At 60.3% G+C, this 56,845-nt stretch carries 53 protein-coding genes and 1 pseudogene; 19 read left to right on the top strand and 35 right to left on the bottom strand.

What is annotated here, in order from left to right; genetic code table 11:
* The first annotated feature begins 27 nt into the window (after positions 1 to 27).
* From motA to BLX89_RS18770, 6 genes are all read left to right on the top strand, one after another.
* Positions 28 to 906 (top strand): flagellar motor stator protein MotA, encoded by an 879-nt coding sequence (gene motA / locus BLX89_RS18795; protein WP_075292586.1) that lies wholly within the window; start codon positions 28 to 30, stop codon positions 904 to 906.
* 3 nt (positions 907 to 909) lie between these two features.
* Entirely contained in the window at positions 910 to 1,857 is a 948-nt protein-coding gene (locus BLX89_RS18790) for a FliM/FliN family flagellar motor switch protein (protein ID WP_075292479.1), read from the top strand.
* A 75-nt stretch (positions 1,858 to 1,932) separates the two neighbouring features.
* Positions 1,933 to 2,526, top strand: a complete 594-nt coding sequence (gene fliN / locus BLX89_RS18785) for a flagellar motor switch protein FliN (protein WP_075292478.1) — start codon at positions 1,933 to 1,935, stop codon at positions 2,524 to 2,526.
* A 29-nt stretch (positions 2,527 to 2,555) separates the two neighbouring features.
* The gene (gene fliG / locus BLX89_RS18780; protein WP_075292477.1) at positions 2,556 to 3,590 is read left to right on the top strand and encodes a flagellar motor switch protein FliG; all 1,035 of its coding nucleotides are present in this window, start codon (positions 2,556 to 2,558) and stop codon (positions 3,588 to 3,590) included.
* A 124-nt stretch (positions 3,591 to 3,714) separates the two neighbouring features.
* On the top strand, positions 3,715 to 4,785 hold the full coding sequence (gene flhB / locus BLX89_RS18775; protein ID WP_075292476.1) for a flagellar biosynthesis protein FlhB: 1,071 nt from the start codon (positions 3,715 to 3,717) through the stop codon (positions 4,783 to 4,785).
* Between the two features lie 8 nt (positions 4,786 to 4,793).
* On the top strand, positions 4,794 to 5,234 hold the full coding sequence (locus tag BLX89_RS18770; RefSeq protein ID WP_075292475.1) for a hypothetical protein: 441 nt from the start codon (positions 4,794 to 4,796) through the stop codon (positions 5,232 to 5,234).
* A gap of 12 nt (positions 5,235 to 5,246) precedes the next feature.
* Here BLX89_RS18770 and visR read toward each other — a convergent pair whose 3' ends face one another.
* From visR to BLX89_RS18670, 20 genes are all read right to left on the bottom strand, one after another.
* Positions 5,247 to 5,993: a transcriptional regulator VisR gene (visR, locus tag BLX89_RS18765; RefSeq protein ID WP_075292474.1), complete on the bottom strand. Its 747-nt coding sequence runs from the start codon at positions 5,991 to 5,993 to the stop codon at positions 5,247 to 5,249.
* 11 nt (positions 5,994 to 6,004) lie between these two features.
* Positions 6,005 to 6,730, bottom strand: a complete 726-nt coding sequence (visN, locus tag BLX89_RS18760) for a transcriptional regulator VisN (protein ID WP_075292585.1) — start codon at positions 6,728 to 6,730, stop codon at positions 6,005 to 6,007.
* A gap of 920 nt (positions 6,731 to 7,650) precedes the next feature.
* Positions 7,651 to 9,330, bottom strand: a complete 1,680-nt coding sequence (fliF, locus tag BLX89_RS18755; RefSeq protein ID WP_075292473.1) for a flagellar basal-body MS-ring/collar protein FliF — start codon at positions 9,328 to 9,330, stop codon at positions 7,651 to 7,653.
* Positions 9,331 to 9,568: 238 nt separating this feature from the next.
* Positions 9,569 to 9,961: a chemotaxis protein CheT gene (gene cheT, locus BLX89_RS18750; protein WP_075292472.1), complete on the bottom strand. Its 393-nt coding sequence runs from the start codon at positions 9,959 to 9,961 to the stop codon at positions 9,569 to 9,571.
* 121 nt (positions 9,962 to 10,082) lie between these two features.
* Entirely contained in the window at positions 10,083 to 10,637 is a 555-nt protein-coding gene (cheD, locus tag BLX89_RS18745) for a chemoreceptor glutamine deamidase CheD (protein WP_075292471.1), read from the bottom strand.
* Entirely contained in the window at positions 10,634 to 11,023 is a 390-nt protein-coding gene (locus BLX89_RS18740) for a response regulator (RefSeq protein WP_075292470.1), read from the bottom strand. Before BLX89_RS18740 ends, cheD begins: the two co-directional genes overlap by 4 nt.
* Positions 11,024 to 12,079, bottom strand: a complete 1,056-nt coding sequence (locus BLX89_RS18735; RefSeq protein ID WP_075292469.1) for a protein-glutamate methylesterase/protein-glutamine glutaminase — start codon at positions 12,077 to 12,079, stop codon at positions 11,024 to 11,026.
* Positions 12,076 to 12,984, bottom strand: a complete 909-nt coding sequence (gene cheR, locus BLX89_RS18730; protein ID WP_075292468.1) for a protein-glutamate O-methyltransferase CheR — start codon at positions 12,982 to 12,984, stop codon at positions 12,076 to 12,078. The genes BLX89_RS18735 and cheR overlap by 4 nt, the downstream gene beginning before the upstream one ends.
* A complete protein-coding gene (locus BLX89_RS18725) occupies positions 12,981 to 13,448 on the bottom strand; it encodes a chemotaxis protein CheW (RefSeq protein WP_075292467.1) in 468 nt (155 codons plus the stop codon). Before BLX89_RS18725 ends, cheR begins: the two co-directional genes overlap by 4 nt.
* A 4-nt stretch (positions 13,449 to 13,452) precedes the next feature.
* The gene (locus BLX89_RS18720; protein WP_075292466.1) at positions 13,453 to 15,738 is read right to left on the bottom strand and encodes a chemotaxis protein CheA; all 2,286 of its coding nucleotides are present in this window, start codon (positions 15,736 to 15,738) and stop codon (positions 13,453 to 13,455) included.
* 20 nt (positions 15,739 to 15,758) lie between these two features.
* Positions 15,759 to 16,124, bottom strand: a complete 366-nt coding sequence (cheY1, locus tag BLX89_RS18715) for a chemotaxis response regulator CheY1 (protein WP_056316210.1) — start codon at positions 16,122 to 16,124, stop codon at positions 15,759 to 15,761.
* Positions 16,125 to 16,126: 2 nt separating this feature from the next.
* Entirely contained in the window at positions 16,127 to 16,420 is a 294-nt protein-coding gene (locus BLX89_RS18710) for an STAS domain-containing protein (RefSeq protein ID WP_075292465.1), read from the bottom strand.
* 130 nt (positions 16,421 to 16,550) lie between these two features.
* A complete protein-coding gene (locus tag BLX89_RS18705; protein ID WP_083637680.1) occupies positions 16,551 to 18,194 on the bottom strand; it encodes a globin-coupled sensor protein in 1,644 nt (547 codons plus the stop codon).
* Positions 18,195 to 19,035: 841 nt separating this feature from the next.
* Entirely contained in the window at positions 19,036 to 20,424 is a 1,389-nt protein-coding gene (locus BLX89_RS18700; protein ID WP_075292583.1) for an FGGY-family carbohydrate kinase, read from the bottom strand.
* On the bottom strand, positions 20,424 to 20,738 hold the full coding sequence (gene rhaM / locus BLX89_RS18695; protein ID WP_075292582.1) for an L-rhamnose mutarotase: 315 nt from the start codon (positions 20,736 to 20,738) through the stop codon (positions 20,424 to 20,426). Before rhaM ends, BLX89_RS18700 begins: the two co-directional genes overlap by 1 nt.
* Before the next feature lie 10 nt (positions 20,739 to 20,748).
* On the bottom strand, positions 20,749 to 21,753 hold the full coding sequence (locus BLX89_RS18690) for an ABC transporter permease (RefSeq protein ID WP_075292464.1): 1,005 nt from the start codon (positions 21,751 to 21,753) through the stop codon (positions 20,749 to 20,751).
* The gene (locus BLX89_RS18685) at positions 21,750 to 22,730 is read right to left on the bottom strand and encodes an ABC transporter permease (RefSeq protein WP_075292463.1); all 981 of its coding nucleotides are present in this window, start codon (positions 22,728 to 22,730) and stop codon (positions 21,750 to 21,752) included. The genes BLX89_RS18690 and BLX89_RS18685 overlap by 4 nt, the downstream gene beginning before the upstream one ends.
* Entirely contained in the window at positions 22,727 to 24,274 is a 1,548-nt protein-coding gene (locus BLX89_RS18680; RefSeq protein ID WP_075292462.1) for a sugar ABC transporter ATP-binding protein, read from the bottom strand. The genes BLX89_RS18685 and BLX89_RS18680 overlap by 4 nt, the downstream gene beginning before the upstream one ends.
* 126 nt (positions 24,275 to 24,400) lie before the next feature.
* Positions 24,401 to 25,390: a rhamnose ABC transporter substrate-binding protein gene (rhaS, locus tag BLX89_RS18675; RefSeq protein WP_075292461.1), complete on the bottom strand. Its 990-nt coding sequence runs from the start codon at positions 25,388 to 25,390 to the stop codon at positions 24,401 to 24,403.
* A gap of 133 nt (positions 25,391 to 25,523) precedes the next feature.
* Positions 25,524 to 26,333: a DeoR/GlpR family DNA-binding transcription regulator gene (locus tag BLX89_RS18670; RefSeq protein WP_075292460.1), complete on the bottom strand. Its 810-nt coding sequence runs from the start codon at positions 26,331 to 26,333 to the stop codon at positions 25,524 to 25,526.
* 198 nt (positions 26,334 to 26,531) lie between these two features.
* Between BLX89_RS18670 and BLX89_RS18665 the strand changes: the two genes are divergently transcribed.
* Positions 26,532 to 28,631, top strand: a complete 2,100-nt coding sequence (locus tag BLX89_RS18665; protein WP_075292459.1) for a bifunctional rhamnulose-1-phosphate aldolase/short-chain dehydrogenase — start codon at positions 26,532 to 26,534, stop codon at positions 28,629 to 28,631.
* On the opposite strand, the gene BLX89_RS18660 is transcribed toward BLX89_RS18665, so the two are convergent.
* Positions 28,632 to 28,790 (bottom strand): YqaE/Pmp3 family membrane protein, encoded by a 159-nt coding sequence (locus BLX89_RS18660; protein WP_075292458.1) that lies wholly within the window; start codon positions 28,788 to 28,790, stop codon positions 28,632 to 28,634. It abuts the gene before it with no gap.
* Between the two features lie 72 nt (positions 28,791 to 28,862).
* Between BLX89_RS18660 and rhaI the strand changes: the two genes are divergently transcribed.
* From rhaI to BLX89_RS18635, 5 genes are all read left to right on the top strand, one after another.
* Positions 28,863 to 30,158 carry an L-rhamnose catabolism isomerase gene (rhaI, locus tag BLX89_RS18655; protein ID WP_075292457.1) on the top strand — a complete coding sequence of 432 codons (1,296 nt, stop codon included), beginning with the start codon at positions 28,863 to 28,865 and terminating at the stop codon, positions 30,156 to 30,158.
* A gap of 325 nt (positions 30,159 to 30,483) precedes the next feature.
* Positions 30,484 to 30,738 carry a GlsB/YeaQ/YmgE family stress response membrane protein gene (locus BLX89_RS18650; protein WP_075292456.1) on the top strand — a complete coding sequence of 85 codons (255 nt, stop codon included), beginning with the start codon at positions 30,484 to 30,486 and terminating at the stop codon, positions 30,736 to 30,738.
* Positions 30,739 to 30,798: 60 nt separating this feature from the next.
* On the top strand, positions 30,799 to 30,987 hold the full coding sequence (locus BLX89_RS18645) for a hypothetical protein (RefSeq protein WP_075292455.1): 189 nt from the start codon (positions 30,799 to 30,801) through the stop codon (positions 30,985 to 30,987).
* A gap of 86 nt (positions 30,988 to 31,073) precedes the next feature.
* Complete coding sequence (locus BLX89_RS18640) at positions 31,074 to 31,535, top strand: YbaK/EbsC family protein (protein ID WP_075292581.1); 462 nt, start codon at positions 31,074 to 31,076, stop codon at positions 31,533 to 31,535.
* A 111-nt stretch (positions 31,536 to 31,646) separates the two neighbouring features.
* Positions 31,647 to 32,036 (top strand): DUF930 domain-containing protein, encoded by a 390-nt coding sequence (locus tag BLX89_RS18635; protein ID WP_075292454.1) that lies wholly within the window; start codon positions 31,647 to 31,649, stop codon positions 32,034 to 32,036.
* 380 nt (positions 32,037 to 32,416) lie between these two features.
* Here BLX89_RS18635 and BLX89_RS18630 read toward each other — a convergent pair whose 3' ends face one another.
* From BLX89_RS18630 to BLX89_RS18620, 3 genes are all read right to left on the bottom strand, one after another.
* A complete protein-coding gene (locus tag BLX89_RS18630) occupies positions 32,417 to 35,560 on the bottom strand; it encodes an efflux RND transporter permease subunit (protein WP_075292453.1) in 3,144 nt (1,047 codons plus the stop codon).
* A gap of 85 nt (positions 35,561 to 35,645) precedes the next feature.
* The gene (locus BLX89_RS18625) at positions 35,646 to 36,800 is read right to left on the bottom strand and encodes an efflux RND transporter periplasmic adaptor subunit (protein WP_075292580.1); all 1,155 of its coding nucleotides are present in this window, start codon (positions 36,798 to 36,800) and stop codon (positions 35,646 to 35,648) included.
* 43 nt (positions 36,801 to 36,843) lie between these two features.
* The gene (locus tag BLX89_RS18620; protein WP_075292452.1) at positions 36,844 to 37,464 is read right to left on the bottom strand and encodes a TetR/AcrR family transcriptional regulator; all 621 of its coding nucleotides are present in this window, start codon (positions 37,462 to 37,464) and stop codon (positions 36,844 to 36,846) included.
* 157 nt (positions 37,465 to 37,621) lie between these two features.
* On the opposite strand from BLX89_RS18620, the gene BLX89_RS18615 reads away from it, so the two are divergent.
* Positions 37,622 to 38,050 carry an OsmC family protein gene (locus tag BLX89_RS18615; RefSeq protein ID WP_075292451.1) on the top strand — a complete coding sequence of 143 codons (429 nt, stop codon included), beginning with the start codon at positions 37,622 to 37,624 and terminating at the stop codon, positions 38,048 to 38,050.
* A gap of 51 nt (positions 38,051 to 38,101) precedes the next feature.
* On the opposite strand, the gene BLX89_RS18610 is transcribed toward BLX89_RS18615, so the two are convergent.
* Positions 38,102 to 38,251 (bottom strand): entericidin, encoded by a 150-nt coding sequence (locus BLX89_RS18610; RefSeq protein WP_075292450.1) that lies wholly within the window; start codon positions 38,249 to 38,251, stop codon positions 38,102 to 38,104.
* A 226-nt stretch (positions 38,252 to 38,477) separates the two neighbouring features.
* Here BLX89_RS18610 and BLX89_RS18605 point away from each other — a divergent pair, with 226 nt between their 5' ends.
* From BLX89_RS18605 to BLX89_RS18590, 4 genes and pseudogenes are all read left to right on the top strand, one after another.
* On the top strand, positions 38,478 to 40,334 hold the full coding sequence (locus BLX89_RS18605; RefSeq protein WP_075292579.1) for a potassium transporter Kup: 1,857 nt from the start codon (positions 38,478 to 38,480) through the stop codon (positions 40,332 to 40,334).
* A 112-nt stretch (positions 40,335 to 40,446) separates the two neighbouring features.
* On the top strand, positions 40,447 to 41,094 hold the full coding sequence (locus tag BLX89_RS18600; RefSeq protein WP_075292449.1) for a ThuA domain-containing protein: 648 nt from the start codon (positions 40,447 to 40,449) through the stop codon (positions 41,092 to 41,094).
* Positions 41,095 to 41,109: 15 nt separating this feature from the next.
* Positions 41,110 to 41,391 (top strand): annotated as a pseudogene (locus BLX89_RS24365) (GMC oxidoreductase); the annotation flags it as partial.
* Between the two features lie 150 nt (positions 41,392 to 41,541).
* The gene (locus BLX89_RS18590) at positions 41,542 to 41,985 is read left to right on the top strand and encodes a hypothetical protein (protein WP_075292447.1); all 444 of its coding nucleotides are present in this window, start codon (positions 41,542 to 41,544) and stop codon (positions 41,983 to 41,985) included.
* Between the two features lie 50 nt (positions 41,986 to 42,035).
* On the opposite strand, the gene BLX89_RS18585 is transcribed toward BLX89_RS18590, so the two are convergent.
* The 4 genes from BLX89_RS18585 to gcl all read right to left on the bottom strand — a co-directional run bounded on the left by BLX89_RS18585 (position 42,036) and on the right by gcl (position 46,991).
* Positions 42,036 to 43,307, bottom strand: a complete 1,272-nt coding sequence (locus BLX89_RS18585) for a glycerate kinase type-2 family protein (RefSeq protein WP_075292446.1) — start codon at positions 43,305 to 43,307, stop codon at positions 42,036 to 42,038.
* Between the two features lie 71 nt (positions 43,308 to 43,378).
* On the bottom strand, positions 43,379 to 44,263 hold the full coding sequence (locus BLX89_RS18580; RefSeq protein ID WP_075292445.1) for a 2-hydroxy-3-oxopropionate reductase: 885 nt from the start codon (positions 44,261 to 44,263) through the stop codon (positions 43,379 to 43,381).
* A gap of 4 nt (positions 44,264 to 44,267) precedes the next feature.
* The gene (gene hyi / locus BLX89_RS18575) at positions 44,268 to 45,083 is read right to left on the bottom strand and encodes a hydroxypyruvate isomerase (RefSeq protein ID WP_075292444.1); all 816 of its coding nucleotides are present in this window, start codon (positions 45,081 to 45,083) and stop codon (positions 44,268 to 44,270) included.
* Between the two features lie 123 nt (positions 45,084 to 45,206).
* Positions 45,207 to 46,991, bottom strand: coding sequence for a glyoxylate carboligase (gene gcl, locus BLX89_RS18570; protein ID WP_075292443.1), 1,785 nt, complete (start codon positions 46,989 to 46,991; stop codon positions 45,207 to 45,209).
* 193 nt (positions 46,992 to 47,184) lie between these two features.
* Between gcl and bhcR the strand changes: the two genes are divergently transcribed.
* Complete coding sequence (gene bhcR / locus BLX89_RS18565) at positions 47,185 to 48,024, top strand: HTH-type transcriptional regulator BhcR (protein ID WP_075292442.1); 840 nt, start codon at positions 47,185 to 47,187, stop codon at positions 48,022 to 48,024.
* A gap of 36 nt (positions 48,025 to 48,060) precedes the next feature.
* Here bhcR and guaD read toward each other — a convergent pair whose 3' ends face one another.
* On the bottom strand, positions 48,061 to 49,401 hold the full coding sequence (gene guaD / locus BLX89_RS18560; protein WP_075292441.1) for a guanine deaminase: 1,341 nt from the start codon (positions 49,399 to 49,401) through the stop codon (positions 48,061 to 48,063).
* Positions 49,398 to 50,642, bottom strand: a complete 1,245-nt coding sequence (locus BLX89_RS18555) for a urate hydroxylase PuuD (protein WP_075292440.1) — start codon at positions 50,640 to 50,642, stop codon at positions 49,398 to 49,400. Before BLX89_RS18555 ends, guaD begins: the two co-directional genes overlap by 4 nt.
* A gap of 137 nt (positions 50,643 to 50,779) precedes the next feature.
* Here BLX89_RS18555 and BLX89_RS18550 point away from each other — a divergent pair, with 137 nt between their 5' ends.
* Positions 50,780 to 51,733: a LysR family transcriptional regulator gene (locus BLX89_RS18550; protein ID WP_075292439.1), complete on the top strand. Its 954-nt coding sequence runs from the start codon at positions 50,780 to 50,782 to the stop codon at positions 51,731 to 51,733.
* A gap of 9 nt (positions 51,734 to 51,742) precedes the next feature.
* Here BLX89_RS18550 and xdhC read toward each other — a convergent pair whose 3' ends face one another.
* Genes xdhC through uraH form a run of 4 tightly spaced genes read right to left on the bottom strand, consistent with a single transcriptional unit; the run spans position 51,743 to position 56,787 of the window.
* Entirely contained in the window at positions 51,743 to 52,594 is an 852-nt protein-coding gene (gene xdhC / locus BLX89_RS18545; RefSeq protein WP_075292438.1) for a xanthine dehydrogenase accessory protein XdhC, read from the bottom strand.
* An 8-nt stretch (positions 52,595 to 52,602) separates the two neighbouring features.
* Positions 52,603 to 54,933, bottom strand: a complete 2,331-nt coding sequence (xdhB, locus tag BLX89_RS18540; RefSeq protein WP_075292437.1) for a xanthine dehydrogenase molybdopterin binding subunit — start codon at positions 54,931 to 54,933, stop codon at positions 52,603 to 52,605.
* A gap of 10 nt (positions 54,934 to 54,943) precedes the next feature.
* Positions 54,944 to 56,419: a xanthine dehydrogenase small subunit gene (gene xdhA, locus BLX89_RS18535; RefSeq protein ID WP_075292436.1), complete on the bottom strand. Its 1,476-nt coding sequence runs from the start codon at positions 56,417 to 56,419 to the stop codon at positions 54,944 to 54,946.
* A 2-nt stretch (positions 56,420 to 56,421) separates the two neighbouring features.
* Complete coding sequence (gene uraH / locus BLX89_RS18530; RefSeq protein WP_075292435.1) at positions 56,422 to 56,787, bottom strand: hydroxyisourate hydrolase; 366 nt, start codon at positions 56,785 to 56,787, stop codon at positions 56,422 to 56,424.
* Positions 56,788 to 56,845: the final 58 nt, after the last annotated feature.

The raw sequence follows: 56,845 nt of genomic DNA, 5'->3' as shown, positions 1-56,845 counted from the left end.
AATTCCATCATTGCGGCAGGTATCGAAATGAACATCATCATCGGTCTCGTCTTGACCATCGGCTGTATCCTTGGCGGCTTCATCGCCATGGGCGGCCATTTGGAAGTTCTGAACCAGCCGTTCGAGCTCGTGATCATCGGCGGCGCCGGCCTCGGCGGTTACGTGATGGCAAACTCGATGAAGGTTCTGAAGGACACCGGCAAGGCTCTGGGCGAGGCCTTCGCGCACAAGGTTCCGAAGGAACGCAATTATCTCGATACGCTCGGCGTCCTCTACAGCCTGATGCGCGACCTGCGCACCAAATCGCGCAATGAGATCGAAGCCCATATCGACAACCCGGACGAATCCACCATCTTCCAGTCGGCCCCGACGGTCCTGAAGAACAAGGAACTGACCTCGTTCATCTGTGACTATGTTCGCCTCATTATCATCGGCAATGCCCGCAGCCATGAAATCGAGGCGCTGATGGATGAGGAAATCAACACGATCACCCACGACAAGATGAAGGTCTACAACGCGCTCACCACCATGAGTGACGCCTTCCCGGCCATCGGTATCGTCGCGGCCGTTCTCGGCGTTATCAAGGCCATGGGCGCCATCTCGGAATCGCCGGAAGTTCTCGGCGGCAAGATCGCAGCCGCCCTCGTCGGCACCATGCTCGGCATCTTCCTGTCCTATTGCGTGGTCGCCCCGATGATCGCCAACGTCAAGTCGGTGCGCGAAAAGCAGAACCGCCTCTACATCATCGTCAAGCAGACACTGCTTGCCTACATGAACGGCTCGGTTCCGCAGGTTGCGCTCGAATACGGCCGCAAGACCATTTCGGCTTACGAGCGTCCTTCGATCGATGCCGTCGAGCAGGAAATGATGAACCCCGGCGGCGGTGGCGAAAGCAAGGCAGCCTGATAGATGACCATGAACGCCAAAAGCAACGTCCACACCTTCGATCGCCGCCTTCTTGCCCGCATGACGGGCAATCTCGGCGACGACCAGACGGTCGGCAAACTGGCCGAGGAACTCGGCCAGGTCTTCTCCGAATTTCTTCCAGATATCCTGAACAGCGAAACCCAGCAGGATATTACCATCACCTATGCCGGTTTCGAATCCGGCCTGATGAGCAAGCTGGTCACCAATCTCGGCGACGGCGTCGGGCTTTGCAATGTGGGCCTGCGCAACTGGTGCCAGGATTTCATTCTCGGTATCGACAGCCCGGCCATCATCGGGCTTGTCGAAATGCTGCTCGGCGCCTCCGCCTCGGAAGTGGAAGAATCGAAGCCACGCCAGCTCTCCGACATCGAACTCGACGTTGCGGCCATGGTTTTCGAAAAGATCGCCGAGGTTCTCAAGACCGCCGTCAACGCGCCGGGCGGCTTTGAGCCCGTGCTCGGACGCCCCTTCAATGCTGGCGGCAAGCCCTCGGCGGTCGCCGAGGAAGAAGACGTCTTTGCCGCCTGCATCAACATTTCGATCGGCCTCGGGCCAATCCTCTCGACCTTCTCGATCATCGTTCCCCAGCAGCCGCTCTTGAAGACGACCATCGTCTTTCCGAAAGGCACCGGCCAGAACCGCAAGGCAAAGACCGAATGGGGCGAGCAACTGGAACAGCAGGTCCGTCGCTCAAACGTTAACCTGGAGGCGCGGATCAAGCTGCAAAGCCTGACCCTGAACGCTGTCAGCCGTTTGCAGCCCGGCGATATCATCCCCTTCCACGACGCCAAGGATGTTCGCGTCGAGGTCAATGCCAACGGTCGTGACCTCTATATCTGCGAATTCGGACGCTCGGGCACGCGCTACACGGTACGGATCAAAGACACACACGGCTCGGACAACGACATTCTCAACCACCTGATGAGTTAAGAACAACGAACGCCTCTTGCCTGAACTCAAGCCCGCAACATGGTTGGGGCAAGCTTCGAATGGAATAATTTGCACATGGCTACGAAGAAAGCACCCACTGAAGACCTGACGAACCTGGCCGGCGACGATGCCGAGCTTGATCGCGCGATCGACGATCTGCGTGGCGTCCTCAAGAGCGATGCCGACAGCGCAGCTCCCACGGGCGATTTCGGAATGGATTTCGCCGACACCGGCGGCGCCGGATCGGATTTCGGCAGCAGCTTCGACACCTCCGCCAGCGAATTCGGCAGCGAATTCGGAGCCGGCGCCTCGTTCGGTGGCCTTGACGACACATCCGCCGGGGCCTTCGGCGGCAGCGGCTTCGGCGATACGGACTTCGGCGGCACCTCCACCGGTGAGCCGGGCAGCGCCATGACATCCAACCTCGACCTGATCATGGACATTCCGATCGACGTCCAGATCGTTCTCGGTTCGAGCCGCATGCAGGTTTCGAGCCTGATGGGTCTGAACGAAGGTGCGACGATCGCGCTCGATCGCCGGATCGGCGAACCGGTTGAGATCATGGTCAACGGACGCATGATCGGCCGCGGTGAAATTACGGTTCTCGAGGAAGACGACACCCGCTTCGGTGTCAAGCTCATCGAGATCAAGGGTACGAGTAAAAGTTAAACCCGATCCAGGGTTATAAGGAAGGATCCATGATGGATTTCGACGATTTCGCCGCCCAGGCGCCAACCAGACCGCTCAGCCAGATTGACAAGGCCGCAGCGGTTCTGCTCGCAATGGGCAAGCCCGTTGCCGGCAAATTGCTGAAATTCTTTTCCCAGAGCGAACTGCAGGCGATCATCGCCTCGGCCCAGTCGCTGCGCTCCATCCCGCCGGATGAACTGGAACTGCTCGTCAACGAGTTCGAGGACCTGTTCACCGAAGGCGCGGGCCTGATGGACAACGCCAAGGCCATCGAGGCCATCCTCGAGGAAGGCCTGACACCGGACGAAGTCGATGGCCTTCTCGGCCGCCGCACCGCCTTCCAGTCTTACGAAACCAATATCTGGGACCGGCTCCTGGATTCCGACCCCATCCAGGTCGCCAAGTATCTCGGCAAGGAACATCCGCAGACCATCGCTTATGTCCTGTCGATGATGCCGTCGACCTTCGGTGCCAAGGTGCTGCTGCAGCTTCCCGAAGCCGGCCGCGCCGATATCATCAACCGTACCGTCAACATGAAGAACGTCGCCCCCAAGGCGGCCTCGATCATCGAAACGCGTGTCATGGAACTGATGCGCGAACTGGATGCCGAGCGCAACTCGATCGGTTCCCAGAAGATCGCGGAAGTCATGAACGAGATGGAAAAAGGGCAGGTCGATACACTGCTCGCGTCCCTCGAGGACATCAGCACGGAATCGGTCAAGAAGGTTCGCCCGAAGATCTTCCTCTTCGACGACATCCTCAACATGCCGCAGCGCAGCCGCGTCCAGCTTCTCAACGACGTCTCCGGCGACATCATCACGATGGCACTGCGCGGTTCGAGCATGGAGCTGCGCGAATGTGTGCTGGCCTCGATCGGCGCACGTCAGCGCCGCATGATCGAATCCGATCTTTCTGCCGGCGATGCCGGCATCAACCCGCGCGATATCGCCATTGCGCGCCGCTCGATCACCCAGGAAGCGATCCGGCTTGCCGCAAGCGGTCAGATCGAGCTGAAGGAGAAGGAAGCGGCAGCAGCGGCCTGACGAAGCAGCCAGCTTCTACCGTTTCTGTGAAAGGGCTGCCTGCGGGCGGCCTTTTTGCTTGCAACACCCTTGCCCCGGGCTCACAACGAAACAAGGTTGACGGATTGACGGGCAAGGGATCGGCATGGCCGACGATCAGGATAAGGACAGCAAAACAGAGCTGCCGTCCGAGAAGAAGATGAGCGACGCGATCGAGAAGGGCAATGTGCCTTTCTCGCGCGAGGTTACCGTCTTCGCATCCACCTTCGCCATCTACATCTTTATCGTGTTTTTCCTTCCGAGCGGCTTTGCGCAACTGACGGAAGCCCTCAAGGATGTGTTCGAGCAACCCGAGGCGTGGAAACTCGGCACCTCGACGGACGTGGTGGCGCTGATCCTGCATGTTTTTGCCAGTGCGGGCGCCCTGCTCATTCCGTTCTTCGTCCTTCTGATGGTTTTCGGCATCGGATCGGCGGTGCTGCAGAACTTGCCCGCCATGGTGCTCGATCGCATCCAGCCGAAGTTCAACCGTATTTCCCCCGTCAGCGGGTTCACCCGCATCTACGGCACGCCGGGGCTGGTCGAATTCGCCAAATCGGTCTTCAAGATCGTCATCGTCTCGCTGATCATCGTGCTCGTGCTGTGGAACGATTATTTCGAATCACTCGACGCGATGTTTTCCGAACCCGAGACGATCCTGGCGCGCATGTCCAACGACATGAACCAGATCATGATCGTGCTGCTGTTTTCGACCGCGTTGGTGGCGGTCGCGGACTTTTTCTGGACGCGCTACCATTGGCACGACGAGCTGCGCATGACCAAGCAGGAGGTCAAGGAAGAGATGAAGCAGTCGCAGGGCGATCCGATCGTCAAGGCGCGACTGCGCTCCATTGCCCGCGACCGGGCCCGCAGACGCATGATTTCCTCGGTTCCGCGGGCGACGCTGGTGATCGCCAACCCGACCCACTTTGCCGTTGCGTTGCGTTACGTGCGCGAAGAAGGCGACGCGCCGGTGGTTGTCGCGAAGGGACAGGATCTCGTGGCGTTGAAGATCCGTTCGCTGGCGGAGGAAAACGGCATACCCGTTTTCGAGGATCCGCCACTCGCACGCTCAATGTTTGCGCAAGTCTCGGTGGATAGTGTGATTCCACCGGTGTTTTACAAGGCAGTGGCCGAACTCATCCACCGGATCTATGCAACGCGCCGAAATGGATGACGTAAACGATGAAAAAATGCCAGTATGCTGAAGAACGCGAAAAGATTGTCGCCGAAGCGATCCGTCCGGTCGCAACGGAATTACGCCTGATCGACGCGGCAGATTTCATCGCCCTGCTCCGTTTCGAATCGCACGGCAGCCTTTCCGATCTGGTGTCTTCCGCTGCCGAGCTGTATTTTCTTCCCGGCACCGTCAATTTCGGCATTGGCGGCAACTATTCGCTGGACTGGGGCACGCAGCCCGAGATCACGCTCGATCTCGAACTGAAGCCGGATGGCGTGACCGTCTACGCCCAGCTTGCGCTCGGCAAGGACACCGCCGGTCTGGAAATCAATCACATCGCCTTCCAGCAGCCCTCGGAAGACCCGCACGAAAACACCGCATTCCTGGCGCGCAGCCTCGAAGCGGCGAAATTCGTCAAATCCTATCCCTATTCAATGGCAAGCTGAGAAGGCCTGCCCTCAGCTGATGTAGCCGAGACGGATCGCCTTGGCGATCGCCTGGATGCGGTTGACCGAATCCAGCTTTGTCGTGGCCGTCCCGAGATAGGCATTCACGGTATGGACGGAGAGGCCGAGCTTTTCGCCGATCTCTTCGCTGATATAGCCGTCTCCCGCCATCTGCAGGCAGCCGATTTCGCGCTCGCTCAGCGTTTCCGCAGGCAGAATGCGCCGCTCGTCGGAGGCAAGCAGGTCCGTCATGATACCGCAGCTGCGGCCATGCAGGTCAATAATCGTCTCACTCGCAAGATCGAGATAGCTACCGGTGAAAATGACGTAACCATTGCCCTGGGCTCCGAGCCGAACCGGAAATGCCAAGGCCGAATAGGGGAGCGCGCGCTTGCCGAAATGGTGGCTGAACCGAGCGAAATCCGGTGCCTCCGCGACCTGGTATTCGCCGTTGCCGTTCCAGAGCAGCGGCAGCAGGGACGTCTCCAGATGGGCCAGCAGGTCGTCACCCATGACCTTGAGCAGATCGTGGGCCATCGTTTCCGACACCGGGCTCCAGTTGTCGAGCACGCAGGTCAGTTTGCGCGTGGCCGGCAGGCCGTTGCCGTTGAGACGGAAAACGGCGAAATGCTTGGCGTTGATTTCCTTCTGCATCGCCTGGAGCCGGGCGACGAGCGTCGCTGCGCGCGAGGCGCGGGCCTGTCCGCGCATACCGCCGCGATCATCCATTGAACGGGTACTCGGCAGAAAGAAGGTCATTGTCTCTGCTCCTAGACGAGATTGTTGCGCACCGCATAGGCAATGGCTTCCGAACGGGTCTTCGTTGCCGTCTTGCGCATGACGCTGGTGATGTAGTTGTTGATGGTGTTGCGGGAGATCCCGAGAATGACCGCGATCTCATCGCTGGTCTTGCCCTCCGCGATCCAGAAGAGGCATTCGAGTTCACGCTCGGTCAGCTCGAAGTCCCGGTCGTTGCGGGTTTCGCGTTCTTGGGAAAAGCTTGCGAAATAAGCCGTCAGCAGCCCGACATCCCGGAGGTTTTCCTGCGAGAGGATGATATCCTGGGGAAACAGCAGCATCAGCGAGAAACGGGCGCGACCGACATTGAAGGTCACCGCGCAATATTCACGAGACAGACCATGGGATGGCTCGATCCCGGAAGGCAGGCTGAGGAAGGCCGGCTGCATGATCGAAAGACATTTTTCCATCTCGTTGGAACGGGCGTTCAATTCCGACATGACCTTGCCGAGCTTGCGCACCATGTCGAAGGGCCAGTTCGAACACACGACGAAATCGAGATTGTTGTCGATGGCGCCATCGCAGCGGGCCAGAAGGTAGTTGTTCGCTCCGACGTAGTCCGTCAGCGCCGCAAGACCGCGATCCAGATCGCCCCGCGCGGCAAGATCGCCCAGCTTGTGGATCAGCTGGCTTTTCGAAAGAGGCCGCGCAGCAGTTCGTATTGCAGATACCGGCGCTGGCCGGATTGCAATCTCCATTTGCAGACTATCCATGACAATATCCCCGTGCCGGATTCGTCTTCAGCCCGTCCCGCATCTTCTGTCGCCGCCGCCGACGATTGTTTCAGGCTTTTCCGCCTCACCTGAAACCGATGCAAACCAGTCCGCGAATCACTACATAAAATGTACATTGCCAGCCCGAAAAAACTACCGCCACCTTCTCGGGATTTACTTTTGGAGGTTTCCGTGAAACGATTCGAGACACAGGGAAACAGCAGAGCGAAGTGAGCTGACAGGAAACCTACATCTTCGAATAACAAATTGATTAATAATCATATTTTTAAGTTATTTTGATTTCATATCGTTTCCGGCGTCGGCGAAGCGGTTGAAAACAGCCTGCGTCGCGCCTGAAAAGCTCCATCGCGGCCCTATTGAACCGACGCCTTATAAAGCGATTATTTTCCAAACTCTTTCTTTGATATGCAACGTGTTGCGCTTTTGCATCAGAAACGACGCGCGGAACCGCAATCATAATCGACAATAGATTCGATATATTCTTAAATATTCTGCAAATATTATTCCGCTGAACTGAGACAATACAAAGAATCTGGCCAACCTCGATGAAGAGTAGGCCGATCGCGGCGAGTCAAAAATCTTTCTCCACATAAAAAAATTAACGAATTGTTTACCCTTGAGAATCTTCGACTCTCAGGAAATTGGTCAGACCAGGCAGACATCTTCATAAGGCCGTACAACACCCGGCCAATACGCCGAGCCATGTGTTCGCTACTGTCAACATCGCACGACCCTGCCGACGAGGGCACAGCCGGCGGGCCACGAGTGTCGAAAATTCATTGAATTTTATTATGCAATTTTTGATTGAAGTTCATCAGGCATGAATCGTAAAAAGAAATCCCGCCTTTGGGGCGGGATCTGTTTTTGAGCAAGGATTGAATGACTTAGGCTGCCTTTTCCGCGGCCCATTTCCGGAGAATCTTTGCCGCGCGCTCCTCGCTGATTTCCACCATCCGCGTGAGACGACGCTCCGGACCTTCCTTGACCCGACGATTGAAGTCGCCGTCGTCGCCCAGGCTGAGCAGGTCGTCGGTGCTGTCGAAGCCGAAGTCGGAACCGAAGCCTTCCATGAGCGCGCCACCTGCCGGTGCGCCCGTCGTCGGTGAGAAGTCCGGGAGTTCCAGACCGACCGCTTCGTTTTCGCCGGCAGCACCGCCGGTACCGCCGATACCGAGCGAGCGGGCCAGAGGACGCATGCCCATCCAGACGACCAGGGCGGCGACAACGACGAAGGCGAGGGCGTTGATGATGCCGCCGAGATTTCGCGTCAGCACTTCCATGATGCTTGGACCGGCCGCAGCGGTATCGAGCAGTTCCGTATCGACGAAGTCCATTGCGGTCAGCGTGATGACGTCGCCGCGGGCGGCATCAAGGCCGACAGCGGAGGACACGATCTTCTGCATTTCCTGGATATAAGCATCGACCTTCGCCTGATCGGCCGGTTCGCCGACCATGGCTGCGATGCGGCCGCGATTGACGACCACGGCGACGGAGAGCTTTTCGACCGTGTAGCTGTTCTTGATCGTGGCAACCGTCTTCGAGTTGATCTCGTAATTGGTCTGCTCTTCTTTCTTTTCGCTCTGGTCGCTCGACTGCTGGCCGGTACCACCCGAGGGGGCTTCCTGCGGCACGTTCTGCTGAACGGTCGCGGCGTTGTCGGGCTGTTGCTGGCTGGAGTTCGCCTCTTCCTTGGTCACCCGGGTCGAACGCTCGACGCGGGATTCGGGATCGTAGACGGTTTCCTGTATCTGCTGGCTGTCGGTGTTGAGCTGTGCCGTGACGCTGGCGCGGAAGTTGTCCATGCCGAGGAACGGTGCGAGCGCCTTGTCGATGTTGCTTTCGATTTCGCCCTGGACCGACTGCACGATGGACAGCGACTGGTTCATGGCGCTGTTGGCCGGATCATCGCCGGAGGCGAGCAACTGACCGGAGGAATCGAGGATCGTCACGCCATCGATGTCGAGGCCGGGAACGGAGGACGCAACCAGATGGCGGATCGAGGCGGCTGCGTTGCGGCCAATGGTGGCGCTCGCGCGGATCATGACCGAAGCCGTCGGCTTCTGCTCCGCTTTGCGGAAGCTGCCGCGGTCGGCCATGACGATATGGACGCGGGCGGCGGAAATGCCGGAAATCTGCTGGATGGTACGGGCGATTTCGCCTTCGAGCGCGCGAACCCGGGTCACTTCCTGCATGAACGAGGTCAGGCCGAGCGACCCGACCTTGTCGAAGAGTTCATAACCGGCATTGGCGCTGTTCGGGAGACCGCGTTCTGCGAGATAGAGGCGAGCCTTGCCGGTCATGCCGACGGGAACCTGGATGCTGGAGCCGTCGCCGCCGACCTCGAAATCCATATTCGCTTCGGCAAGCGCGACGCTGACCTGATTGAGGTCACTGGTCTCAAGCCCGACGTAGAGCGTCTCATAGGCCGGTTTGTTAACGTAAAGCCCTGCGGCAAGCACGATCCCCACCGCGATCATGCCCGCCGAAGCAAGGGCCACCAGCTTTCCACGCCCAAGGGAAGCTAGGTTTTTCGTAACCGACGAAAGTTGATCCAACAGATTCATTCTGTGTCCGCACCCCGTAACGCACGGCCACCTGAGGCATCATCGCCCTTGAGACCGTACGAAGTTCAAAACATCCGGGTTAGCTGGATTAGATATGCGCGAATCGCTGTTCGACTGCGCACGATCCACCAGTCCCGTTTGGGACACTAGGCGACGAAACTTGCGCGAACTTGTCTTGATGGGGGAAAGTGGGCCGGCTTACAGCCCTTGGACGTGACGATGGCAGATTTCGAAAAGCTCAAAAGAACTCGAAATCGCCGGCGTCTTCCGTCAGTGGCTGGGAATGGCCATGGCGCGGCAGGCCCTTGCCCAGGGAACGCTGCATGTCTGCAAGCTTCACAAGGTTGACGGCCGTCGTGATATCCACCAGCCAAGCCTGCGGAATGCTGCCGGTAATCGTATCGATGAACTCGGCAAGCCCCCGCGTTTTCTGCACCGCAAGATCGATACCCTGCAGCACCTTTACACTGTCCGCAGAATTAGATGCCGCCTCACCCTGAATGTCGTTCAGCATCGGCTCGATGCGCTCGATCAGGTAGGCAACATCATAGAGTTCGGAAACGATCCTCATCATGACGTCCGAGAGGGCTTCGTCTACCGGGGAAACCTGGGTATCCATTTTCGTCTGCATTGCATTCCTCACGCTGGCTAGCGGGCCAAGGGATAGACAGGTTTCTGTTCCGGTTTCGCTGCGGACACCACACCGCAAGGAAACCAGCATATCTCGGTTCGATCTTCGTTTCGGCCGAGGCTCAGAAGAACTCGATCGAATTATCGACAGGCTTCGGCGCGACGACAGGACGCTGCTCCAGCGCAACCGTCTTTTGCGTTTCGACACCGGTCAGCGCGTATTGCCGCGCGCGGCCACTGAGCGGCCAGTACTCCAGCTTGCGACCGTGATCGCCGCCCGTGCTTTCGCCGACAATCTGGATGCCTTCGTCCATCAGGAACTGACGGGCGAAAAGGGCATTCTGTTCGCCCACATTGGAAAAGCGCGCGATCGTCTTGGCCCCGCCGAAAATCTTGGCCTCCAGACGATCACGGCGCGCGCCCTTCTTCAGCAGGCCGTTGATCAGAAGTTCCATCAGATGCACGCCGTAGCGGGTCGCATCTCCGCCGGAGGAAAGCGCTTCTGCCGAACCGGGCAGCAGGAAGTGATTCATGCCGCCGACACCCGCGACCGGGTCACGCATGCATGCAGCCACGCAGGACCCAAGAATGGTCGACAAGACCACATCCGGATCGCTGACCACCTTGAACTCACCCTGGATGACATGCACACGCTTGGTCGCGGTATCCGATATCATTTCAACGCCCCGAACACAGCTTCGATAGCTGCTTTCATCTTCTCGATCGTAAACGGCTTTGCCAGCACGTTGTTGGCGCCGAGAGCGGCAGCCTTCGTCACCAGTGCGCGGTCGCCCTGCGCGGTCAGGATGATGAACGCTGCCTTCTTCGTCGCCGGATTGGCACGAACCGCCTGCAGCAGACCCAGGCCATCCATCTTCGGCATGTTGAAGTCGGAGATTACCAGATGGTGCGGCTGCTGGGCCATGATCTTCATGCCCTGCTCGCCGTCGCCGGCGGCCGTGATCTGTTTGAAACCCAGCTGCTGCAGGGCGTCACCCAGGAGCAACCGGCTGGTAACCTGATCGTCAACGATCAAAACTTTGATTTTTTCGGCGATAGACATTTATTCACTTCCTTCTCTTCGGGCAGTGGTGCTTTTCAGGACTTCTTCCCCGATCGAGCTGAGGGGCAATTGGGTTTCGACAGCGCCCAGTTCATGGGCCACTCTCGGCATCCCGTACACGATGCAGGTTTTTTCATTCTGACCGAAGGTGCGCGCTCCTGCATGGCGCATCTTCAGGAGACCGGATGCGCCGTCGCGGCCCATACCGGTAAGGATGACGCCGACCGCATTGCGACCGGCAAGTTCAGCGACGCTGTCGAACAGCACGTCCACCGATGGGCGATGGCCGTTGACCGGACCGCGCTCGACGAGGCGGCAGCAGGGGGCCGAAGGATTGGCGACAGTCAGGTGACGGTCACCGCCCGGCGCCAGATAGACCTTGCCGATTTCCAGGCGAGCCCCATCGACAGCTTCCGATACCGTCGGCGCGCAAAGCCGGTTCAAGCGCTCCGCAAAGCTCTTGGTGAAGGTCGGCGGCATGTGCTGCGTGATCACAGTCGGCGGGCAGTTTGCCGGAAACTTCTGCAACACCGCGATCAGCGCCTCGACCCCGCCGGTGGAGGCGCCGATGGCGACGATCTTACGGCCGGCGCGATAATCCGAGGTATTGCTGTTGGCCGGCGTCGGCGTGGCCGCCTTATTGCCGGAAATGATGAACTTGCGCTGCGAGCGCGCGGCGGCCTTCACCTTTTCGGCGAGATCGCTGAAGGGATGGGGATCACCGGGCAGCGGCTTGCCGACGCAATCGAAAGCGCCAATTTCCAAGGCCGCGATCGATGCTTCCGCGCCCTTGTGGGTCAGCGTCGAAACCATGATTACCGGCATCGGCCGCAGCCGCATGATCTTTTCAAGGAAATCGAGGCCGTTCATGTTCGGCATCTCGATATCCAGCGTCACCACGTCGGGGTCGAGATCCTTGATCGCCTGACGGGCCTGCATGGCATCCGCCGCTTGGCCGACCACGGTGACGGCGGGATCGGATTCGAGGATGGCCGTGATCAGCCCGCGCATGGTGGCGGAATCGTCAACGACGAGAACTCGTGCCTGTGCTGTCATGCGCGCCCTCCATTGCTTCTGCCGGTGTAGCGGTAGGTGGTGATGCCGATGTTGTCGAAGACACCCTTGGCATCGCCCGAAACACGTTCGGAGTGGCCGATGTAAAGGTGCCCCTGCGACTGAAGCATGCCAGCAAAACGTGACCAAATCTTCATCTGCGTCGGCTCGTCGAAGTAGATCACGACGTTGCGGCAGAAAATAACGTCAAAAAGCCCTTTGAAAGGCCATTGCGCCATGAGATTCAGTTCATTGAAGGTTATCAAACGCTTAACGCGATCGTCGATCTGCCACTTCTGGCGGCCGCCGGCGTTGACCTCGCTAAACCATTGCTTGCGCATGGCCGGGCTGATCGATTCCAGCGCGGTCGCGTCATAGGCGCCAGCCTTGGCGATGGCGAGGATTTTCGGATCGATATCGGTCGCGAGGATCTTGATGTCGTAGTCGGCGGCGTTCGGCATCATCGACAGCACGGTCAGTGCGATCGAGTAGGGTTCCTGGCCGTCCGAGCAGGCGGCGGACCAGATGCGAACGCGGCCGCCATTGCGGGCCTGCGCGAGCAGGTTTGGCAACACATCCGATTTCAGATGCTCGAAATGATGGTTCTCGCGGAAGAAACGGGTAAAGTTTGTCGTCAGGTGCGAGAGCATGTCGCGACGCTCCGCAGCGCCGGCGGGAGACGCGACCAGCTGGCAATATTCCCGGAAGCCCTTGAGCCCCAGATTGCGGATATGCTTGGACAGCCGCGAATAGACGAGCGAAGCCTTCGATTCATTGAGATAGATGCCGGCATCGGCATAGATCATGGCAGCGATCTCGGACAGGTCGCGCCGCGTCAGCGGATATTCTCCGCTGGCCAGGCACTCGTCCGGGTTCAGTCTGCTATCAAAGGCGGCGGGCATGCTCATGCAGCTTCACTTTCAAGATGAGAGAAGATGGCTTCCAGTTCGATGAGGCAGATCATGCGCCCTTCGATTGCAAGCACGCCGCGGGCATAGGCCCGCTCAAAGTCGTTGGAGATATCCGGTGTCGGCTGGATGTTGTCGTCGGTAACCGTCAGGATATCCGACACGGCTTCGACCAGAAGGCCGACGACCTTGTCGCGCACCTGGGCGACGATGATGACATGGCGAACTGTCGGCTCCGTCGGCCTCATTCCAAGGCGCGCGGAAAGGTCGATGATCGGCAGGACCGCGCCGCGCAGATTGATGACGCCAAGCATATAAGAAGGTGTGTGCGGCATTGCCGTGGCTGGTGTCCAGCCACGGATTTCGCGCACCGACATGATATTGACGCAGAATTCCTGATCGCCGATCCGGAACGCGATCAACTCGCGCCCGCCATTCGTCAGATTTTTTGCGAGGTACGTCATGCTCTTACCCTGCAGCAGCAAGTGATGTTTCGAGTTTCAGGGGCTGGCCGCGCGATGCTGACACGACAGCATCGACGTCCAGAATGAGGGCCACGCGGCCGTCGCCGAGAATGGTCGCGGCGGCGATGCCCGGAACGTGGGTGTAGTTGGCTTCCAGGCTCTTGATGACGACCTGGCGCTGGCCCTGGATCGCATCGACCATCAGGGCACGCTGGCCGCCGCCTTCCGATTCCACGAGAAGGGCAACGCCTTCGACCGGATTTGCCTGGGTGGAGCGGAAATTCAGGATGCGACCGACATCGACCAGCGGGCAGAACGAATTGCGGATCGAGATGAGCCGCTGGCTCGCGCCGAAGGAATGGATGGCGGACGCTTCCGGCTGAAGGGTTTCGACGATGGCGGTCAGCGGTACGACCAGCGTCTGACCGGCAACCGTGACGACCATGCCATCGAGGACGGCAAGCGTCAGCGGCAGGCTCATGGTGAAGACCGAGCCGTGGCCGGGCTTGGACGAAATGTTGATACGGCCGCCGAGTGCCTGGATCGAGCGCTTGACCACGTCCATGCCGACACCGCGGCCGGAAAGGTCGGACACCTTGTCGGCGGTGGAGAAGCCGGCGTGGAAGATCAGGTTGTCGATTTCTTCGTCGGACAGGTTGGCATCGGCGGCGATCAGATCGTTGTCGATCGCCTTCTGGCGCACCTTCTCGCGGTTGATGCCCTGACCGTCGTCGGCTAGTTCGATGACGATACGGCCGGAACGATGCTTTGCGGTGAGGCGGACCGTGCCTTCCGGGTTCTTGCCGAGGGCGACGCGCTTTTCCGGCATTTCCAGGCCGTGGTCGACGGCGTTACGGATCATGTGGGTCAGCGGCTCGGCCAGCTTGTCGATGACCGTCTTGTCGACTTCCGTGTTTTCGCCTTCGGTGATGAGGCGAACCGACTTGCCGGTGATATCGGCGATTTCGCGGACCGTACGGGCCATGCGCTGGAACACCGGCTTGACCGGCTGCGCGCGGATGGCCATGACCGAATCCTGGATCTCGCGGGTGAGCTGCTGCAGCTCTTCAAGACCCATATTGATCGAGGACGTGCCGTTGTTGTCGTTTTCGATGACGCTCTGCGAGAGCATCGCCTGGTTGATAACAAGTTCGCCGACAAGGTTGATCAGGCGATCAACGCGGTCGAGATCGACGCGGATTGTGGGAGCGGCTGCAGATGCAGCCTGCGCGGTGTTCTGCGCGGCGGCGGCGGCAGGAGCGGCGGCCTTCGGCTCTGCGGCAGCGCGCGAAGCGGTGCTCGCGAGTTGCACGACATTGCTTGCAACTTCGGCAGCGGCGACCGTGGCGGCGCTTTCGTGAACCGCGGCAAGACGCTCTTCTTCCTCAACGACGCCAACCGGCGCATCGGGTTCATCATCCAGAACGGAGAGATCGAACGGAACCGGCTGCATCGGCAGCTCTTCATCCGTCATTTCTGCGGCGGTACCTTCGTCTGCAAGTGAGATTTCGAGATCGCAGTCCCACTCGGCAAACTCGAAAACGGAGCGGATCGCGTCTTCGCCCTTGTCGGTTTTGACGGAGATTTTCCAGCTAAAATAGGCGGATTCGGGATCCATCTGCTCCAGCGACGGAAGCGCTTCCATATTGCAATGGATGCTCATTTCGCCGAGGCGCGAAAGGTCGCGCAGGAGCAGGGTCGCCTCATTCCCCTTGGAATAGAGATCGGCCTTGGGCTTGAAGCTGATTTCGTAAGTGGGGTGAACGATCAGAACGTCTTCTTCGCCCCCGAAATCATCAAACGAGAAGGCAACCGGAACGAAACCTTCGTCATTGACGACGGGAGCCGGTGCGGCTGCGGCAGGCTTTGCCGCAGGGGCTTCGACGACGGCGGCAGGAGGCGGCGCTTCGCCATTGGCCAGCGCTTCCAGCTCGCGGATCAGTTGCTTGCTGCGGGCCTGGTCTACACTGCCGCCATCGCGGGCGACATTGGTGAGGTCGGCCAGAACGTCGGCCGACTTCAGCATCACTTTCAGGACTTCCGCCGTTGGCTCCAGCTTGTTGGAACGAACGCAATCCAGTGTCGTCTCGAACACATGCGCGAAGGAGACCAGGTCGTCGAGGCCGAAGGCACCGGCGCCACCCTTGATCGAGTGAACCGCGCGGAAAACCGCGTTGACCGTTTCCGGGTCGCGATCGCCATCGTTCAGCCGCAGGAGACCCGATTCCAGTTCGGCGAGTTGCTCTTCGCACTCCTGGAAGAAGATCTCTTTGATTTCGTTCATATCCATGGCTGGAAATCCTGATGGGGTTAAGCGGTTACGCGCTCGATGGCATCGATCAGCTTGGTCGGGTCAAACGGCTTGACGATCCAGCCGGTGGCACCGGCCTGACGGGCACGGTTCTTCTTTTCAGCGTCGCTTTCCGTGGTCAGGACGAGGATCGGGATGGCGCGATACTTTTCGTTGCGGCGCACGCCTTCGATGAAGCCGAAGCCGTCGAGACGCGGCATGTTGATATCCGTGACGATCACGTCCGGATTGGCTTCTTCCAGCACTTCAAGGCCTTCCACACCGTCTTCGGCCTGGATGGTCTCAAAACCGGCATTGTTGAGCGTCACCAGAAGCATGTTCCGGATCGTGCGGCTGTCATCGACTGTCAGGACTTTCTTTTTCATGCTCAAATCTCCTTTGCCATCAGGTGATCGATATTCACCCCAATGAGCTGTGTGGTTTTGGTGAATGCGTCCGACACCTTTGAGAAGGTGAAAGCGTGCTTGTCTGCCTCCCAGCTTTTAGCGCCGGCCATCAGCACCTGCAGGCACAGGGCGCCGACGCGCTCGACGGCCGAGGCGTCGATCGTGATGTTGCTTCCGCGCATGCCCATCAGCTTGCCATGCAGCGCCTGCGCCTCGTTGAGATCGAGAACCGGCGCCAGGCTCAAACTTTTGGGAGCGGCTTTCTTTGCTGCCATCTCTATTTTCCTTGTCTTCCTGAGAGGAGAATGCACTGCGGGTTCAAAGTCGTGGGCCGGCCCGATATGCGCGTGCGCAGCTCAGGAAACACGGAGGCGGGTGGCAGGGCATGTTTGCGTCCAGCAAGCATCAGCGCCCCCATGCCGAAAGGCGGCTTTGCAGGCCCAGCACATCGTGGCTGCCTGCTAGCTGATCGCCGGCCGCATCTTCGTCCGCATCTGCCGGCGACTCTGTCAGTGCGGCAGCAAAAGCGGGGACCGCCGAGTGACGCTCGTAGTCATCCACATGGCGCTGTACGCGAAACTGCCGGATCGTCTGGCCGAGTTCGAGGATGACGGTGTGCAGGTCGCCGCAACGCTCCTGGGCTGAGGACGCGACTGTCGCGTCGGCATTCTGATCCCGGCTGATCCGCCCCAGAACAGCCGTGCTGGTCTCAAGGTTTTCGACGTGGGCGGAAGCATCCCGGGCGATGCCGGAAACGGCGTCGTTGATGCCGCGAACCTGCTCGACGATGCTGCTGATCGCGCTCTGGGTGCGGCCAACATGCTGAACACCGACCTCGACCTGGGATTTGGTGTCGGTGACGAGCTGCTTGATCTCACGGGCCGCATCGCCGGAGCGCTGCGCCAAGGCGCGAACTTCCTGGGCGACGACGGCAAAGCCGCGACCGCTGTCCCCGGCCCGCGCGGCTTCGATACCGGCGTTCAACGCAAGAAGGTTGGTCTGGAAGGCGATTTCATCGATGACCCCGATGATCTGGCCGATCTTTTCCGCCGATGCTTCGATATCCGCCATGGCGGAGATCGCCTGCCCCGCGATTTCGCCGCTCTGTTCGGCAGATTTCTGTGTCCCCGCAACGGATTTTTCGGCGGCCCGGCTCTGACCGGCATTTTCCCGCATGCGAACAATCAGCGTATTGAGCGTGTCGGTGGTTTCGCCAAGCGCTTCCGCCTTAGCCCTTCCGCCATCCGAAAGCTGCCCGGCCTCGTTTGCAAGGCTGCGCGCCGTCGTTTCGACAGTTTCGATCGAGACGGTTGCACGCTGCATGTCCTGCGCCAGCTTTTCCATCCCGGTGTCAAATTCTGCGGCCACGGGCTGATAGGCAGCCGGGACGTCACGCGGCATGCGCAGGCTCAGGTCACCCCTCGACAGGGCCCCGGCCACGGGCGCGAAAAGCGCCAGCGCTTCGGCTTCACCCGCACGACGCTGCTCGGCGAGCTGCCGCTGATGGTTTTGACGCTGTCCGTTGAAGCGCAGCGATACGGAAATTTCAGTATCGACGAAAACGGTGCGCACGAGCGCTGCGACGAGATCCAGCAGTTCCTGCTTGCGGCCCTTGCCGACTGGAAGAACAGATTTTGGCCAGAACTCTTCGATTGCCGAAAGGATCATGCGCTCCAGCACGATGGCGTGGCCGGCAATCTCCCACCGCGGATCAAGCCCCATCTTGGCGCCGGCATCCGACAATACCTTGACTCGCTCGGCATAGAGGCTGTCGAAACGGGCATCCGTCAGGACGCTCCAGTGAGACGATTGAAGGTCGTGAAGCCGATCGATCTGGCGATCGCTGGTGAAATGACGGGCGGAATCGGGATAGCTTTGCAGCCGCTGGAAGAAATCTCTAAGCGCAAGCTCGGTTTCCTTCGACAGCATCTGGCGGTGGCGGCGCACGACATCGGTCTGGCCATCATCGAGGCCGGCAAACCGCAGCCGCTCAAGCAGACTGCCTGCTTGAGCCCTCCGAGCCTGATCTGCCGTTGCTTCCTGCTTCACCACTGTCCCCGGTCCGAAATGGCTGCCCGAGCCGGACCGGCGCAGGGTTAAGCCATGAAAACTTCATTGCTGCACGACATCCCGCGCGGTGAACCGTCTGTGATGGTGCGGGTAACACCCGATTGTCTGAAGGAAGGAGCGCCGTTGTTGCCTGAGCGCCCTAAAGGCGGGCATTCAGCAGCGTAATCTGATGTGCGGCACGCGGCCGCATCTTGCCTTGAGAAATCTGGTGCGCATACCGGATCGGAACCGGTGCGGCGGTGCGGCCTCATGCCCTGTCGGAGAATAGACTCTCCCACTCCGCCGTGTATGACCATGTTTATGGTTAATTCCTTGCTTGAAGGTTAACGGTTGATGCTTGGTATCGGCAATCGCTAAAATTCGAGCGATATAGCGGGAGAGCAAACGACCGCTGACGCTGCTTTTCCGGATAGTGCACTGCACACCACAAGTTATCGCATACTAGACTTAGTAATTGTGGCGGGAAAAACTTGTCTGTAGATAGCTGCTATTCTGGCCGGCGTAAGCCACGGGCAAGCATAGGCGGTCAGTCTGAAGCGGCATCATGATGATGACGCATAAGGGAATGGACAATGATTGTTCTCGGACTGAGTGCTGTTCTGATCGCGACCCTGACACTGGCCGCAGTGTCTATTCTTCTCAATATTGAAGAAGACCGCAACGGCGTGGCCACACGGGTTTTCTGAGTTAAACCCTCGGCATAACGGATCGACGGTGATCCGATCTTCATCTTTCGGCAGAAAATGATCTTCGCGGCAACACATGCCGCATCCCGATTTTTGCTTTTCTTGCGATAAGCTTTCCGCCTGTTCGAATATGATCAGGCAGCGTCCTTCAACGCCTTCTCCGCCAATACTTTCCAGGCTGCTGCGTAAGCCGCGTAGCTTTCCGGGACATCGACTACAAACGCAACGGTGTGGACCTGCGCCTGCGCGCCCTCGACAAGGCAGGCTGCACCAAGGCTCGTGCCCGTGGCGCTCTGGCTGCCGATAACCACCGGGCGTCCGGTGGCCGCACCCAGCATGCGCAGATAGGCGGCGTTGGCGGCAAACGGCCCTTCGACCACGATATCGCCATCGGCGCCGATGAGATCGAGGCAGGTTGCCGTCATCAAGGCAAGATGGAAGGAGACGACCGCAAGGCGTTCGGCGAACGAAAGCTCGGCTTCTCTCCGCGTCCAGCGGGGTTTCTGCTTCGGATAAGGCCCGGAGCCCTCCGGTATCGATGGCAGCAGCATCCATTGCGCTGCCGCCACAGCCTGTTCCGTCTCCAGCGATAACGGCACATTGCCTTCCGGCATCAGCATCGAAAACGCACGCCCGCCCATGAAGCGGGCCGAGGGGACGGGATTGCCCAGCGCATTGACGTTGATCAGCGTATCGCGGGCTTCATCCAGCTCGACCTTCCGCGCGCCCGGTGCCATCAGCACGACCCAGGTTCCGGTGGAGATTACCGAGAACGGTGCCGGGCGGCTCAGAAGATGCGGCAGGAGCGAGGCATTGGAGTCGTGAATACCGCAATAGACCGGTAAGCCGGCCGGCAGGCCGCTGGCCTCGGCCGCCTGCTCCGTCAGGCCGCCTAGAATATCCCCTGCCCGCCGTACCGGCGCGAACAGGCTGAGCCACCCCTGGCTGTCCACGAGGCTTGAAAAATTTGCCGCGTAGGGGTTCCAGAGATCGGTGTGGCAGCCGAGCGAGGTCAGTTCGCAAGACTGCACGCCGCTTAGCCGGTAGGACCAGTATTGCGGATAAGTAACAATGGACGCCACCCTGGCGAAGGCATCCGGAAATGTCTGCTGCTGCCAGTATATCTGGGCGCCGATGTTGAGGCCCATCGGCAGACGCGCCGCGCCGGTTTCCGCAAACGGCGGGCGGACGCGATTGTATTCCGCGGTCAGATCATCAGGGCCCGTGTGCTCGTAGTCGAGCAACGGCAGGGCCAGATCACCATTAACATCCAGAAGCACGGCCGTCGCACCGTGGGTGGTGACGGAGATGCTGTCGATCGCGCGCTCGGCGTTCAGTTCGCCAAGACTGCGGGTGATGAAACGCCACAGATGCTCGACATCGAAATGCGGATAGAGACCGTCGGTCGATGCAGTATTCGCTGTCTTGCGAACGGCGATTTCTTCGAAACGATCGAGATCGACCAGCGCCACCTTGGCATTGGTCTTGCCGATATCGATGACGGCGACAGTCTTCATGGGGATCAGCTCATATGGAATACGGTGGTGAGCGGCACGGCGACGGGCTCGTTGTCGGCCTTCGTCTCCATGATATCGGCCATGTAGGCCCACCACTTCTGCATGACCGGATGTTTTGGCAGGTCGGCCATGGTGTGATCGTCACGCCGCCAGAGCACGCCGAACAGCAGGTTGGTTTCCTCGTCCAGATGGATCGAATAGTCGGAAACGCCGGCCTCCGTCAGAAGCGCTGAAAGCTCCGGCCAGATGGCATCGTGACGCACCTTGTATTCCTCGGTCATGCCGGGATTGAGGCGCATGCGGAAAGCGTATTTTTCCATTTCCGTCCTCCTAGCGAGCCGCGCGGCGGCGCATGCGCGCCCACAGGATCGGCAGTGCGATGACGCAGATCAGCAGCGCACCGATGAAGATCGACATGACGATGCCGGGCACATTCAAGAGGCCAAGACCGAAGGTGACGAGGCCCATGATGAAGGCGGCGATGACGACGCCCTGAATGGTGCCGGAGCCGCCAAGGATCGAGACGCCGCCGAGAACCACCATGGTCACGACTTCCAGCTCCCAGCCAACTGCAATCGACGGACGGGTGGAGGCAAGGCGCGAGGTGAGCAGCACTGCCGCGATGCCGGACATCAGGCCGGTGAGGCAGAACAAGATGAACTTGATCCGCTCGACCCGGACACCCGAGAAGCGCGCCGCGACCGGATTGTTGCCGATGGTGAAGACCTGACGGCCGAAATTCGTGTGGTGCAGCAGCACATAATAAAGAAGTGCGAACAGTAGGAAGAGCGCGAACTCGAAGGACACGACCCACCAGACATAACCCTGACCGAAATAGTCGAAGCCGGCCGGATAGCCTTTGAACGCCTGATCGCCCAGCACGATGTAGGAGATGCCGCGGAAGAAGCTCATCGTGCCGATGGTCACGACGATCGACGGCAGGCCGAGGCCGGTGACGAGGAAACCGTTGAAGATGCCGCAGATGAGGCCTGTCAGGATGCCTATCGTGACAAGACCGGGCACATCGACGCCGAACTGCAGTGCAACCCCCATCGCCGTCGAGGCGAGCGCGATGATCGAGGCGACCGAGAGATCGATTTCGCCGGCGATGATCAAAAGCGCCATGGCAAGCGCGATGATCGCCTTTTCGGTGAAATTGAAGGTCGCATCCGACAGCGACCACGGCGACAGGAAATAGGGCGAGGCCATCGAGTTGATGATGAACAGGGCAACCCCGACGATCAGGAGCAGCGTCGGCCAGGAGAACAAGGCCGCGCGCGCGGGGCTGTCGAGACGATCGGGAATATGGCGCGCTTCATGCGCTGTGTCGGTCATGACGTGGCCTCTGCTTCACGAAGGATAAGCCGGCTGCCGCGCTTTTCGCCACGGGCATTCAGGACGACGGCCAGGATGATGGCGGCACCGGAGATCGCCATCTGCCAGAATGGCGAGACGTTGATGACCGGCAGCGCCGAGTTGATGACGCCGAGGAACAGGGCGCCGAGGAGCGCGCCGGCAACCGTGCCGACACCGCCGGAGATGGAGATACCGCCGATCACGCAGGCTGCGATGATGGTGAGTTCATAACCCTTGGCAACCTCGACCGAACCGATGACATAGCGGGATACCCAGAGATAACCGCAGAAGCCGGAGAGCAGGCCCGAGATCAGGAAGGTCGCGAACTTCGTGCGGCCAACATCGATACCGGCATAAACGGAGGCCGTCGGGTTGACACCGACCGCATAGATGGCGCGGCCAAGCGAGGTGCGCGTCATAAGGATGAAGAAGGCGATGGCCACGACGATGGCATACCAGGAGAGCGCCGGCAGGCCGAGGAACTCGATGCGGGTATATTGCACGAAAGCCGGACTCAGCTTATCGGCGTTCACCCACTGGCCGCCGGCGATCAGGAAGATGATGCCGCGATAGATGGTGAGTGTGCCGAGCGTGACGACAATCGCCGGAATGTTCAGAAGCCAGATCAGCACACCGTTGAAGGCGCCGAGCGCGAGACCGCAGAGGCAGGCAAACAGCATCAAAGCCGGGATCGGAATGCCCGGAAAGGCGGCATTGATCAGCGCCACGATCATGCCCGTTAGCGCCAGATTGGACGCCATGGAGAGATCGATCGAGCGCGTCAGAATGACAGCCATCTGGCCGAGCGCCAGGATCATCAGCATCGCCGTATCGTTGAATATGCCGGCGAGCTTATCCGGTGCTGCAAAGCCGGGGGCGCGCAGGTTTGTCGCGATGACCATGACCACGACGATGGCGGCGAGCCAGAATTCGCGGAAGCGAAGAATGCTTTTCATGCCGCTGTCTCCCCAATGCCGGCAGCAGCGCGGACCAGCGTCTCGGCGTTGAAGCCGTCGTTCTTTTCGATTGTGGTGACGATGCGACCTTCGCGCATGACGATGATGCGATCGCTCATGCCCATCACTTCCGGCAGTTCGGAGGAAACCATGATGACGGCGAGGCCTTGGCTCGCAAGTTCGCTCATGAAAGCGTGGACGGCGGCCTTGGAGCCGATGTCGATGCCCTTGGTCGGTTCGTCGAGAATGATGACACGCGGCTTCGTCGCCAGCCACTTGGCGATAACCACCTTCTGCTGGTTGCCGCCGGAAAGCGTGCCGGCGTTCTGGCTGAGCGAGGCGGCGCGCAGATCAAGCCGCGTCGCATATTCCCGCGCCAGCGCGAATTCCTCGGCCAGACGGAGGAAACCGTTCTTGGAAGTACGGCGCAGGGACGGCAGCGAGATATTCTGGACGATTGGCATATCGACCACGACGCCCTGCTTGCCGCGCTCTTCCGGCACATAAACGATGCCGTTTTCGATCGCGGCGGCCGGGCTGCGGATCACGGCGATATCGTCACCGATCCTGACAGCGCCCTTGGAAGGCTTGGTGATGCCGATCAGCGCCTGCATCAGTTCGCTGCGGCCCGCACCGACGAGGCCGTAGAAACCGAGAATTTCGCCTTTGCGCAGCTTGAAATTGATGTCTGCAAATTCGGTCGGGTGGCAATAGCCGGAAACGGTCAGCACGGTTTCGCCGAGCGTCGTTTCCTGCTTCGGAAAGACCTGATCGACGGAGCGGCCGACCATCATGCGGACGATGGTATCCTGCGTGGTGTCGGCAATCAGGCCGTTGCCGACCATCTCGCCATCGCGGAAAACGGTGTAGCGGTCGGCGATGCGATAGATCTCGTCGAACTTGTGCGAGATGAACAGGATTGCCTTGCCGCTCTTCTTCAGGAGCTCCATCAGCTCGAACAGATCCTGGATTTCCTTGTAGGAGAGAGCCGCGGTCGGCTCGTCCATGATCACCACGTCGGCATCGATCGACAGCGCGCGCGCCACGGCGACCAGATGCTTGTTGGCGATGCTCAGGTCCTTGAGGCGGGTTTCCGGCGCGATATGTCCGGCGCCGATCTCCGTGAGCAGCTTGCGCGACTTCTCGCGCATCAGACCCCAGTCGAGTGTCTTGAAACGGGTCTTCGGCGCATGGCCAAGATAGATGTTTTCCGCGACGCTCAGCTCGTCGAAAAGCACCGTTTCCTGGTGGATCGCGGTGATGCCGAGCTTGAAGGCGGCATGGGGAGAAGACAGCGTTACCAACTCACCATTAATGCGGATTTCGCCTTCATCGGGCTGGTAGATGCCGGTCATGGTCTTGACCAGCGTTGACTTGCCGGCACCGTTTTCACCGATCAGGGCCGTCACCTGTCCGGGATACAGCTCGAGCGCGACCTTGTTCAGGGCGCGAACACCGGGAAAGGTCTTGGTGATGCCGGACAGCGTGATCTTCGGTGTCGAAGATGCAGGCATGCTCTCGGGCTTGCGTTGGGGCAATGTCATTGGGGTCAGCTTCGTTTCAATCGGTTACGGCAATCGCCCGAAAGGTCGGGCTGCCAGGCGGTGCGTAAACCGCGTCCGCGGATCTGACCGGCGACTCGAAAGCCGCCGGTCAGATCTATGAGCGGATTAGTAGATCTTCGAGAATTCCTCGATGTTCGACTTGTCGAACGTGAACGGAGCAGCCATGGCAGCCGAGTTGGTGTCGTCGAGGGTGATTTCACCAACCTTGCCGATCGAGAACTTCGCGCCCGGCTTGGCTTCCGTGCCGCCGATCAGCTGGTGGCTGAGGTAAACGGCGGAGTAGCCGAGGTCGATCGGGTTCCACAGAGCAACAGCCTGCGAGGAGCCGTTGTCGATGAACTGCTTGAACTCTGACGGCAGAGCAAGTCCGGTAACGTTGATCTTGCCGATCAGCTTGTCGTCCGTCACGACCTGGGCAGCAGCCACAACGCCGACGGTGGTCGGAGCGATGATCGCCTTGAGGTTCGGGAAGGACGAGATCAGGCCCTTGGCTTCGTTCGTGCTCTTGACCGAGTCGTCATCGCCGTAAACGACCGAGACGAGGTTGATCTTCGGGAACTTCTCCGGAAGGATTTTCTTGGCGGCATCGATCCAGGCGTTCTGGTTGGTCGCCGTCGAGGAAGCCGACAGGATGGCGACGTCGCCGCCTTCCGGCAGATAGTCAGCAGCCAGCTTGATGATGGTCTCGCCGATCAGGTTGGTGTCGGACGGGTTGAGGTGGATCTGGCGACCTTCCGGAGCAACGCCGGAATCCCACGAGATGACTTTGATGCCACGATCCATGGCCTTTTTCAGAACCGGAACGAGCGCGTCCGGGTCGTTGGACGAAATGGCGATGGCGCTGACGTTCTGGGCGATCAGCGAGTTGACGATTTCGATCTGGCCTTCGGCGGTTGCCGAGGTCGGGCCGGTGTAGATCACTTCGATGCCGCCGATTTCCTTGGCAGCGTTTTCAGCGCCCTTGGCGGCTGCATCGAAGAAGCCGTTGCCGAGCGACTTGACGACGAGCGCGATCTTCTCCTGTGCCATTGCCGGTGCGGCGAGCATGGTTGCCGCGAGCGCCGTGGTCAGGGCCAAAGTCTTTAAGAATTTCATTGCGTTCTCCTCCCTATAAGCCGCGCGCAGCCCCGATGGCCCGCCTTGTCCGGCTTGACTTTCAATCTCACTGGCCACCCCTCCCGCAAAAGCGTCGGAACCAGCCGTTGATCTCCCCCCTTCCCCTTCGGCCTCATGCCGTCGAGGAAGCGTTTTCCTTTGCGTCCGACTTCATATTGGCAACCACCAAATTGACGCCGGCACTTTCGAGCATCGCGGCATGTCTGTCCTCGATGTTCGAATCCGTGATCACAGTGGCGATCCGCTTCAAGCCGCAGAGGATGAGGCTGGAGCGTCTGTGGAATTTCGAAGAATCCGCGAGCACGATCAACTCGTCGGCCTGATCGATCAGCTTCTGCTCCGCCTGGATCAGCAGCGGATCGCCTTCCATCAGCCCCAGCGGCCCAAGGCCCTGCGCGCCCATGAACATGCGGCGCGCATAGAAATTGCGCGTCACGTCATTTTCGAAGGGGCTGAGGATGATGTTCTGCTCGCGGTAGATGACGCCGCCGGACAGCATCACCGTATTCTTAGAATGCTTGAGCAGATGCTCGGCAATCGGGAACGAGTTTGTGAACACCTGCATGCGGCGGTTGGACAGAAAGTGTACCATCTGAAAGGTCGTCGTGCCGCCATTGATGATGATCGGCTCACCATCCTGACAGAGCGCCACGGCCTCGCGGGCAATCACCTGCTTCTCGCGGGCATGCAGCCCTTCGTTGACGCTGAAGGGCCGGCCGGCAAGGCCGACGAACTGCGGCGGGTGGAGCGCCTCGGCGCCGCCACGCACGCGGCGAAGCCTCTTCTGCACATGCAGAGCCGCAATATCGCGCCTAATTGTGGCCTCGGAACTATCCGTCAACTCGACCAGCTCAGGCACCGTGACAACCGGCTTTTCCTGAACGGCGGACAGAATAATCCTATGTCGCTCTTTTTCGTGCATTCACTCCTCCAATATCGGCAATCTTCCATCACGTTCGCGCATTGTCAATCATCTGCAATCATAAAATTTCATTGTGCAGCGCAATATGATCATTTTTGATCGTTTATGATTGACATCGACCGTTTATCCATGTGATCTGATCACAACGAATGCGCCTGGACGATGCTCCGGGCCCAATTTGATCGGGAGGAAATACCAATGCTCGACAAGCAACAAGGTTTGCGGCTGGCCAATCTGTGGGACGACGCGAAAGCGGCAGGCATGAGCGAGCCGGAAAAGCTGCTCTATCGCTCCAATTTGCTGGGCTCCGACAAGCGCATCACCAATTACGGCGGCGGCAACACCTCGGCGAAGGTGATCGAAAAAGACCCGCTCGGTGGCGGTGAAGTCGAAGTTCTGTGGGTCAAGGGCTCGGGCGGTGACGTCGGCACGATCAAGATGGACGGCTTTTCCACACTCTATATGGACAAGCTGAACGCGCTGAAGAACCTCTATCGCGGCGTCGAGTTCGAAGACGAGATGGTTGGCTACCTGCCCCATTGCACCTTCAACCTCAACCCGCGCGCAGCTTCCATCGACACCCCGCTGCACGCCTATGTGCCGAAGAAGCATGTCGACCACATGCACCCCGATGCGATCATCGCGATTGCCGCTTCGATCAACAGCCGCGAACTGACGCAGCAGATTTTCGGTGACGATATCGGTTGGCTGCCCTGGAAGCGTCCGGGCTACGAACTGGGCCTGTGGCTCGGCAAGTTCTGCGAAGAAAACCCGAATGCACGCGGCCTGATCCTTGAAAGCCACGGCCTCTTCACCTGGGGCGATACGGCCAAGGAAGCCTATGAGACCACCATCGAGATCATCAACAAGGCGATCGCCTGGTTCGAAACGGAAAACACCGCGCCGGCCTTCGGTGGTGCCGTCATGCCGGTGCTGCCGGCTGCCGAACGCCGCGCTATCGCACAAAAGCTGATGCCGGTCATTCGCGGCATGATCAGCGCCGATGAGCGCAAGCTCGGCCATTTCGATGACAGCCAGGCCGTTCTCGATTTCGTCACCTCGAAGAACCTTGAGCCGCTCGCCGCCCTTGGCACCTCCTGCCCGGACCATTTCCTGCGCACCAAGATTTGCCCGCTTGTGATCGACTTCGATCCGGCCAACCCCGATATCGACAAGACCCTTGCCGGCCTTGAAGCGGCGATTGCCGAATACCGCGCCGGCTACGCCGCCTATTACGAGCGTTGCAAGCGCGACAACAGCCCGGCGATGCGCGATCCGAACGCGGTCGTCTACCTCGTTCCCGGCGTCGGCATGATCACCTTTGCCAAGGACAAGGCGACGGCGCGGATTTCCGGCGAGTTCTATGTCAACGCCATCAACGTCATGCGCGGCGCTTCAGGCGTTTCGACCTATGTCGGCCTGCCGGAGCAGGAAGCCTTCGACATCGAATACTGGCTGCTCGAAGAAGCAAAACTGCAGCGCATGCCGAAGCCGAAGATGCTGGCCGGCAAGATCGCTCTCGTCACCGGCGGCGCCGGCGGCATCGGCAAGGCAACCGCCAATCGCCTGATGGCGGAAGGCGCCTGCGTCATCCTCGCCGACATCGACGAACCGGCGCTGGCGGACGCCTATGCCGAACTCGGCGGCCGCTATGGCAAGGATTTTGTTCGCACGGTGACCATGAACGTTACGGACGAAGCTGCCGTCGACAGGAGTTTTGCCGATGGCCTCTTGGAGTTCGGCGGTCTCGACATTCTGGTTTCCAATGCCGGCCTTGCCTCTTCGGCCGTGATCGAGGAGACGACGCTCGATCTCTGGAACAAGAATATGAACATTCTGGCGACGGGCTACTTCCTCGTTTCCCGCGCCGCCTTCCGCATCTTCCGCAACCAGAAGGCCGGCGGCAACGTCGTCTTCGTGGCCTCCAAGAACGGCCTTGCGGCGTCCCCGGGTGCATCGGCCTATTGCACGGCCAAGGCTGCCGAAATCCATCTCGCCCGTTGCCTTGCGCTTGAAGGCGCGAGCGCGCAGATCCGCGTCAACGTCGTCAACCCCGATGCCGTTTTGCGCGGCTCGAAGATCTGGAGCGGTGAGTGGAAGGAACAGCGCGCGGCGATCTACAACACCGACACCGAAGGTCTCGAAAAGCTCTATCGCGAGCGCTCGATGCTGAAGCTCTCCGTGTTCCCGGAAGATATCGCCGAGGCGATCTACTTCCTGGCGTCGGACATGTCGGCGAAGTCCACCGGCAACATCATCAACGTCGACGCGGGCAACGCCCAGTCGTTTACGCGCTGATCATTTTCTCATGATGACCCATACGGCGTGAATGATGCCCGGGATGTAGCCACACAGCGTTAGAAGAATGTTGAGCCAGAAATGCAGGCCGAGCCCGACCTGCAGGAATACGCCGACCGGCGGCAGGATGATGGCAAGCAGAAGACGTACGATGTCCACGGGGGTTCTCCGTTTGGATTGGGGACACATGCAACGCGAAAGACGGTAAAAAGTTCACATGCGGAGGAAACAATGACAGAGTTCGCAATCTCACCGGAACTGCTGGCAACCGAAAACGACAAAGGCAGGGTTACCCTCTCTTCGGATTACAAGGCCCTTGGAGAGCAACTCGCCCGCCGCGGGATCGATATCGATACCGTCAAGGCGAAAGTGGCCGCTTACGGTGTTGCCGTTCCGTCCTGGGGTGTTGGCACTGGCGGCACCCGCTTTGCCCGCTTTCCGGGCAAGGGCGAGCCGCGCAACATCTTCGACAAGATCGAGGATTGCTCGGTCATCCAGCAGCTCACCCGCGCCACGCCGACCGTGTCGCTTCATATCCCGTGGGACAAGGTCAGCGACCTCAAGGAACTGAAGGAAAAGGGCAACGCCCTTGGCCTCGGCTTCGACGCTGTCAATTCCAACACCTTCTCGGATTCGCCGGATCAGGCACACTCCTATAAATACGGCTCGCTCTCCCATGTGGATGCCGCAACCCGCCAGCAGGCCATTGATCACAACATCGAGTGCATCGAGATCGGCAAGGCGCTGGGTTCGAAGGCGCTGACGGTTTGGATCGGCGACGGCTCCAACTTCCCGGGCCAGACCAGCTTCACCAAGAGCTTCGAGCGCTACCTCGACGCCATGAAGAAGGTGTACGCAGCCCTGCCGGAGGACTGGAAGGTCTTCACCGAACACAAGATGTTCGAGCCTGCTTTCTATTCGACGGTCGTGCAGGACTGGGGCACGAACTACCTGATCGCGCAGGAACTCGGCCCCAAGGCCCACTGCCTCGTCGATCTCGGCCACCATGCGCCGAACGTCAACATCGAGATGATCGTGGCCCGCCTGATCCAGTTCAAGAAGCTGGGCGGCTTCCACTTCAACGATTCCAAATATGGCGACGACGATCTCGACACGGGTTCGATCGACCCCTACCGCCTGTTCCTCGTCTTCAACGAACTGGTGGATGCGGAGACACGGCATGCGGAGGGTTTTGCCCCGGCCCATATGCTCGACCAGAGCCACAACGTCACGGATCCGATCGAGAGCCTGATGAACTCGGCGACCGAAGTCAGCCGCGCCTATGCTCAAGCGCTGCTGGTCGATCGCAAGGCACTGGAAGGCTATCAGGACGGCAACGACGCACTGATGGCGACGGAAACGCTGAAAGCGGCCTTCCGCACCGATGTCGAGCCGATCCTCGCGATGGCCCGCCTGGAAAATGGCGGCGCGATCACCCCGGTCGCAACCTATCGCAAGAGCGGTTACCGCGCCAAGGTGGCCGCCGAACGGCCTGAATCGAAAAGCGGCGGCGGCGGTATCGTCTGAGCCTTTTGTAAGAGTGAATTGAGTGGAGGCCCTGCGAGCGATTCCGGGGCCTTTCTATTTACCGCTCTCGCGGTTGCCCATCACCCTAGCCCTCTCCCCGCCCGCGGGGAGAGGGGACGACGGAGTTTGCCGTTTGTCCCTTCTCCCCGTCAAAACGGGGAGAAGGTGGCCGACAGGCCGGATGAGGGGCGTTCACGCCCACAGCCAGCAAACTTCGCCTTCTCCAGATTCTGCAGCAAATTCTTCTCTTCCCTGCATTTTCCCCCTGACGCTTTCCAATTCCCGCTCTATCTTCTCGTTTGGATACAACGGAAAGGGACCATCCATGGGTATCGAAAGCATTCTCGTTTTCCTGATCGTCGGCGCCATTGCGGGCTGGCTTGCAGGGCTTATCGTTTCCGGCGGCGGCTTCGGGCTGATCGGCAACATCGTCATCGGCATCATCGGCGCCTTCATTGCCGGCACGCTGTTTCCCTATCTCGGCGTCTCTCTCGGCACCGGCATCATTGCCGCGATCATCCACTCGACCATCGGCGCGGTGATCCTGCTTGCGCTGATCAAGATCATCAAACGAGCATAGCTTCCGGCACCAACCTTCCGCGCTGCGGACATGTCCGCAGCGCCATCCATCGGAGACATCATGACCGCAAGTTTTGAGCCCCGTATCGAACATGCCCTGCAATCCTTCATATCCGATCATCCGGGCATGACGTCGCGGGAGCAAGCCATTGCTGCGATCCTGGAGAACTGGTTTACCAGCCACGGATATCTGCCCAGCGATCAACAGGGAATCCGCCCGGAAAATCTTGACGCCTCGAACGACGACTGAGAGGATCGGGCTGCGGTCGTCCCGACTGCGGCCCCTCCTCGCGCCATGCCGCCGGCATGAGCCCCAATCCGGTCATTCATCCCGCCATGAGCCTTTCTTCCGTCAAAGCCTTCTTCGCCGAACACGCACCTGACATCGAGGTCATCGAACTTCAGCAGAGCACGGCGACCGTCGCACAGGCGGCGGAAGGCCACGGCGTAGCGCCGGAGCAGATCGCCAAGACCCTTGCCGTGCGCATCAATGACGAGGTCATCCTGATCGTCACCCGCGGCGATGCGCGCCTCGACAACAAGAAATTCAAGGCACAGTTTTCGACCAAGCCGCGCATGCTGGCTCTTGATGAGGTGGAGGCTGAAACTGGTCATCCCGTTGGCGGCGTCTGCCCCTTTGGGCTGAACAAGCCGCACAAGATCTACTGCGATATTTCGCTCAAGGCGTTCGATGAGGTCGTCCCGGCCGCCGGCGCGATCCACGCCGCGGTTCGCATCTCGCCAGAGCGCATGGCCAGCCTGACGGGCGCGGCGTGGGCCGATCTTTGCGTCGCGTAGCCACAATGAGGCGATTCTGCCTTTGAATGAACACAGAATCCGCCTTCATGGCGCAAGGGATTCGCGGCCGTTCTGCCCGGATCATTGATCTGTCTTGATGATGGAGATGGAATGAAGACGCTCATCTGCGCGCTGTTTCTCAGCGCGACGCTGCTGACACCTGCGCTTGCCATGGACCAGTCCCTCGTTCGCCAGTTCAAGAAGCTCGATCCGCAGACCCGGCTGGAGCAGCGCTGCGACACGGAAGCCATGGACAGGATCAATGCTGACGAAACCGGCTTCAAGCCGGACAAGGTGATCGCCTACAGTTTTGGCGAGCCGATTTACGACAAGAACCAGATCAAGGCTCCGGGCGCCGTCTTCCGCAGCAAGGGCGAGTGGTATCGGCTGAAATTCAAATGCGTGACCGGGCCGGATCACATCGAGGTGCTATCGCTGAAATACAAGATCGGCGAGCAGATTCCGCGCGACCAGTGGGAGGGGCATTACCTCTATCCCTAAAGCATGCGCGCGATCTTTCAGATCGCTTCCCTGCTTTAGATTTTACTCGACGCATGTCGTTATCGCAAAACCGCTGCACACTTTTGCGCGACATGCCGCCCCTCAAACGAGGGCGATGTAAACCACCATGGCCGTCGCCACCGACAGCCCGGCCATGATATTCAGCAGCATCTTCATCATATACGCAGCCATGATGATATCCTTACGTCATAGGCCTTTATTGGCCTTGCGGGCTCCCAGTCTCCCTTTGGTCCCCCTAAACGAAGCAACGGCAATTTTGATCCGTTTTCGGCCGACTTTGCCTTAATTTGCGCCTGATTGATTAAATTTGCGTCACCGCTAAAAAGACGAAGGGGAGGCAATTGCCTCCCCAGCTCGATTTATTCTGCGGCGATCGCCGGCGTAAATCTTTCATTTACTTCAGCCGGTGGGGACTGCTCCTCGGAGGGATCGTCCTTCGTCTTCGGCTCGCGGCCGAAGAACAGGGCGTAAGCCGCCGGCAATACCAGAATGGTCAGCACCGTCGCCACCAGAATGCCGCCCATCATCGCATAGGCGAGCGGCCCCCAGAAGATGCCGCGCGAGATCGGGATCAAGGCCAGCACGGCGGTCAGCGCCGTCAGCATGATCGGACGGAAACGGCGAACGGCAGAACCAATGATCGCTTCCTGCCGGTGCATGCCGGCCGCGATATCCTGATCAATCTGGTCGATGAGGATGATCGAGTTGCGGATGATGATGCCGAGCAGCGCGATCACGCCGAGGATGGCGACGAAACCGAAGGGCGCTCCGCTGATGAGCAACGCCGCCGCTGCCCCGATGATACCGAGCGGGCCTGTTGCCAGCACCAGCATGGCTTTGCCGAAATGCTGGAGCTGGACCATCAGCAGCACAACGATGACCAGGAGCATGATCGGCGCCTTGGCGGCGATCGACGCCTGGCTTTCAGCGCTGTCTTCGGCACCACCCTGGATTTCGACCCTGTAGCCGGGGGCGAGACCGTCCCGCAGGCTCTGCATCTCGTCATACATCTTCAGCGCCACGTCATTCGGCTGAATGTTATCGGGCAGCGTGCCGCGCACCGTAATCGTCGGCAGGCGGTCACGACGCCACTCGATGCCCTGCTCCATGACGGGCACGACCTTGGCGATCTGCGACAGCGGGATGAAGCCGCCGAGATCGGTCGGGATATAGACCGAATTGACGGCCGAGAGCAGCTTGCGGTTTTCATCGGGTTCGCGGGCAACGATCGAGACCGTTTCCTCGCCATCCCGGAAATCGCCGAGCGGAGCCCCGGTCATCGTCGCCTGCAGCATCTGACGGATGCGCTGCGAGGTGACGCCGAGCGCACGGGCACGATCCTGATCGATGACCAGTTTCATCGCCGGCACCGGCTCCAGCCAGTCGTCATGCACCGCGCCGAGCATCGGGTTATCATGGAACTTCTGCTTCACCTGATCGGCGATGCGACGAACCTCGGCGCGATCCGGCCCCATCACACGCATCTGCACGGGCCAGCCGGTCGGGGGCCCAAGGAACAGACGGTCCACCTTTGCGCGGATCGACGGGAAATCTTCCGCCAGAACCGTGCGCAACTTGACGATCAGCCGTTCGCGGGCGTTTTCATCCTTAGCCATCACCAGAAGCTGGGCGAAGTTCGGGTTGCGGAGCTGCTGGTCGAGCGGCAGGAAGAAGCGTGGCGCGCCCTCGCCGATATAGGTGGCGATGAAGCGCTTGTCCTCATCATCCATCATGCGCGCTTCCAGCGCCTTGGCCTGGACCTCGACTTCCTTGATGCTGGTGCCTTCCGGCAGCCACAGATCGACGAGGATTTCCGGGCGCGAGGACTGCGGGAAGAAGTTCTTCGGGATGAACTGGAACGACCAGAGGCTGACGGCAAAGGCGATGAGCGTCGCGGCAATCACGACGATGCGATGGTGCACTGCCCAAGCCACCGTCGCGCGCAGCCGACGATAGAAGCGCGTATCGAACACATCGTGATGATCGCCGGCATGGTGTCGCTGCTTCAGGATCATGTAGCCGAGCCATGGCGTGAAATAGACAGCTACGAACCATGACACGACGAGCGCGATACCGACGACGAAGAACAGCGAGCGGACATATTCCCCCGCCGTGGATTCGGCGAAACCAACCGGAATGAACCCGGCGGTGGTGATCAAGGTGCCGGTCAGCATCGGGAAGGCCGTCGAGGAATAAGCAAAGCTCGCGGCATCGATCTTGACCAGCCCCTCTTCCAGTTTTCGCTCCATCATTTCGACGACGATCATGGCGTCATCGACGAGAAGGCCGAGCGCAATGATCAAGGCGCCGAGCGAGATGCGCTGGAGATCGATGCCAAGCTCGTACATGATGGCAAAGGTGGCGGCCAGAACAAGGGGAATCGCGATGGCGATCACGAGGCCAGAGCGCCAGCCGATCGACAGGAACGAGACGACGAGAACGATAATGAGCGCTTCACCGAGAGCCTTCATGAACTCGCTGACGGCTTCCGTCACCACTTCCGGCTGGTTGGAAATCTGGTCGATCTCCACACCGTAGGGCAGCGCGGATTCGAAACGCTGATAGGTCTCTTCCACCGCTTTGCCGACATCGACGACATTGAAGCCCTTGGCCATGACGACGCCGAGCTGGACGCTGTCGCGGCCATTGAAGCGATACTTGCGGGCAAACGGGTCCTCAAGCCCCTGCGTCACGGACGCGATGTCGCCAAGACGGGTCACCTGATCGCCGGCGCGCAGGCGCAATTCCCGGATGTCATCGACCTTGTCGACGCTGCCTTCCACGGAAATGCGCACCGAGCGCTCACCGGTATCTACCGTGCCGGCCGGATCGACATCGTTCTGGCCGGAGAGCGCATTGCGGACGTCATCGAGAGTGAGGCCGCGTTCGGCAAGCGCCTTGGACGAGACGTCGATGAAGATCTTCTCCGGCTGATCGCCAATGATCACGGCCTTCTCGACGCCGGGCGTCGTCAAAAGCATATCGCGCGCCTGGATCGCAAATTTCTTCAGTTCCGGATAGCTGTAGCCATCGCCGGCAATCGAATGCAGCGTGATGAAGGTATCGCCGAACTCATCGTTGAAATACGGGCCGTAGAGCCCGGACGGCAGCTCGGAGGAGATATCGCCGACCTTCTTGCGAACCTGATAGAAGGCATCGGCAACATCGTCCGCATCCGTATCGCCCTTGACCTGCAGCGTGATGATGGCGCTTCCGGCGCGCGTGTAGGATCGCACGAAATCGAGATGCGGCGTTTCCTGCAGCTTGCGCTCGATCTTGTTGACGACCTGATCCTGCATCTCCTCGATGGAGGCACCCGGCCACGAGGCCTGGATCACCATGACGCGGAAGGTGAAATCGGGGTCCTCCTTCTGGCCCATGTTCATCAGGCCGAAAACACCGGCGACAATGATCAGGCCGAAGAGGAACCGCGCGATGCTCGGATGGCCGATGGCCCAGCGCGAAAGGTTGAAGGAACGCTTGTCTGCGGCGGAGGTGGTCATGGCGTCGTTCCGTTTTCGAGGATGGCTTCGAGTGCGTTTACGCATTTCCGGACGGAAACCCGCTTCGCACTTTTCCTGGAAATGCTCAGCGGGTCAGGCTGACGGCATGGCCGTCATCGACATGCGCCTCTTTCGTAGGTTCACTCTGCGGCAGCTTGACCTTCAGGTCCTCCCGCATGAACTGCGTACCGGCGGTGACGACCAGATCGCCGGGTTTCAGACCGTCGGCAATCCGCACATCGTCATTGGAGAAATCCGCGACCGTGACCGGGCGGGCATGCACGGTCGCCTTGGCAGGATCGACCGTCCAGACCAGATTGGTCTCGCCTTCCTTGGCAAGGGCGCTGAGCGGTACCGACACCATCGACGGACCATTTTCCGCGGAAGCCGAGACCGATGCCGTCATGCCGAGCAGCACGCGGTCGTCGTTTGGCAGACGGACACGGACAGCGAAGGTGCGCGAACGCGAATCCGCGCTGCCCGCTACTTCCCGCACCGTGCCGGAAAGCTTTACGCCTTCGTTCGACCAGATGGAGACGTCGACAACCTTTCCGGGCTTGAAGGCGAAGATATCGGCTTCGGGAACAGCGACCTCGACTTCTTTTTCGCCATCGACGGCAACGGTCACCACGGGGCTGCCGGTCGAGACGACCTGCCCTGCCTCGGCATTGACCGCCGTAACGATGCCGTTTTTATCGGCGCGCAACTCGCTGTAGGACACCTGGTTTCGAGCCTGGTCGAGCGTGGAGCGGGCAGCGTCGCGGTTCGAGACCGCCTGATTGTAGCTGAGCTGTGCCTGCTCGACCTCGGACTTTGGCGTCACATTCCGCTTGAACAGCTGCTCGGCGCGCCTCAGCGCGAGATCGGCGGTTTCCACCTGACGCTCGGAGGCCGCAAGGCTTGCCTCGGCGGACTTGACCGACAGCGCGTAGTCCGTCGCATCGATCCGCGCCAGAATGTCGCCGGCCGTCACGCGGTCGCCAATATCGACCAGCCGCTCAGTGATCTTGCCGTTGACGCGAAAGCCCATCGCGATTTCGCTGCGGGCTTGCACAGAGCCAGAATAATCCAGTGCGCGATGCGTCTGGCTGGCGGCAACCTCGAGCACTTTTACGGGACGCACCGTCTCGGTTGTCACCTCTGCCTTCTCTTCCGAGCAGGCCGACAAGCCGACAGCCGCGGCAAGCAGCATTGCGGAAAGAGTGGATGTCTTCAAAATCTGCTTTGCTGGCGAAACCATTTTCGCGCTCCCGTAAAAATATTGTTTGATAAAATTTTCCGCCTCAGGCGGCATCGGTAACCTTCAATGCCCGGACTGCGAACTCCACGAGATCTTCCGGCCGCGCCCGGTTCGGTTTGGCCGCGCACTGCGCAACCATCTGCGGGTGGCAGAGTGTTGTAATGGCCGCACAGAAACAGCGTGAGGCGACCGTTGCATCCTGTTCGGGAAATTCGCCGACGCGAATGCCGTCGGCGATGATATCGGCGGCAACATCGTTCATCCGGTCGATGTGCTTTTCGATGACATGCCAGTCGCGCTCGATGGCGACGATGACCATTTCGTGGACCTTCTCGTGATCCATCATCGTCTCGGTAGCCATCTTGTACTGATCCAGCGCAAAGCGGCGCAGGCGGTCACTGGCGCTTAACGGTAACTCCGCATTCCGTCTTGCCGTGTCGTAACTCACGGCCAGCATGCGATTGCAAAGCGCCTGATGGATCTCCACCTTCGATGCGAAGAATCGATAGATGTTGGCCGTCGACATGCCGAGATCCTTGGCAATGTCGGCAACCGTCGTTTTGGAATAGCCGTAATGCAGGAAAAGCCGCTCGGCCGCCTCCAGAATGCGATTGATATTTTCCTGTCGGCCGGCGTCGATTTCGGCCGCAAAGACATCGCTCATCGTATGACACCTTACGAGTGACGTTTTTCGAATTTCGTCATTCGTAAATCATAATCCACCCAGCGTCAAGCGTTTGACCTTTTGCAAGGGGTCAAAACCTGACACATCTGCAGACCATCGGTCGGGAAGACTGGGGTCGATCAAGGAGAGCAACGAGATGGTGGAGACACCCAAAACGAAGATCAGGCCAATGGGCGCAACGGCAAGCCTCGGGCGAACGGGCTTCCCGCACATCGTTTCAGCCACGGGCGGTGAGATCGACATCGTCACCGGCGCCTCGCAGGCGGGCTTCAATCCGCTCGATCTGCTTTACGCCTCCCTTTCTGCGTGCCTGGCCATGAGCGCGCGCATCGCAGCCCATGAACTGGAACTGACGAACCGGATCGAGCATATCGAAGTCGAGGTTTCGGGCGAAAAGGCACAAGAAGGCCACTCCCGCATCGAAAGCTTCGCCCTGGCCTTCAAAATTATCGGAGATCTCGACGGGGAGATGCGCAAAAGGGTCATAGAGCGAGCCGAAGATATCTGCACAGTCAGCAACACGCTGGCTGGCAAGCCGGCTTTCACCATCACACTCGGGGGCTGACGGCCCTCATGCAGAGCCGCCCGCCGACCAATGAAGCGAACGGATTCCTTGCTAATTGCCTGTCGACAGCACATTGCGGGATGCGTCGTCCATCGCCGCACTGGCGTCCTGGCCATCGCGCTTCAGCCCATAGGCCGTGTTGGCGCAGGAAGAAAGAACGAGAAGCGCGATGCAGGTCGCAGTCAATGTCAGCTTCGTCATCATGGTCTCCTTTGAAAGGCGTTATCAAAGGGAAATGATGCACGGCCGCGCGAAATCAATCCGGCAAGCGCGTTGAAATAATCGATGACCACCATGGCACAAAAGAACAATTGCTAGATTATTGCAGTGCACTCATATATCTCACGATTTCGCCCAGAGGGGCATAAGCGGGCCGGAGGCCGGATTGAGCACTGCAGAACACCAGGCGCACACCGACAAAGACGGCATGCGCAAATTCCTCGTCCTCGTCGTGGGATCGGTCGGCGTGGTTTATGGCGATATCGGCACGAGCCCGCTCTATGCCTTCCGCGAAGCGCTTCGTCCTTTTTCCCATGATGGCATCAGCCAGCAGGAAGTCGTCGGCCTGATTTCGCTGATGGTCTGGACACTGACGATCATCGTCACGTTCAAATATGTCCTGTTTCTGCTGCGCGCCGACAATGACGGCGAAGGCGGTACGCTTTCGCTTTTGGCGCTGCTGATGAAAAAAACCGGCAGCTATACACCCATCCTGTTCTTTGCCGGCCTCATCGGGGCCGCCCTTTTCATCGGCGACGCCATGATCACGCCGGCGCTGTCCGTGATGTCCGCGCTTGAGGGCCTGAAGCTGGTGACGCCCGCCCTCTCCGGCTACGTCCTGCCGCTGTCGGCGGCGATCATGATCGCACTTTTCCTCGTGCAGTCGAAGGGAACGGCGGCGGTTTCGAACTTCTTCGGCCCGATCACGGTGCTTTGGTTTCTGGCCATGGCCTGGGGCGGCCTCATTCATATCGGCGACGACTATACCATACTGCAGGCGCTCAACCCGCTCAACGCAATCTGGTTTATCACCCACGCGGGTTTCGTGGGCCTCATCGTTCTCGGTGCCGTGTTCCTGACGGTCACGGGTGCGGAAGCGCTCTATGCGGACCTCGGTCATTTCGGTCGCAAGCCGATCCAGACCGCCTGGTTCATCCTCGTCTTCCCGGCACTGGCACTCAACTACCTCGGCCAGGGCGCGTTCGTGCTGACCCACCCCGAAGCGGCCGAGAATCCGTTCTATCTGATGTATCCCGACTGGGCGCTGCTGCCTGTGGTCATCCTTGCCACGCTCGCAACGATCATTGCCAGCCAGGCGGTGATCACCGGCGCGTTCTCGCTTGCCCGTCAGGCGGTTCACCTGGGTTTCCTGCCGCGGCTGCAAATAACCTTCACGTCGGAAACCAACACCGGGCAGATCTATGTCCCGGCCGTCAATCTTTTGCTCTTCGTCGGCGTGATCGTCCTGATCTTCTCTTTCGGCGATTCGGAATCGCTTGCGACCGCCTATGGCGTCTCCGTCACCGGTGCGATGGTGGTCACGACCTTGTTGGCGTTCCAGTTCCTGCGCTCCGTCTGGGGGTGGAAGGCACTGACGGCCGCGGCGATCCTGCTGCCGCTTTTCATTCTCGAAGCGGTGTTCCTGAGCGCCAACCTGCTCAAGATCCACGATGGCGGCTGGGTGCCGGTGATGCTGGCGCTCGCGATCATGCTGATCATGTGGACGTGGACGCGCGGATCGCACCTGCTGCGCGAAAAAACGGCACGCAACGACATTCCGCTCGACACCTTCATCCGCTCGATCGAAAAGTCCCAGCATCCGCCGGTGACGGTGCCGGGCACTGCGGTTTTCCTGACAAGCGTCGGCGACAAGACACCTGCGGTTCTGCTGCACAACATCAAGCACAACCACGTCCTGCACGAAAAGAACGTGGTGCTCACCGTTCGCACATCGGAGAAACCCTATGTGCCGGACGACGAGCGCGTGACGCTTACAACCCTCTCCGAACGCTTCTCGCGCATCGAGCTTTGTTTCGGCTTCATGGACGAGCCGAATGTTTCGCGCGCGCTTGCCATCTGCAAGAAGGCAGGCTTCAAGTTCGAGATCATGCAGACATCGTTCTATCTCGGTCGCCGAACGCTGATCGCCGACCCCAATGCCGGGTTGCCCCGCTGGCAGGACGATCTCTATATCGCGCTCTCGGGTCTCGGCATCGATCCCTCAAGCTATTTCAAGCTGCCCGCCAACCGCGTGGTCGAAATCGGCGAACAGGTGACCATCTGATCGCCGGCAAGCTCCCGGCCTTCTCCTGAGTTTTTCACCTGTTTCCCGCAGGGCGGCAGGTGACAACCAGCGATCGCCGCGTCATCAATGACGCGGCGCAAGGGAGGACTGCATGAGCAAGACAGCATTGATTTTTTGGGGCGGCTGGGAAGGCCATACGCCGGAACGGAGCGCGGGGATCGTCAGGGATATCCTCGCTGGCCACGGCTACGACGTCCGCCTTGAAGCGGGAACGAAAGCGCTTGCCGATCCCGCCATCGCGCAACTGGACTTGATCGTGCCCGTCGTTACGATGTCCACGATCGAAAAGGATGAGCTCAACAACCTCGTCGCGGCGGTTTCCGGCGGCACCGGACTTGCCGGCTTTCACGGCACGATGGGCGACAGTTTCCGCAACGAACCGGATTATCAGTTCATGGTCGGCGGACAATGGGTCGCGCATCCCGGCGACATCATCGACTACCGCGTCGATATAACCAGGCCGGACGACCCGATCATGGCGGGCATCGGCAGCTTCGACTACCGCTCCGAACAATATTTCATGCATATCGACCCGAGCAACGACGTGCTGGCGACGACAACCTTCAGCGCACACCACCTGGACTTTATCGATGGCGTGGTGATGCCGGTGGTGTGGAAGCGCCGCTTTAGACAAGGTCACGTCTTCTACAGCGCGCTGGGGCACACCGCCGATGAGTTCGATGTGCCTGAGATGCGCACGATCTTCGAACGGGGCCTGCTCTGGGCGACGCGGCCCTGACCCTGCCTCTGCCGTGGAGAAAGATCATTCATCGGCTCGCCGACGGGTCTCAAGGAAATGGGCAAGGGCGCGGCCATCCACGAAACGGGCGGCGCCCGCATGGGGGAGACGCCGGAGGCATCGGTGCTCAATCCCTACAATCAGCTCTGGGATGCGCTGAACCTGATCGTCACGGATGCCAGCGCCTTCGCCGGCAGCGGTATCGCGGGTACGACACTGACCGTGATGGGGCTGACGCTGCGCGCCTGCCGCAACCTCGTCGAACAGTATCGCAGGGACAGTTTCTCCGCGACCTGAGGGACCGATATGCCTGCGGGATAAGGGCGGTTGAGAAACACCGTCCCGTCCCGCCGGTATGAGCAGGAATGTTACCTTCAGCGAACGATGACTTGCCCTTGAAAGCCGGTTCGGGATAATCGTTGATTTGAAACAGCGTCCGGCGATCCAATGGCAGTCTATTTTCGTAACCGCATCGATGAGAACAATGCCTTTGCAAGAATCGAGCTGGCGTTGTCGAGCAATCAGGGCATCGATGGTTACTGTAGCGTGCGCAGCGACAGCAAGGTCAACACCTTCTCCTGGCCGCGGGACATGAGCGTGGAAACCTTCAAGTCGCAGATCGTGGATTCTCTTCGCACGGTATGGGAAGATGCTCCCTATTGGTCGATCTACGAGCGGAGCGACCACCAGAACGATCTCACGACCAGCGAAATTACCACGGCTGCGATACAGCTGAGCGCTAGCTATCCGGGCGCGGCAGTGGTGAGCTTGAGCCTGCTGGGCCGGGAACACAGCACCCACGATCTCGAACTCGTCTTGCTCTGTTTCAGGCAGGAGGCGGAGCGCCGCAACTTCCAGGCCCGGTTCGAAGGAAAATTTGTTTCGACCTGAAGGTCATACGGCGGTATGTGGGCAAGGGGCCTTCGCCACCGCCCGCACGATTATCGGCCGATCAGGATCGCCCGGAAATCGTTGACATTCGTGCCGGTCGGGCCCGGCCGGAACAGATCGCCAAGCACCGAGAAGGCATGCCAGCTGTCATTGGCATGCAGCAGCGAAGCGGCGTCATGGCCAAGGGCCGAGAGCCTTGCGACGGTCTGACAGTCGGCAAAGGCGCCGGCATTGTCTTCCGAGCCGTCAATTCCGTCCGTATCGGCGGCAAGCGCCGTAATGGGGCCGGCGCCATCGATGGCCAGCGAGAGGGACAGCAGGAACTCACTGTTGCGTCCGCCCCTGCCCTTGCCGCGCAGGGTTACTGTCGTTTCGCCTCCGGAGAGGATGACCACCGGCTTGCGGAAAGGCCGGTTGCGGGCGACGACCTCCCGCGCGATGGCAGCGTGCACGCGGCCGACCTCCGCCGCCTCGCCCTCGATCGCGTCCGAAAGCACGACAGCGCCAATACCCGCACGCTGCGCCAGCTCTGCGGCAGCATCGAGCGAGACAGCAGCGGAGGCGACGAGCCGTACGTCATTTCTGGCGAAGACGGTATCGTCTGGAGTTGGCGGCAGCGATGTCGCCCCCGACAGGAGGGCATGCACCCGGGGCGGCAGATCAAGCCGGTAGCGCTCGATGATCTTCAAGGCATCCGCGCGGGTGCTTGCGTCCGGTATAGTCGGACCGGAGGCGACCAAAGCGGGATCATCACCCGGAATATCAGACACGACGAGGGAAACGACTTTTGCGGGATAGGCTGCCGCAGCCAAACGACCGCCTTTGATCCCGGAAATTTGCTTGCGAACGGCATTCATTGCGCTGATCGCCGCACCTGAGGCCAGAAGCGCGCGGTTGACGGCGATCTCGTCTTCCAATGTCAGCCCCTCGACCGGAGCCGGCAGCAATGCCGAGCCGCCGCCGCAGATCAGGGCGACAACCAGATCGTCTTCGGTCAGACCGCTGACGGCATCCAGTAGGCGGCCCGAGGCGATCAGGCCGTTCTCATCCGGAAGCGGGTGAGATGCCTCCAGCACCTCGATCCGCTCGCAAGGGGCGCCATAACCGTACCGGGTGACGACCACGCCCTCCAGCGGTGCGTCCCAGAGTTTCTCGAAAGCCTGCGCCATCTGGGCAGCACCCTTGCCGGCGCCGACAACCACGGTGCGCCCTTTCGGGCGGGCGGGAAGATTGGCGGCAAGCACCTTTGCCGGATCGGCCGCGGCCACCGCCGCGTGAAACAGCGTTTCGAGAAAAGCCCGGGGGTTGACGATCGACGGCATGGTCCACTCCTCCTCAAAATGCCGGGCGGTCGTCTCCTCCCGACCGCCCGGCCCTCCCTCATGCACCTAAGTCACGCGACGGCGTGATTTGCGAGGCGCTCCAGCGCCTTGACGAGACCGGAGTGGTCGAGCCCGGCATCGCCATTGGCGGCACATGTGTTGAACAGCTCCTGCGTCGCTGCCGTGTTCGGGAGCGAGATGCCGAGCGATTTTGCCCCCTGCAGCGCGAGGTTCAGATCCTTCTGGTGCAGCGAGATGCGGAAGCCCGGATCGAAGGTGCGCTTGATCATGCGATCGCCGTGCACTTCAAGAATGCGCGACGATGCGAAACCGCCCATCAACGCCTCGCGGACACGGGCCGGATCGGCGCCGGCCTTGGAGGCGAACACCAGGGCTTCGGAAACGGCCTCGATGGTGAGCGCAACGATGATCTGGTTGGCGACCTTGGTAGTCTGCCCGTCGCCGCAATCGCCGACCAGCGTGATGTTCTTGCCCATCAGCTTGAACAGCGGCAGCGCCCGCTCGAAGCTTTCCTCCGCACCGCCGCACATGATCGAAAGGGTCGCATTCTTGGCGCCGACTTCGCCGCCGGAAACGGGCGCATCGATGTATTCCGCGCCGGTATCGCGAATCTTTTTCGCAAACTCCTTCGTCTCGATCGGCGAAATCGAGCTCATGTCGATCACAAGCTTGCCCTTGGAAAGACCGAAGGCCAGCCCGTTTTCGCCGAACAGAACGTCTTTTACTTCCGGCGTATCCGGCAGCATGAGGATGATCGTATCGACGGTTTCGGCCAGCGCCTTCGGCGTTTCGACGATTTCAAGGCCGCCATCGACCAGTTCCTGGCGCGGCGGGATGACGAATTTCGAAGTGACGACCGTGTGGCCGGCTTCCTGCAGATGGCGCGCCATCGGCGTGCCCATGATGCCCAGTCCGATAAAACCGATTGTTGCCATTGTCTCAGCTCCTGATCTTGATGATGTCTGCGCTTTTCGGCGCGCGGCCAGCTTTGGCGAACCAGCCGAGACCTTCCTGCGTCGTGGTGCGCGGCTTGTATTCGCAGCCGATCCAGCCGTCGTAGACCAGCGCGTCCAGCGCCTCGAAAACGAAGGGATAGGCGATTTCACCCGTGCCCGGCTCGTTGCGGCCGGGATTGTCGGCCAGCTGCACATGGGCAATTCTGGCCTGGTGCTTCTTGAACGTACCGATCAGCTCGCCCTCGGTCCGCTGCTGGTGGTAGAGATCGTACTGGATGAAGAGGTTGTCGCTGCCGACATCGCGGATGATCGAAGCCGCCTGCTCCGCCGTGTTGAGGTAGAAGCCCGGAATATCGAAGCGGTTGATCGGCTCGATCAGCAGGCGGATGCCGTGTTTGCCGAGTTCCGCGGCGGCGAGTTTCAGGTTCGCAACGAACGTGTCACGCAACACACTGTCGGCCACGCCAACCGGCGCGATGCCGGACAGGCAGTTGACCTGGGTGCAGCCAAGCGCCGTCGCATAATCGATGGCAGACGCCACGCCGCGACGAAATTCGTCGATGCGATCCGGCAGGATGGCGATGCCGCGCTCGCCGCTGGCCCAATCACCGGCCGGCAGGTTGTGCAGCACCTGCGTCAACCCGTGGAGATCGAGGGCCGCCCGCAGGGCCTCCGCCTCGAAGTCATAGGGAAAGAGATATTCAACGCCTTCGAAACCGGCTTCGGCTGCAAGCGCGAAGCGATCGAGGAAAGGCGCCTCGTTGAAAAGCATGGTCAGGTTCGCCGCAAATTTCGGCATGGGATTTCCTCCTTCGCGTTTGTCTGGTTCAGATTGAACCAGACAAACTCTCATATTCGTTGTTTTCGTTGTCTTTTCGGGAAAACCGGTTACCACTTTTCCCTGACAAACTCTCGTTGGCGATCAATCGAGAAGCGCGAGCGTTGCCGTCGGGGCATCTTCGCCGCGCTCGGCAAGCTCCTCGAACTCGACCACCGCGTTGATATCAGCGCCCATGGCGATGTTGGTGACGCGCTCCAGAATGAACTCGATGACGACCGGCACCTGATGTTCCGCCATCAGGGCCTGCGCCCTGGCGAAAGCCTCTTGAAACTCATTTGGGCTGCGGACACGGATGGCCTTGCAGCCGAGCCCTTCGGCGACGGCAACGTGATCGACGCCGTAGCCTCGTTCCGCATCCCCGGAGGCATTGATATTGTCGAAGGCAAGGCTCACCTCGAAATCCATGTTGAGACCGCGCTGCGCCTGTCGGATGAGGCCGAGATACGAGTTGTTCACGACCACATGCAGGTAAGGCAGCTTGTGCTGGGCGCCGACCGCCAGTTCCTCGATCATGAACTGGAAATCGTAATCGCCGGAAAGCGCGACGATCGGGCGGTTCGGATCGGCGGCGCGAACGCCAAGCGCTGCCGGCAGGGTCCAGCCGAGCGGGCCGGCCTGACCGCAATTGATCCAGTTGCGCGGCTTGTAGACATGCAGGAACTGCGCGCCGGCAATCTGGCTGAGGCCGATGGTCGAGACGTAGCAGGTATCGCGACCGAAAGCCTTGTTCATCTCCTCATAGACGCGCTGGGGTTTGAGCGGCGTCTGGTCGAAATGCGTCTTGCGCAGCATGGTGCGCTTGCGGTCCTGGCATTCTTCCGCCCAGGCCGACCAGTCGCGCAGCTTGCCCGCCGACTTCCATTCAGTCGCGACATCCAGGAAGAGTTTCAGCGCAACCCCGGCATCCGAAACGATGCCGAAATCCGCGGCGAAAACCCGACCGATCTGGGTCGGCTCGATATCGACATGGATGAAGGTGCGGCCTTCCGTGTAGGTCGGGACATTGCCCGTGTGGCGATTTGCCCAGCGATTGCCGATGCCTAAAACGAAATCGGAAGCCAGAAGCGTCGCGTTGCCGTAGCGATGCGAGGTCTGGAGACCGGACATGCCGGCCATGAGAGGATGATCGTCAGGGATCGTGCCCCAGCCCATCAGGGTCGGGATAACCGGGATACCGGTGATCTCGGCAAATTCGATCAGCAGGTCGGAGGCATCGGCATTGATGATACCGCCGCCGGCAACGATCAGCGGCCGCTCCGCCGCGTTCAGCATGGCAATCGCCTTTTCGGCCTGTGCTCGCGTCGCCGTGGGCTTGTAGACGGCCATCGGCTCGTAGGTATCGATATCGAACTCGATCTCGGCGAGCTGGACATCGACCGGCAGATCGACCAGCACCGGGCCTGGGCGACCCGAACGCATCAGGTGAAACGCCTTCTGGAAGACGAACGGAACCAGCGCCGGCTCCATAACCGTGACGGCCCATTTGGTGACGGGTGCGGCGATCTTGGAAATATCGACTGCCTGGAAATCTTCCTTGTCCAGCCGCGCACGCGGCGCCTGACCGGTGATGCACAGAATCGGGATCGAATCCGCCGACGCCGAATAGAGGCCGGTGATCATGTCGGTTCCGGCCGGGCCGGACGTACCGATGCAGACGCCGATATTGCCGGCTTCGGCGCGGGTATAGCCTTCCGCCATATGGGACGCACCTTCGACATGGCGGGCAAGAATGTGGCGCACCGACCCGCGCGCCTTCAGGGCCGAATAAAAGGGATTGATGGCGGCACCGGGAACACCGAAGGCGCAATCTACACCTTCCTTCTCCAGAACCAGAACCGCTGCATCGACAGCTCGCATTTTTGCCATGGGAATTTCCTCCGTCTCTCGTGGGTGAAGGTACCCCATCCCGAGATGCGATCAATCATTAAATGGAAATCAATCCCATCATGCGGAAATAAACATTTTCAAAGAATCTGGAACAATCGCCACGAGGCGGTTATGTCATGCTGCGGAATGACGCCGGCCAAACGGCGTTCGATCAATCGATGTGGGGGGCAGCATGGCGGAGCATCCGGAAAAGACGAGAGGGCGACCTGGCCGAAAGGCGAGCGAAAATTCCGCCCCCTCCTCCGTGCAGGTGCTGGATCGCAGCCTGAAATTGCTGGAGCTTTTGGCGCGGGGAGATGGCGCAGTCCTGACCGACCTGGCCGACCAGTCCGGCATGGCGCCCTCGACCGTTCACCGGCTGCTGACGTCGCTTGCCCAGCACGGTATGGTCGCCCACGATCCTGAAAGCGGCGTCTGGACCATCGGGATCAAGGCATTCGAAATCGGCACCGCTTACCTGCGCTTTCGCAAGCTCGGCACGATCAGTCGTCCCTTTCTGAAGGGGCTGATGGAAAATTCCGGCGAAACGGCCAATATCGCCATCGAGGATCAGGGGGATGTCGTGTTCATCTCGCAGGTGGAAAGCCACGCCCCGATGCGCGCCTTTTTCCGGCCGGGCCGACGCGGGCCGATCCACGCCTCGGGTATCGGCAAGGCGATCCTTTCGACATGGGAGGATGGCCGGATCGAAGCCGCGCTTGCCGGGAAAATCCTGCAGCGCTTTACGGACAAGACCCGCGACAGCCTGCCCTTGCTTCTCTCCGATATTGCAGACATTCGAGGACGGGGCTGGTCGATCGATGATGAGGAGCACACGCTTGGCATGCGCTGCGTCGCTGCACCGATTTTCGACGAATACGGGGAAGCCATTGCCGGCATCTCCGTCTCCGGCCCCGCGGTTCGGCTGCCCGACGACAGGATTGCAGCACTTGGCCCGGTCGTTCGGGCTGCCGCCGAGGCCTTGACCAAGACCATGGGCGGTCGGATTCAGACATTCGGCGCGGCGGGATAAACCCACCGCGCCGAACGGATTACATAGAACAAGCTATCAGGCGATTTCGAGCAGTCGCGACGAGGCCTGCTGTTTGAGCGCCCTGGCCTTCATCGGTTTGCCGGCGACATAGACCTCGGCGACGCAGCGGTCGTCGCCCATGGTCTGCAGGATAAAGAGTTCTTCCAGCAGCGAGTTTGCCGTCAGCATTCTCAGCTCCATGGCCGGCTTGGCGCCGGAATTCAGCACGACGATATCGGCATCCGCGCCAGCATGCAGCGAACCGATCCTGTCATCGAGACCAAGGGCTCGGGCATTGCCGAGCGTCATGCGATAGAAGGAATTGAACGGCGTCAACCGCTGGCCCTGCAGATGCAGGACCTTGTAGGCCTCACCCATGGTTTCGAGCATGGAAAAGCTCGTTCCCGCGCCAACGTCCGTCGCGACGGACCAGCGCGCGCCAAGACGCTCGAACCGGTCGCGATCGAACAGGCCGGATCCGAGGAAGAGGTTGGATGTCGGGCAGAAGACGCCGACGGCGCCGGTCTCCGCCAGAACGGAAACCTCGCGGTCATCCAGATAGATGCAGTGACCCAGCAAGGTCTTGTCACCCAGCAAGCCATAGCGCGCGTAGATGTCCGTGTAGTCCTTGGCATCCGGATAGAGCGAGGTCGCATAGGCGATCTCGTCGCGATTTTCGGACAGATGGGTCTGGACGTAGCAATCCGGGAATTCGGCAACGAGGGTGCGGCTCACCTCCATCTGCTCTGGCGTCGAGGTGATGGCGAAACGCGGGCTGATGGCATAGTGTGCCCGGCCGCGATCATGCCATTTCTCGATCAGCGCCCGTGTCTCGTCGTAACCCTGCTGCGGCGTATCCTTTAGGGCATCCGGCGCGTTGCGGTCCATCATCACCTTGCCGCCAATCATGCGCATGCCGCGCTGTTCGGCTGCGGTGAAGTAGGCATCGACGCTTTCGGGATGAACCGAGCAATAGGCGACCGCCGTGGTCGTGCCGTTGGCGATCAGTTCGTCCATGAAACGGCCGGCGATGAAGGCCGCATGCTCCGGCTTTGCAAACTTCTGCTCTTCCACGAAGATATACGTGTTCAGCCATTCCAGCAGTTGCGCACCGTAAGAGGCGATCGCCTGGGTCTGCGGAAAATGCAGATGAGTATCGATCAGGCCTGGCAGAACGAGATGAGGACGATGGTCGGCAATCTCGGCATCGACGCTCGCAAGCCCCTTCACGTCACCATAAGTCCCGCTCATGACGACCTTGCCGGCCCGGACGAGCACGGCGCCATCCTCGAAATAACGATAAGACGCGGTATCGTCGAAAGCCTTCGGCTCCTCGACGAATGTCAGTACGCGGCCACGGATCAGCAGCTCTTTCATTGGGATTTTCCTCCTCCCTCGACGACCGTTTCATACCAGGCGACGAGCAGGCGGCGCTCGTCGTCGGAGATCGCGGTCACATTGGCCGGCGGCATGGCGTGCGAGCGCCCCGCCTGCAGATAGATTTCGCGGGCATGGGCCGCGATATCGCCATCCGTTTCCAAGACCACGCCCTTGGGCGGCACCACGACCCCCTCCCAGCCCGGTTCCTTGGCATGACACATCGAACAGCGACCAAGCACAGTATCGCGCACTTTCGGGAAAGCTTCCGCTGTGACGAAAGGCTGCTGGGCGGCGGAAACCTTAGGCTCCTCGCCTTCGCCGGTCAGCACCTTCGGCACCGTTGAAAGCCACATGATGACGATGAACAGCAGCACGGTGGCGAGCCAGGTCCAGGTCGGGTTGCCGGCATTCGCATGGCGCGTGTTGAAGTAGTGGCGGATGGTGACGCCCATCAGGAAGACAAGCGAGGCGATGATCCAGTTGAACTCGGTCCCGAACGCCAGCGGGTAGTGGTTCGACAGCATCAGGAAGAGAACCGGCAGCGTCAGGTAGTTGTTGTGGGTGGAGCGCTGCTTGGCGATCTTGCCGTATTTCGCATCCGGCGTGCGACCAGCAATCAGGTCCGCGACGACGATCTTCTGGTTCGGAATGATGATGAAGAAGACGTTTGCCGACATGATCGTCGCGGTAAACGCCCCCAGATGCAGGAAAGCCGCGCGACCGGTGAAGAGCTGGGTGTAGCCCCAAGCCATGCCGACCAAAATGAAATAGAGCAGCACCATCAGCCGGGTATTTTCGTTACCGAGGGGCGAACGGCAGATCAGGTCGTAGGCAATCCAGCCGAAGGCGATGGACGCCAGGGAGATGGCGATGGCGACAGGCTTGGAAACGTCCAGCACATTGGGATCGATCAGATAGAGATCGGCGCCAGCGTAATAGACAAGACACAGCATGCCGAAGCCGGAAAGCCAGGTCACATAGCTTTCCCATTTGAACCAAACCAGGTGCTCCGGCATGTTGGCCGGTGCGACGAGGTACTTCTGGATATGGTAGAAACCTCCGCCATGGACCTGCCACTCCTCGCCATGCGCACCGGCCGGCAGATCCGGGTGCTTCTTGAGGCCGAGATCGAGCGCCACGAAATAGAAAGACGAGCCGATCCAAGCAATCGCGGTGATAACGTGAAGCCAGCGGACGGCGAATGTCAGCCAGTCCCAGGCAATGGCATATTCATACATGCAGCTCTCCCTCACTTTGGGAAGGCTTGTGCCATCTGCCGATTACCTCGAAAATCCCGCCTATTCCCCGAACACTATCAAAAAAATCTATAAAATCGCTGCAGCCACGTTGCGTGCGAGATGTGGTATGAAGGGCAATGTCCTATCTCGATAACGTGCGCGTCTTTGTCCGGGTCGTCGAACTCGGAACCCTCTCGGCAGCCGGTCGCGACCAGCGGGTCACGCCGGCCGTCGCCAGCAATCGCATCAAGGAACTGGAGCGGCATCTTGGGGTGCGTCTGTTCAACCGCACCACCCGTAAGCTGACGCCGACCGAACATGGCCGCGTGTTCTACGATGGCGCCGTGAAGATCATCGAGGCGGTGAACGAAGCCGAAGGGGCAATCGCCGACCTCTCGCAGAACCCGAAGGGCGCGCTGCGCATCACCGCCCCGCTCGGCATCGGCCGCCGGCTGATCGCGCCGGGCATTCCGGCCTTCCATGACAAGTATCCCGATATCGAGGTCAGGCTTCGCCTTTCGGACCACAACATCGATATTCTGAGCGAAGGCGTGGATGTCGCCTTCAAGCTCGGCGTGCTCGAGGATTCGAACCTGCGCATGAGGGGCATCCTGAACTGCGAACGCGTGATCTGTGCCGCGCCCGCCTATCTGGAAAAACGCGGGATCCCGGCAACGCCGGACGCGCTGATCGACGACCGCCACGACTGTCTTTTGCTGCGCTATCCCGGCTCCAAGGAATATTACTGGACGCTGCAGACGCCGGAAGGCTTGCGCAAACTGGAGATCGCCGGTCCCTACGATTCAGATGACGGCGACGTCCTGACGCACTGGGCGCTGGAAGGACGCGGCATCATCAACAAGCCGCTCTTCGAGGTGAAAGCTCATCTCGACAGCGGCGCGCTTGTCGAAATTCTTCAAGATACGCCACCGGCAAGCGTGCAGCTCGCCGCGATCTATCCGCACAAGCGTTTCCAGGATCCGAAGGTCCGGCTGATGATCGACTTCATGGCGGAACGCTGTCAGCGGCTGATCGGCAAGATGCTGGAAGAGGCAGCGCCCAAGCAAGAAGAAGTCCCGACCACGGCCTGAGACAATACGTCAGACGTCGACGCGCAGGGCAGAATGTTCGGATTTCCGGCGAACCGGTCGCGACAATGAAGCCGTCAGGATTTCCGCTGCGGCCAGCGTGGCGATGACGGCCGGACGTTTGTCCTTTATGGCGACACCGCCGATGGGGCAGACGAGATTTTCGAACAGATCCGGCCTGCCGATTTCCCGCGAAAGCCAGGTGCGGAACGTCGCCCGCTTGGTTTTGGAACCGATCATGCCGACATAGGATGCGTCCTCGCGCTGCAGGGCTTCGGCGGTGATCAGGAAGTCCAGCGCGTGATCGTGGGTGAGAACCACGAAGGCGCTGCCGGCGGGCGCATCGCGCACGATTGCCTCCGGCACCGGCGTCAGGCAGGTTTCGATTCCGGTGACCGGGCAGGCATAAAGCTCGTCTTCCCGCGTATCGATCAGAACGACCCGCAACGGGGGGAGCGACAGGGCCGCGGCCAGCACCCGACCGACATGCCCTGCGCCAAAGATATAAACATGCGGCCTTGCGGCGATGTCGGCATCACTGCGGGCAATGATCTCCACGGCACTCTCCTTGCTGACGCGGCTCAGGGACAGGCCAACGCGGCCGCCGCAACACTGACCGATCTCCGGACCCAGCGGGATATCCAGCGTTTCGCAACCATGCCCCGTGCGCAATGCAAGGCGGGCCTGATCGATGGCCATGTATTCAAGCTGGCCGCCGCCGATCGTGCCGAAAAGCCGGTCGCGTGAGACCAGCATCCAGGCATCGGCGTCCCGCGGCGTCGATCCGGCCGTCCCCGTAACCGTCACGAGGATGCAGTCAGGCTCCGCCTTCAGAAAATCGCGAACGTCTTCCCGGGACAGCATCGTCCTTCCTACCCTTTTGCAGCGCGCAGACGCTCGATGGCCATCAACACCCGCTCGGGTGTTGCCGGTGCATCGATACGCGGCGGTACACGATAGCTGGCTACGCTTGCGGCCGCCATCGAGAGAGCCTCAAGCACGGAAATGCCGAGCATGAACGGCGGCTCGCCGACAGCCTTGGAGCGCCGGATGGTGTCCTCCCGGTTCACCGACCACTCTGCCAGACGCACATTGAAGATGCGTGGCCGGTCTGAGGCAAGCGGGATCTTGTAGGTGGAGGGCGCATGGGTTCTCAGGCGCCCCTTCGCATCCCACCACAGCTCCTCCATCGTCAGCCACCCCATGCCCTGCACGAAAGCGCCTTCCACCTGGCCGATATCCAGCGCCGGGTTCAGCGAGCGGCCGACATCGTGGAGAATATCCGTGCGGTCGATCTGGTATTCGCCGGTCAGCGTATCGACGCTGACCTCGGAACAGGACGCGCCATAGGCGTAGTAGAAGAACGGCCGTCCGCGACCCTCGGCACGGTTCCAATGGATTTTCGGCGTCTTGTAGAAGCCCGCGGCCGAAAGCTGGATGCGGGCGCCATAGGCCGCCTTGATCAGATCGTTGAAGGCAATGCGCTCATGCCCGGCGCGCACGGTGTTGGGCTCGAAGGCAATATCGCTCTCCGACACGCCGAACTTCTCAGCAGCGAATGCCACCAGCCGCGCCTTGATCTGCTGCGCGGCATTGGCGGCAGCCATGCCGTTGAGGTCGGAGCCGGAGGATGCGGCGGTTGCAGACGTGTTCGGCACCTTGCCCGTCGAGGTCGCGGTGACCCTGATGCGCTCGAGATCGACCTGGAACTCATCGGCCACCACCTGTGCAACCTTGGTATAGAGCCCCTGCCCCATCTCCGTGCCGCCATGGTTAAGCTGGATCGAGCCATCGGCGTAGACATGCACCAATGCGCCGGCCTGATTGTACTCCGTCTTGGTAAAGGAGATGCCGAATTTCACCGGCGTCAGCGCGATGCCGCGTCTAATGACGCTGCTCTTTTCGTTGAAGGCAATCACCTCCTTACGCCGTGCAGCGTAATCCGCCGATTGCTCCAGTTCCTCGATGATGCGGCCGATGATGTTGTCCTCGACCGTCTGGTGATAGGGCGTCAGGTTTCGTCCTTCGCCGCCATAGAAATTGAGCTTGCGGATGTCCAGCGGGTCCTTGCCGAGCTTATAGGCGATGTCCTCGATGAAGCGCTCGCCGCCGACCATGCCCTGCGGTCCGCCGAACCCGCGGAAGGCGGTGTTGGAAACGGTATTCGTCTTCACCGGGCGCGAGCGCAGCCGGACATTGGGGTAGAAGTAGCAGTTATCGGCATGGAAAAGCGCCCGGTCGGTGACGGGGCCGGAAAGATCGGCCGAGAAGCCGCAGCGCGCGGCAAACACCGCATCCACCGCATCGATACGCCCCTCATCATCGAAGCCAAGCTTGTAATCGACATGGAAATCGTGGCGTTTGCCCGTCGCCACCATGTCGTCGTCCCGGTCCGGACGGATCTTGATCGCGCGGCCGTATTTCTTGGCGGCAACGGCAGCGACGGCGGCAAAAAGGTTTGCCTGGGTTTCCTTGCCGCCGAATGCGCCACCCATACGGCGCACATTCACGGTGATGGCATGGGACGGTACGCCCAGCACCTGGCCGACCATATGCTGGGTTTCGCTCGGATGCTGGGTCGAGGCATAGAGTGTCACCTCTTCATCCTCGCCGGGAATGGCGAGCGAGATGTGGCCCTCCAGATAGAAATGATCCTGCCCGCCGATCCTCATTTCACCTTCGACAACGTGTTTCGCCTTGGCAAAACCATCGGCGATATCGCCACGCTCCAGCTTCAGCGGATCGATCACGAGCGGATAGTTTGCCGCTGTCGCCTCGAGCACATCGGTCACATGCGGGAGATCACGGTATTCGATCTTCACCTTGGCGGCGGCCCGGCGGGCTTCCTCGCGGCTCTCGGCGATAACGCCAAAGATCGGCTGCCCGTGAAACTCGACCAACTTGGTCGCGAAGACCGGATCATCGTGCTTGTGGGCCGGGCTGACATCATTCTCGCCGGGAATGTCGGACGCGGTCAGGATACCGACAACGCCGGCGCTGGCGGTTACAGCATCGAAATCGATCGAGACGATCTCGGCATGGGCGCGCTGTGAAAGGCCGAGATAGGCGTGCAGGGTGCCGGCCGGCTCCGGCATATCGTCGATATATTCCGCCGTTCCCGTCACATGCTTGTGCCCGGATTCGTGCCGCTCCTTGTCATGGACGGCACCGCGAATACGGTGGATCGGCTGCATCACGTTCATGGCTTTCTCCTCACACAGCGATCTTGCGGTCGAGCCGCACGGGCTCCGTACCTTGCGTTTCCAGATGGAAGCGCTTCAGCAAATTCCTTGCGACGAGCAACCGATAATCGGCGGAGGCGCGCCAGTCGGTGAGCGGCGTATAATCCGCGCCGAGTGCTTCCATAGCGGCAGCGACCGATGTTGCATTCCAGGGCGCGCCGACAAGCGCCGCCTCTGCATTGGCGGCGCGCTTCGGCGTGCCCGCCATGCCGCCGAAGGCTATGACGGCTTTGGTGACGATGCCGGCATCATCGAGAGCGATACGGAAGCCGCCGCAGACGGCGGAAATGTCCTCGTCCAGCCGCTTGGTGATCTTGTAGACGGCAAACTGATCGTCACGCTTTTGGAACGGGATATGCACCGCCTCCACGAATTCGCCGGGCTGGCGATCCTGCTTGCCGTACTCGATGAAAAAGGCTTCCAGCGGAACCTGGCGGCGCTCTGCACCCTTTCGCAGCGATACGCTGGCGCCAAGTGCAATCAGCGCCGGTGGCGTATCGCCAATCGGAGAGCCATTGGCGATATTGCCGCCGATCGTGCCCATGTTGCGCACCTGCTGGCCGCCGATACGATCCCAGAGTTCGGCAAGCTGCGGGAAGTGTTTGGTCATCACCGGATAGGCTTCGGTATAGCTGACGCCGGCCCCGAGCGTGATGCCATCCGCGTCTTCGGTAATAGCCCGCAGTTCATCGAGATGGCCGATATGCACGACCGGCGCGATATCGCGCATGAACTTCGTCACCCACAGGCCGACGTCGGTGGAACCGGCGACGATGCGGGCGGAAGGCTCGGCGGCATAGATATCGGCGAGATCATCGACGGATGCCGGAAGCACGATGCGATCCTTGCCCTCGCCAACGACGACGCGGGCATCGTCACGAAGAGCGAGCAGCTTCCCGGTGATATCTGCGCGTTCGGCAACGAGCGGATCGCGGTTGGCATCTGCGATCGTCGAGACGGCTTCTGCGGCGCGGATGATCGCAGCATAGCCGGTGCACCGACACAGGTTGCCTTGCAGCGCCTTTTCGATGGCCGCTATGCTTGGCTTTGGATTTTCCATCCAGAGGCCGTAAAGCGACATGACGAAACCCGGCGTGCAAAAGCCGCATTGCGAGGCATGGGTATCGACCATGGCCTGCTGCACCGGATGCAGCGGTCCATTCGGCAACGCTAAGGCATCCACCGTCACGACATGACAGCCATCCAGCGAACCGACGAAGCGGATGCAGGCATTGACGCTTTCATATTTCAGGACGCCATTCAACAGCCGGCCGACGAGCACCGTGCAGGCGCCGCAGTCGCCCTCCGCGCAGCCTTCCTTGGTGCCGCGCAGATTGCGCTCCAGCCGCAGGAAATCGAGCAGGGTTTTCACCGGCGAGACGTCGGAAAGCTCGACCGGCTTGTGGTTCAGGAGAAAACGGATCGTGGTACGGATTGCGGCTGCCATGCTCAGCTCCCCCGGTAGGTCGAATAGCTGTAGGGCGAAACCAGCAGCGGCACATGGTAGTGCGCGGTCGCATCCGCGATGCCAAAGCGGATCGGGATGAGATCGAGAAAGGCAGGGCCATCCCCGCTCTGCGCCAGATAGGCGCCGGCGTGGAAACGCAGCTCGTAGACACCGGACGTCATCTCGGCACCACTCAACAGCGGCGCATCGCAGCGGCCGTCGGCATTCGTCTCGGCGGAGCTGATGCGCTTCGCATCGTCACCGTTGATCCTGTAGAGATCGATGCGCAGACCGGCAGCCGGCTTGCCCAGCGCCGTGTCCAGCACATGGGTCGTCAGCCGACCGCCCGCTTCAGAGTGAGACTTCATTGCACAAACCTCCCGAATTACTCCCCGCAAGTATCGGCCAAGGCATTCCCCCTGAATA

The sequence above is a fragment of the Pararhizobium arenae genome, from assembly GCF_001931685.1.
Classification (GTDB): Bacteria; Pseudomonadota; Alphaproteobacteria; order Rhizobiales; family Rhizobiaceae; genus Pararhizobium; species Pararhizobium arenae.
This window is presented reverse-complemented; position numbering and strand designations above follow the sequence as displayed.

Bases quoted from the DNA above. Each gene is read 5' to 3' on its own strand.
- rhaS (WP_075292461.1), bottom strand. From the start codon at position 25,390: ATGAAATTCTTAAAGACTTTGGCCCTGACCACGGCGCTCGCGGCAACC.
- fliG (WP_075292477.1), top strand. From the start codon at position 2,556: ATGATGGATTTCGACGATTTCGCCGCCCAGGCGCCAACCAGACCGCTC.
- BLX89_RS18630 (WP_075292453.1), bottom strand. From the start codon at position 35,560: ATGACCACCTCCGCCGCAGACAAGCGTTCCTTCAACCTTTCGCGCTGG.
- bhcR (WP_075292442.1), top strand. From the start codon at position 47,185: ATGGCGGAGCATCCGGAAAAGACGAGAGGGCGACCTGGCCGAAAGGCG.
- xdhB (WP_075292437.1), bottom strand. From the start codon at position 54,933: ATGAACGTGATGCAGCCGATCCACCGTATTCGCGGTGCCGTCCATGAC.
- motA (WP_075292586.1), top strand. From the start codon at position 28: ATGAACATCATCATCGGTCTCGTCTTGACCATCGGCTGTATCCTTGGC.
- guaD (WP_075292441.1), bottom strand. From the start codon at position 49,401: ATGAAAGAGCTGCTGATCCGTGGCCGCGTACTGACATTCGTCGAGGAG.
- cheT (WP_075292472.1), bottom strand. From the start codon at position 9,961: ATGCAGACGAAAATGGATACCCAGGTTTCCCCGGTAGACGAAGCCCTC.
- rhaI (WP_075292457.1), top strand. From the start codon at position 28,863: ATGACAGAGTTCGCAATCTCACCGGAACTGCTGGCAACCGAAAACGAC.
- fliN (WP_075292478.1), top strand. From the start codon at position 1,933: ATGGCTACGAAGAAAGCACCCACTGAAGACCTGACGAACCTGGCCGGC.
- hyi (WP_075292444.1), bottom strand. From the start codon at position 45,083: ATGCCGAAATTTGCGGCGAACCTGACCATGCTTTTCAACGAGGCGCCT.
- BLX89_RS18590 (WP_075292447.1), top strand. From the start codon at position 41,542: ATGGCAGTCTATTTTCGTAACCGCATCGATGAGAACAATGCCTTTGCA.
- BLX89_RS18735 (WP_075292469.1), bottom strand. From the start codon at position 12,079: ATGACAGCACAGGCACGAGTTCTCGTCGTTGACGATTCCGCCACCATG.
- BLX89_RS18670 (WP_075292460.1), bottom strand. From the start codon at position 26,333: ATGCACGAAAAAGAGCGACATAGGATTATTCTGTCCGCCGTTCAGGAA.
- BLX89_RS18790 (WP_075292479.1), top strand. From the start codon at position 910: ATGACCATGAACGCCAAAAGCAACGTCCACACCTTCGATCGCCGCCTT.
- BLX89_RS18600 (WP_075292449.1), top strand. From the start codon at position 40,447: ATGAGCAAGACAGCATTGATTTTTTGGGGCGGCTGGGAAGGCCATACG.
- gcl (WP_075292443.1), bottom strand. From the start codon at position 46,991: ATGGCAAAAATGCGAGCTGTCGATGCAGCGGTTCTGGTTCTGGAGAAG.
- BLX89_RS18680 (WP_075292462.1), bottom strand. From the start codon at position 24,274: ATGACATTGCCCCAACGCAAGCCCGAGAGCATGCCTGCATCTTCGACA.
- xdhC (WP_075292438.1), bottom strand. From the start codon at position 52,594: ATGCTGTCCCGGGAAGACGTTCGCGATTTTCTGAAGGCGGAGCCTGAC.
- BLX89_RS18690 (WP_075292464.1), bottom strand. From the start codon at position 21,753: ATGACCGACACAGCGCATGAAGCGCGCCATATTCCCGATCGTCTCGAC.
- BLX89_RS18605 (WP_075292579.1), top strand. From the start codon at position 38,478: ATGCGCAAATTCCTCGTCCTCGTCGTGGGATCGGTCGGCGTGGTTTAT.
- BLX89_RS18615 (WP_075292451.1), top strand. From the start codon at position 37,622: ATGGTGGAGACACCCAAAACGAAGATCAGGCCAATGGGCGCAACGGCA.
- BLX89_RS18610 (WP_075292450.1), bottom strand. From the start codon at position 38,251: ATGACGAAGCTGACATTGACTGCGACCTGCATCGCGCTTCTCGTTCTT.
- BLX89_RS18650 (WP_075292456.1), top strand. From the start codon at position 30,484: ATGGGTATCGAAAGCATTCTCGTTTTCCTGATCGTCGGCGCCATTGCG.
- visR (WP_075292474.1), bottom strand. From the start codon at position 5,993: ATGACCTTCTTTCTGCCGAGTACCCGTTCAATGGATGATCGCGGCGGT.
- BLX89_RS18620 (WP_075292452.1), bottom strand. From the start codon at position 37,464: ATGAGCGATGTCTTTGCGGCCGAAATCGACGCCGGCCGACAGGAAAAT.
- BLX89_RS18720 (WP_075292466.1), bottom strand. From the start codon at position 15,738: ATGGATATGAACGAAATCAAAGAGATCTTCTTCCAGGAGTGCGAAGAG.
- xdhA (WP_075292436.1), bottom strand. From the start codon at position 56,419: ATGGCAGCCGCAATCCGTACCACGATCCGTTTTCTCCTGAACCACAAG.
- BLX89_RS18625 (WP_075292580.1), bottom strand. From the start codon at position 36,800: ATGGTTTCGCCAGCAAAGCAGATTTTGAAGACATCCACTCTTTCCGCA.
- BLX89_RS18645 (WP_075292455.1), top strand. From the start codon at position 30,799: ATGACCGCAAGTTTTGAGCCCCGTATCGAACATGCCCTGCAATCCTTC.
- BLX89_RS18585 (WP_075292446.1), bottom strand. From the start codon at position 43,307: ATGCCGTCGATCGTCAACCCCCGGGCTTTTCTCGAAACGCTGTTTCAC.
- cheY1 (WP_056316210.1), bottom strand. From the start codon at position 16,124: ATGAAAAAGAAAGTCCTGACAGTCGATGACAGCCGCACGATCCGGAAC.
- BLX89_RS18550 (WP_075292439.1), top strand. From the start codon at position 50,780: ATGTCCTATCTCGATAACGTGCGCGTCTTTGTCCGGGTCGTCGAACTC.
- BLX89_RS18725 (WP_075292467.1), bottom strand. From the start codon at position 13,448: ATGACGTACCTCGCAAAAAATCTGACGAATGGCGGGCGCGAGTTGATC.
- visN (WP_075292585.1), bottom strand. From the start codon at position 6,730: ATGGAGATTGCAATCCGGCCAGCGCCGGTATCTGCAATACGAACTGCT.
- BLX89_RS18665 (WP_075292459.1), top strand. From the start codon at position 26,532: ATGCTCGACAAGCAACAAGGTTTGCGGCTGGCCAATCTGTGGGACGAC.
- cheR (WP_075292468.1), bottom strand. From the start codon at position 12,984: ATGAGCATGCCCGCCGCCTTTGATAGCAGACTGAACCCGGACGAGTGC.
- rhaM (WP_075292582.1), bottom strand. From the start codon at position 20,738: ATGGAAAAATACGCTTTCCGCATGCGCCTCAATCCCGGCATGACCGAG.
- BLX89_RS18685 (WP_075292463.1), bottom strand. From the start codon at position 22,730: ATGAAAAGCATTCTTCGCTTCCGCGAATTCTGGCTCGCCGCCATCGTC.
- BLX89_RS18740 (WP_075292470.1), bottom strand. From the start codon at position 11,023: ATGTCTATCGCCGAAAAAATCAAAGTTTTGATCGTTGACGATCAGGTT.
- cheD (WP_075292471.1), bottom strand. From the start codon at position 10,637: ATGATATCGGATACCGCGACCAAGCGTGTGCATGTCATCCAGGGTGAG.
- BLX89_RS18635 (WP_075292454.1), top strand. From the start codon at position 31,647: ATGAAGACGCTCATCTGCGCGCTGTTTCTCAGCGCGACGCTGCTGACA.
- BLX89_RS18555 (WP_075292440.1), bottom strand. From the start codon at position 50,642: ATGTATGAATATGCCATTGCCTGGGACTGGCTGACATTCGCCGTCCGC.
- flhB (WP_075292476.1), top strand. From the start codon at position 3,715: ATGGCCGACGATCAGGATAAGGACAGCAAAACAGAGCTGCCGTCCGAG.
- BLX89_RS18710 (WP_075292465.1), bottom strand. From the start codon at position 16,420: ATGGCAGCAAAGAAAGCCGCTCCCAAAAGTTTGAGCCTGGCGCCGGTT.
- BLX89_RS18770 (WP_075292475.1), top strand. From the start codon at position 4,794: ATGAAAAAATGCCAGTATGCTGAAGAACGCGAAAAGATTGTCGCCGAA.
- BLX89_RS18580 (WP_075292445.1), bottom strand. From the start codon at position 44,263: ATGGCAACAATCGGTTTTATCGGACTGGGCATCATGGGCACGCCGATG.
- BLX89_RS18640 (WP_075292581.1), top strand. From the start codon at position 31,074: ATGAGCCTTTCTTCCGTCAAAGCCTTCTTCGCCGAACACGCACCTGAC.
- fliF (WP_075292473.1), bottom strand. From the start codon at position 9,330: ATGAATCTGTTGGATCAACTTTCGTCGGTTACGAAAAACCTAGCTTCC.
- uraH (WP_075292435.1), bottom strand. From the start codon at position 56,787: ATGAAGTCTCACTCTGAAGCGGGCGGTCGGCTGACGACCCATGTGCTG.